Here is a 57671-nt window from a genome sequence, read left to right on the forward strand (position 1 = left end):
GCCCATGATAAACACCACACAGGCGGCTACGGCATCGCTTCCCTGGATGTTGGAATTGTCGAAACATTCGATGCGTGCCGGTAGTTTTTCCAGATGCAACGAGTCCTGAATCTCCTTTAAAAGACGGGTGTTTCGCTGCTCCGGATTCAGTTTTTCCGCCTGTTTCAGGCGGTCTACCTTATATTGTTTGACGTTCATCTCCGACAAGCCGAGCAGTTTCTTCTTGTCGCCCCGTTGCGGAATGGTGAAACTAACCTTCTCCAGTTCGATTTCCAACGGGAAGGGAACGATGATTTCCCGTGCCGTGCTCTTGAAACGTTCGCGCATTTCTACGATTCCAAGGGCTAATAGATCGGCTGGAGTCTCATCTAATTTCTTTTTATACTCGAAAGTATAGGCCTGTACAATGGCGCCATCGCCGATGTGCAGGTAGTTGATATAGGCCGAATTGTCTTGTTCGGCGAAAGAGAATACGTCAATATTGGTGAGGGTAGGGGTTACGACCGTCGATTTGGTGCGGTAGTTCTCCAATATTTCATACTTTTCTTTCATGGCTTGCGCCTCTTCAAACCGTAGTTCGGAGGCATACAGCTGCATTTGTTCGTAGAAAAGCTTGCTGATCGTGGTCACATTTCCCTTCAGGATTTCCCGAATCTCCCCAATGTTTTGTTGGTAATCTTCCAGGCTTTGCAATCCTTCGCATGGCCCTTTGCAGCGTTTGATGTGGTATTGCAGGCAGACTTTGTATTTCTTTTGAGCAATGGTTTCCGGCGTGAGCGGGAGGTGACAAATGCGCAACGGATAGATATCCTTCAACATCAAGACCAGCATTTTTGCCGTATAGGCGGAGGTGTATGGGCCGAAATATTGCGAACCGTCTTTGATGATATTCCTTGTCGTAAAGACCTGCGAGAAATATTCGTTTCGGATCACGATGGAAGGGTAGGTCTTGTCGTCCTTCAGCATGACGTTGTAGCGTGGACGGTATTGCTTGATCAGGTTGTTTTCCAACAATAATGCTTCCTCTTCGGAACTGACGACGATGTATTTGATGTCGCGAATCTGCTTCACTAAGACGCGTGTCTTGGGGTATTCCGATTCTTTATTGAAATAGGAGTGTACCCTTTTCTTCAGGTTCTTCGCTTTCCCGATATAGATAATAGTTCCCCGCTCGTCGAAATATTGGTAGCAACCCGGCGTCTCCGGAATGACGGAAAGTATATTGGCAATATGTTCACTTTTGTATACGCTCATGATCGAATTGTTTCACGTGGAACAATTGTTTTTATCTTCCCAGCAAAACCAATAAAATATTGATATCGCTTGGCGATATGCCGGGGATGCGACTTGCCTGGGCTATGGTGTCCGGGTCGATCTTTGTCAGCTTTTGTCGCGCCTCGGTGGAAAGGGATTGCAAGCTGTTGTAATCGAACTTCCCTTTGATGCGAATATTCTCCAGCCGGTTTATCTTGTCGGCAATGATACGTTCGCGTTTGATATAGCCACTGTATTTCATCAGGATCTCTGCCGCTTCGATAATTTCCTCTTTACGGGAGAGCGGCACCTTGTCGAGCTCTTCTTGCAACGCCGGAACGATAGCCGCCAGTTTTTCGATGTTTAATTGCGGGCGTGCTTCCAATTCGATCAGTTTGCAACCGCGGGCGAGAGGAGTCGTTCCTATTCTTTCCAAATCGGGGTTGATGATATTCGCCTTGATGGAGTAGTTCTCCATAAACCGGATAATGGCATCGCGACTCTCACGCTTCTCGTTCAAGAGATCCATACGTTCCTGTTTGGCCAATCCTGCCTGGAATGATTTTTCAGTCAAACGCATATCGGCATCGTCCTGGCGCAACAGGATCCGGTATTCGGCCCGGGAGGTAAACATACGGTAAGGCTCGTCTACCCCTTTGGTTACCAGGTCGTCAATCAACACACCAATGTAGGCTTCGTCCCGTCCCAATATAAATGGTTCGCCGCCATGGCATGATATATGCGCGTTGATGCCGGCAATCAGTCCTTGTCCGCCTGCCTCTTCATAGCCGGTGGTTCCGTTGATCTGCCCGGCAAAGAAAAGTCCTTTCATTCGTTTGGTCTCCAACGTATGGTGTAACTGGGTCGGATCAAAGAAATCATATTCGATGGCATAACCCGGACGGTAGATGCGTATATCGCGGAAGGCGGGAACCGACTGCAGGGCGCGCAACTGAATATCCAGGGGTAGGGAAGAGGAGAAGCCGTTCAGGTAGTATTCCTGTGTGCGTTCTCCTTCCGGTTCCAGGAAGAGTTGGTGTTGGGGTTTATCGGCAAAGGTGACGATCTTGGTCTCTATGCTGGGACAATAACGCGGTCCTATGCTTTGAATTTGTCCGTTATAGAGCGGTGAATCCGGCAATCCTTCGCGAAGGATATCGTGTGTTGTTTCGTTGGTGAAGGTAGTCCAGCAGCTTAATTGCTGTAAGGTACGCTGCGGAGAGGTCAGAAATGAGAACTTATGGAAGTCATTCTCTCCCGGTTGTTCCTCCATTTCATCGAACCGCACGCTTCTTCCGTCGATGCGCACCGGCGTTCCCGTTTTCATCCGTTCCGCGGTGAAACCGAGGGAAACCAATTGTTCGGTGATGCCGGTCGAGGCCGGCTCCGAAATGCGGCCACCCCGGATCTGTGTCCGCCCGATATGCATCAGTCCGTTCAGGAAGGTACCATTGGTAAGGATGACGGCTCCGGCATGGAATTCCACCTCCATCTCCGTCTTTACGCCGCAAACGCGATCACCATCGAAAAGAAGGCTATCCACCCTGTCCTGCCAGATCGATAGATTGGGTTGGTTTTCGAGAATTTCCCGCCAACAGTCGATGAAACGGGCACGATCGCTCTGCGCGCGAGGGCTCCACATGGCCGGCCCTTTGCTTCGATTGAGCATCCGAAACTGGATCGCTGTCTTGTCGGTTACAATGCCCATCATACCGCCCAGCGCATCGATCTCGCGGACAATCTGCCCCTTGGCAATCCCGCCAACAGCCGGATTACAACTCATTTGGGCAATCTTATTCATGTCCATGGTGATCAATAGCGTATTCGACCCCAGGTTGGCAGCCGCACAAGCCGCTTCACAGCCTGCATGTCCCGCGCCTACAACAATTACATCATATTTAAAATTCATGCTTTATGCATCCTTTCTTTCACTTAAAACTCAAATAATGCTAACGCTTTGTTCTCATTCTCTTCCATGATCTCCCGTTCTCCCGGCCCTTTATCGTCGATGCCGCAAAGGTGCAGGATGCCATGAATGATGGTGCGGTGAAGCTCCTCCTCGTATGTTGTGCCGAATTTCTCCGCATTGGTCTTTACGGTTTCCAGGCTGATAAACAGATCGCCCGAAATGCGTTTGCCCTCCGTATAATCGAAGGTAATAATATCTGTAAAGTAATCATGCTCAAGATATTGGCGATTCACCTCCAATATCTTCTCGTCGCTGCAAAAGATATAACTGATATCGCCCACCGTTTGTCCGTATGTGGCCGCAACGGCTTTGATCCACTGGCTCACTTTCCTCCTTTTGATCGGTGGAAAGGCGATATCTTCTGCGTAGTAACAAATCATATCAATTAAAAAACAGATAGGTTAAGGCAATCGCGGCAATGGCTCCCGCCAGGTCGGCTAATAATGAATAGGGAACCGTGTAACGCGTATTCTTTATCGCTACACTCCCGTAATACAAGGCCACCACATAGAGTGTCGTATCCGTCGATCCTTGCACCACCGAGGCCAAGCGACCCACAAACGAGTCGGCTCCGTAGGTACTCATCGCGTCGATCATCATGCCTCGCGCACCGCTTCCGCTCAGCGGTTTCATAAGTATCGTGGGCAATGCCTCCACAAAATCGGTGTTTATCCCTACGGAAGCCACGCCGTAGCGCACGCCATCGATCAGGAAATCCATAGCGCCCGATGCCCGGAATACCGCTATGCCCACCAGGATCGCCACCAGATAAGGAATAATCGTTATCGCCGTTTTGAATCCCTCTTTGGCGCCATCGATAAAGGCGTCATATACATTGATCTTCTTCCGCATCCCTGCCACGATAAATCCACATATAATAGTGAATAACAAGGTGTTGGCGAATAGGGTAGAGTATAAAGAGACCTTCTCCTGCGGGAGCGAATTAAACAATAGGATCAATCCGCCGATCAGCGCACCCAGCCCTCCGAAGAATAATAATAGGTTCTTTTGAAACACATTGATTTTCTGCTTAAAGCAAACCGTCAGGATGGCTACCAAGGTAGAGGTAAACGTCGCCAGCATGATCGGCAGGAACACATCCGACGGATTGGCCGCCCCCAACTGTGCTCGGTACATCATGATGGTGATTGGAATCAGCGTAAGTCCAGACGCGTTGATACACAAGAACATAATCATCGCGTTGCTGGCCGTTTCCTTTTTCGGGTTCAGTTCCTGCAACTGCTGCATCGCCTTTAGCCCCATCGGTGTAGCGGCATTGTCGAGCCCCAACAGATTGGCTGAAATATTCATAAAAATAGAGCCGGTCACCGGATGATCTTTCGGAATATCGGGGAAGAGTTTACTGAAAACAGGCGCTCCCAACCGGGCAAAAGCTTGGATAACGCCCCCTCGCTCACCAATTTTCATGATGCCCAGCCAAAGGGTCAAGATACCGGTCAGCCCCAATGAGATCTCGAAACCGCTTTTGGCAGAGCTAAACGTCGCATTGATGATTTCCGTGAATACCTGCGTATCCCCCATGAAAATCAGTTTGCATGAAGCCACCACAAAAGCGATCAGGAAGAAGGCTATCCAAATGTAATTTAGAACCATTTATTAAATTGGCAATTAATAATTGATAATTGATTCCGGTAACTTCAACCGACAACAGTCGTTATTACCAGGCAAAAATACGAATTCTTCTTGGCATTAAAGGGGTGTTTATGTAATTTTGACGCCCATTATAGTTTTAATTATAAAGTCAGATGAAGAAGGTTTTGGTTACGTACGACATCTTCCGTGAGGGATTTGCCGAGTTGGAGAGCAGGTACGAAGTGACTTTCCCGGTAGCTCGCGTTATGTGCCCGTAAAAATTTTTGCATCACAAACTCTGAAATGTTAAAATATCGATTGTAAGCAAAATGATCGTTTTGCTTACAATTCCATACGTTAAAAATACAAGATCCTTTTTACCCTTTTTTAGCAAATTTGTGGTATGTTTGTGGTTTCATTCTATAAACTCTACATCATTTAATTATTAATCACTTAATTGTTTTAATATGAAAAAAGTAATTTTCGCATTTGCCTTGTTGCTGGCAACTTTAACCGTTCAAGCACAAGATGTATTTTCTAAAGGGAGTAACAATATCAATGTGGGTATCGGTTTAGGAGGTAGCTACTTCCCTATCGAAGCCTCTTATGAGCATTGCATCATAGACAATATGATCAAAGGGGAAAACGGCTCGATTGGTATCGGAGGCTATTTTGCCTGGTATGGCGAATCGGAAAAGAATAAGAATCATAAATGGAATTACAATCACTTTGTTTTCGGTGTACGCGGTGCTTTCCACTATCAGTTTGTGGAAAACCTCGACACATACGCCGGTTTGATGGTTGGTTACAATATTGCGTCAACCTCATTCGACGGCGACACCTCTATTTCCGGTAGTGGCGACAACGTATTCCTGCCGGGCTTGTATGCCGGTGCCCGCTACTATTTCTCACCGAATATCGCTGTTTATTCGGAACTGGGTTACGGTGCTGCTTACCTGAGCGCGGGTATCTCTTTCCATTTTTAAGTAGAAAAAGAACTATTTTATTTATAATAAAGCGTTTCCCGGCATCGGGGAGCGCTTTTTTTTGTGTATTCACCGCATTAAACTATTTCAAACAGGCAGTTGTTATACCTGTACGAACCTTACGAATTACGTTTAATTAAAAAAAGAAAAAGTATGAAGACAATTTGGAAAGTAGTAGTTTTGTCATGTGTTTTAGTCGTAGCGGGTATTGTGTTTACCTCTTGTAATGATGATGATAAGCCGAAAGGTGTGCCTGAAATCAGTGTCAACCTGAAACATTTATCCAACGATTGGCGAGCCGCCATGGCCTTATACGCGCAGAGTGGCATCCTGGAGCATCAGTTGCTGCCCTATTACCTGACAAGCGCAAAGAACAACGAAGAGCAGGCCGAGCAGCTTCAGATGGTGATCAATTCGGGTGTGCGCGTTATAGTGCTTTCTCCCGAGCCGGGTCTTAAGCTGGAAGAGGTGAATGCCGCCATCAAACGCCGTATCCCGGTGATCCTGTTTGAAGAGGCGCTGGATGTGGATTATACCGCTCTTGTGCAGGGCGATAACGTGGGCGCCGGGCGAAATGCCGGTGTTTATGTAGCTGATAAGCAGGTGGGTAGTGTGGCTGTTTTTGCTGTCGCGCAAGACCCTGCCTCGAGCAATCAGCGGGTCACGGCTTTCAAGCAGGCCTTCCGTGAGAATAGTCCCGCGACTTCCGTGATCGATTGGGAAGTAGAAAAGTATTCCTACAACGAAGGGAAAGAGAGAACCTTGGCTCTGTTGAAAGAATATCCGGAGATAGAGGCGATCTATGCGCAGGATGATGAGATTGCCATGGGCGTATATGATGCGTTAAAGGCGACTGGCGAACACCAGGTGAAGGTGATAGTCGGCTGTGGTGGAGCGCAAACCTATCTGGAATATATTGAACATGTGCGCGATGTAGACCTGGCAACGACCCTTTACTCCCCGGCTATGATCAGTAAATGTATCGATATCGCCGCCGACCTGCTTGAAGGAAAGCAACCGGAAGAAAAGCGAATCGTGATGCCCGCTACGCTTATCAACAAAGAGAACGTGGGGCAGAATAAGAAATACGCTTATTGATAATTGAAAATTGAAAGTTGAAAATTGAAAATGAAGAACATACACTTCCCATTTTCAATTTTCAACTTTCAATTTTCAATTTTATTGAATGTCGCTCAGTTCCACCAGTTTGTTGACAATCGCATAGATGGTCAGGCCGCTGGGGGAGTGAATCTGCAGTTTGCGGGCGATATTCCGGCGATGGGTGATCACCGTATGGGTCGACAGGAAGAGTTGTTCGGCTATCTCCCGGTTGGTCATTCCTTTCACGACACAGACCACAATCTCCTTTTCCCGGGTGCTCAGGGTCTGCTGTTCGTCTTCCTGATCGACAGGCAGTGTCTCTTTCAGATGCATCCGCTCCAATTTATGGGCGATCTCATCGGGCGTGTCATATATATGGATCTGTTCATCGTAGGCCCGCAACAGATGGGCATCCGTGGCGGCATAGATAAGCGCGGCGCATTTCATCTGCGCGCAGCCGGTCGTCTCCCGGAGTTGTTCCAACGGAAATGAACCGGGAAAGGCGGGATTGATCACCAATAGATCCGGTTTCCAGGTACTCAGGGTATCGTGCAGCTGCTCATGCGCTGCGATGATCACGCATTGTATCTTGAAGTCAGGCAATCGTTTGAGGATTTGTTCCAGCCCCTGCCGGATAATCTCCGAATATTCCGCGATAGCGATAGTCAGTGTGGTTCCCATGAGTCGATCAGCTAATTTGTTTTTCCAATGCCATAATAGCCGGTACGAAGAGATAGTCTTCGACATGGTTATGGGAGGCCAGATCCGATTCCGTCGCGAAGATATCAAACAAGACACTATTCAATAGGTTGGTGCCTGCCCCCGGATAGTATTTGATCAGGATATTCTTCAGTTCGACAATCTTCATCTCGATCTGATCATGGCGCTTCATAAAGATGGAGATATTGTATTTCGGGTCTTTCCTGCCTCCAAGCAGGCCACGAACGTATGGGAATACGTTTTTCTCCTCATACATCATGTGCTTATGCACCTCTCCGGCATATTCATCAAAGAAGCGGGTGATGGCGAAGGCAACATCTTTCGGGCAGTCTTCGATTGCCTCCACCAGCTTACGCCGTATATGCGGCAGGCGGAAGTTGAGGAAATAGTCGTGGGCGTTATGCAGATAGCTCATCAATGTTTCCAAAGAAAGGCATTGATTGATATTTTCCACAGGCGACGGCGAGTGCTGTTCCTCAACTAAGAAGTTGACCACCGTCAGAAAAGTACAGGTGTCTACTTTGTTTTGCCGGCACACTTCGCCTATATTCTTTTCTCCAAAGCCTAAAGCGATGCCAAAGCGACTCATCACTAACACCATGGGATAGTTTTCGCAGATCAGGTCGCTCATCTTATCCGTCTCCTGGTATTTTCCGTTTTTATACATATTATATTGTTTTTATTTCAAAAGTGTAACAGATTATTCTAAATTTTACCCCTAACGGGGAAATAGCTTATTATTTAAACTTGCTCAAATAACTCTTAGGCTTTCAATATATCCTCTTGTTAGTCAAAGGTAGTCATTCTTAGTTTAAATACCTATCCGCAGGGTGAACATATATTTGCGTCGAAGACGCGCCACGTTGATAAACCCCATGTAAAACGTAGTGGAACATGGGGCTGGGAGAGCAGCTCATCCACCCATCTCGACCTCGAAGAGGTCGGTCTTCTTCTGTTTTTCGCCGGGTTTTCCACTGATTGACAATTGTCAACCAATTAAACCACAATTGTCAATCAATTGATCGATAATTATCAACCGATTGATCGACAATTGTCAAACGTTTTGAAACCCGGCGATTTTTTAGCGTAAACACATTGAGTTTTAGCATTTACCCCCTACCTATCCTCAGGTATCAGGAGAGGGAAAATACATATTTATAGGTATTGCCTGCCGAGGGTGAAGCGTCTACCTTTGCAATATGATACAAACGAAACTATTAGTATAATCGAAAGAGACCAAAACCTGTTAACTGATTTATGTAAGCATAAGATAATCAAAGAGGGTCGTCCTGTGAAGAACGACCCTCTTTGCTTGGCGCTACTTAGAAGCTATTTTGAATTTTATTTGGCCCTTCTTAATGTCTTCCATCTAAGCGCTCGACCGACTTCACCCCTTTGACTGTTTTGATCTTCTTGACTAATGAGGTGAGCGAGGAGGTGCTGTTGACCATCACGGTGAAATTGCCCTGGAACAGACCGTCCACCGAGTCGATATTGAGCGAACGCAGGGTAACGCTGCCCTCTTTGCCGATCACCGAGGTGATATTGGTCACGATCGCGATGTCGTCGCGTCCGATTACCCGCAGGGTGACCTGGTAGCCGCTGGTTCCTTCGCCGCTCCATTTGGCTTCGATCATGCGATAGCCAAAGCGGCGTTCCATCTCGGCGCGGTTGCGGCAGTCTTTGCGGTGGATGCGTATTCCCTGGGTAGAGACAAAGCCGAATATCTCATCGCCAAAGATTGGGTTACAACATTTAGCCAGTTTGTAGTCGACACCGGTCAGGTTGCGGTCGATCACCAATACATCTTTGCCGGCAGCCTCCTCTTCGGCCGTATGTTGAATCGGGACAAACTCCTCTGCACTGCGCACATCTGCCGGGTCGTGTGCCTCGGTTTCGCGGCGGATCAGCTCCAGGTAATCGTCGATCACTACGTTGGGATCGAGCCGTTCCGCCGCAATCTCCACATAGAAATCGGTGATGGTCTTGAAGCCTTTCTTCTTGATATAACGCATTAGTATCGACTCATCGACATCGATCTTTCGGTTCTTAAAGCGGCGCTGCAATGTCTCCTTGGCAAACTCGGCACTCTTGGCCGCCTCTTCCCGCAACGCCTGCTTGATGCGCGCGCGGGCTTTCGAGGTGACCACCATATTCAGCCAGTCCTGTTTGGGCGACTGGGTAGGCGAGGTCAATACAGAAACCGTATCTCCGCTTTGCAACACATGTTTGATCGGCACATTCTTACCGTTCACCTTGGCCGACATGCATTTGCTCCCCAAGCCGGTATGGATGGAAAAAGCGAAGTCGAGTACGGTAGCTCCCTGTGGCAATTTGATCAGTTCGCCCGAAGGGGTAAACACATAGATCTCATCCTTGAAAAGGTTCATTTGGATATCCTGCATCAGGTCGATCGGGCTACTGTCTTTGTTTTCCAGTGCCGAGCGTACGCCCGTCAGGAATTCATCCAATCCTTTGTCCTCTTTCACCCCTTTGTATTTCCAATGGGCAGCCAGTCCGCGCTCGGCCACCTCATCCATGCGCTCGGTACGGATTTGCACCTCCACCCAACGCTTGCCGGGACCCATCACAGTGATGTGCAAACTCTCGTATCCATTGCTTTTTGGAATGGAGATCCAGTCTTTCATCCGGTTCGGATTGGGTTGATACATATCGGTAATGATGGAGTAGACATACCAGCACTCCGCCTTTTCGCGCTCGGGAGGGGTGTCTAATACGATCCGGATCGCAAACAAATCGTACACACCTTCGAACTCTATCTTTTGCTTTTTCAGCTTATTGTTGATCGAATGGATCGATTTTGTTCGTCCTTTGATATCGAACTGCAAGCCAGCCTCTTCCAGTTTCTTTCTGACCGGAGTGATAAACTCGGCGATATAGGCATCACGCGAACGCTTGGTCTCATTCAGTTTTTGCTTGATGAAATCGAATTGTTGCGGATCGGTATATTTAAGCGATAGGTCTTCCAGTTCGCTTTTGATCGTATAAAGCCCCAGGCGATGCGCCAGCGGGGCATAGAGATAGGAGGACTCGGAGGCAAGCCGCAGGCGATCTTCTTCGCGTACGAACAATTTGCCCATGCGCATCATACACAGACGGTCGGCAATCATCAACAGGATCACCCGCACATCTTCCGCGAAAGAGAAAAGCAGATGGTGGAAATTTTCCGAATTGATCGCCGTATTCCGGGCATAGAGATCGGATGTTTTCAATAACAACTGGATGAGGCGCGCCACTTCGCTGTCGAATGTCTTTTCCACCTCTTTGAGGTCGATCAGCCCTTTCATCACCGGGCGGTAAAGCAAAAGAGCGATCACCGGCGCCCGTTTCAGCCCGATCTCCGTTGTGGCAATCAATGCGGTGTCGATATTCCGGAGCAATCCGTTGATACCATTGCGGTCGCGGCCGTAGCAATCCAACGCAACAACACGCCGCATCAACCGCTTCATCTTGGCGATGTCTTCCTTTTCAAGGAATGAATAAAGACTATGGAGTAAACTCTTGTATTTGGTAAAAAACGCCTTCTTCTCTTCTGTTGTAAAGAAACCCTGCTCTTTCATAGTGATTGCTTTTTGTTTGTCTTAGGCGGGACAAACGGTAAAACATGTTGTAAAAGTAGCTTTTTCCTATCATAACCCGTCGTATCTACCCTTATTTTTTTACATTTGCACATAAACAAAACAGCAATTAACTACAAATACCGGGATAATTATGTTGAACGCACACGATTTAGAACAATTGGCAGCTAAAGGAATTAGCAAACATCAGATTGAAGAGCAACTGGCTCATTTCGCCAAAGGGTTTCCGTTCCTGGAAATCGTCGCTTCCGCCTCTGTAGAAAAAGGTATCAAGGTCATCCCCAAAGAGTTGCAGGCGTTCTACATGGAGGCCTGGGATAAGTACCTCTCGAAGAACCACCGAATTGTCAAATTCGTGCCTGCTTCGGGGGCTGCCAGCCGTATGTTTAAGGATCTCTACGCCTTCCTCTCTTCCGAAGCGACAGAGCCTGACACCCCCGCGGTCAAAGAGTTTTTCCGTGATATCACCCGTTTCGCCTTCTATCACCTGTTGAATGCCAAGTGCCTGGAGAACGAAAAGAAATCGATCTCCTCGTTGATCGCTGCCGGACAATACAAAGAGGTTGTTTCGAATCTGTTGGAACCCAAAGGGCTCGATTACGGACAACTGCCCAAAGGACTATTGCTTTTCCACAACTATCCCGGGAAAACGCGTACCGCTATGGAAGAACACCTGGCGGAAGGTGCCCGTTATGCCAAGAACCATACCGGTGAAGTAAACATCCATTTCACCGTCTCTCCGGAGCATCAGGAGCAGTTCCAACAGTTGGTGGCGGAAAAGAAAAGTGTGTATGAAGAGAAATACTCGGTCGAATATGACATTACCTTCAGTGTACAGAAGACAAATACCGACACAATTGCCGTCGATATGGAAAACCGTCCCTTCCGCGAACACGACGGAAGTCTGTTGTTCCGCCCCGGCGGGCATGGTGCGTTGATTCAGAACCTCAACGATATAGAAGCCGATGTGATCTTTATCAAGAACATCGACAATGTGGTGCCCGACAGCTTTAAGTTTGCTACGGTCATTCATAAGAAGATCATTGCCGGGGTATTGGTGCATCTGCAGGAGCGGATATTCCGCTACCTCCACCTGATCGAGAGCGGCAAGTATTCGCGTACGCAGGTCGAAGAGATGATCTATTTCCTGCAAGACGAGCTTTGCATCCGCAATCCGGAGATCAAATACCTCGAAGACGCCGAATTGATCCTCTATATAAAAGACAAACTCGCCCGTCCGATCCGCGTATGCGGTATGGTGCGCAACGTAGGCGAACCGGGAGGTGGCCCGTTCCTGGCAACCAATCCCGACGGTACCATCTCGTTGCAGATACTCGAAAGCTCGCAGATCGATATGCGCGACCCGATCAAAAAGAAGCTCTTCAATGAGGGAACCCACTTCAATCCGGTGGATCTTGTCTGTGCCGTGCGCGATCATAAAGGCAAGAAATACAACCTCCCTCACTACATCGATAAGAACACTGGTTTTATCTCCCAAAAGAGTAAAGATGGAAAAGATTTGAAAGCGTTGGAACTTCCGGGTCTTTGGAACGGCGCTATGAGCGACTGGACTACCCTTTTCGTGGAGGTTCCCGTCGAAACCTTCAACCCTGTCAAGACAGTAAACGACCTGTTGCGTCCGGAGCATCAATAAAAACCATCTTCTCCGGACAGGATCTTATATTTTTCGCACTACTTCCCGGATGTGCCTTATGCAGGTGTATGCGCAAGCCGGGTATTATTGTTTCTTCTATTCAGACGGATTAAGAAGAAAAGCGCTACTTCCGCCTGGTCGAGTATTTAGAGTTATCGATAGGAGTCTCCCTGTAGGGGGCAAGAGAACAAAAAAAGACCTGAGATTTCAGAATTTATCTGATTCTCAGGTCTTTGCTGTTTTGTTTGGTTTTTCTAAAACCACTCGGGTGGAGCATATCGGACTCGAACCGATCACCTTTAGACTGCCAGTCTAACGCTCTAGCCAGATGAGCTAATGCCCCGTCAGGTTTTCTTTTTCCGGTGCAAATATATGTAATTTTCTGATATAATCATTATCTTTGTTAGGTGAAGGCATGTTTTTTTTTAGGGTTAGTATTTTGTTTAATGTCTTCATTTCTGTGGGGGAGAAATGCCGGTGATGATGAAGAGATTAAACGGTTACACGGGCTGATAGAACAACATTTTTACCAAAATCCGTCTGTGGGACTCCATTACGTGCATCTACTCGACGAGGCTGCCCGCCTTCAAAACAATACCCGTCTGCAAAGCTATGCCAAAGTCAAAGAGGTCGAATACTACTATCCGATGTTCGACAACGACAGTATTTTCAACGTCGCCCGGATGGCAGAAGAGTTTACCCGCCAGCATGAAGAATATCATTACCTTTTTTTAATACAATATATTCTCGTTCAGCGTTATATCAACGAAGGCGAATTCCGCCTTGCCCGGGAAAAGACCCGAGCCATGTTCGATGAACTCAAAGAAAAGGGCAACGATGAAGACCGGGCCCTGGGGGTGTCGGCATTGGCCAATCTCTATAAACACCTGGAGCGTTACGAAGAGGCGATCGACTACTACCGGGAGAGCCTCCGACTGTTGCGGGCGGCCGGCGGAGGCAGCAACCTCTTCCTTATCCTGGAGAACTTCCGGGAGCTGGCCTTGGTGCATCAACGCATAGAACGATACGACCTGACCCTTCTTTATGCAGACTCCATGCGTGTGTTCATCACGCAAGCCGATACGGGCGGCCTGCCCAATAATAGTCAATCACTGTTTATGGCCGCCTGTTTTACGGTCGAAGCCTTCAGCAAACGGGGGGAACTCGACGAAGCAACCGCCGCCTTGGCTACGATGGAGAGGCTTTATTCCGCCGACTTTCCCCGCTCGTTCCGGATACTCTATCTCCAGTCACTTGCCAGGTATCATCGGGCAAAGGGGGCATACGAAAAGGCGTACGCCCTGAATGAGGAGCTGTTGGAATTGGTCGAATTGCTTAGTACCCCAAACGAACGTCCCGATATCCTGCGCCGTAAAGCCGACCTATTGTCGTCGATGGGGCGTCCTGACGAAGCTATTCCGGTTTATGAAGAGGCTTTCGAACGGCAGATAGCCTATGATCACACCCGCCATAACCGGCAGGTCAACGAATTGCGAGCCATTTACGAATTAGATAAGATGGAGACACAGACGCGCGAAGATGCCTTGCGCATCCGTTTTACCCGAAATATCTCCCTGGCATTGGGCGTGATCGCGATCCTGTTGGGCACAATCCTGTTTCTTGTCATACGCCAGGCTCGTCGCATCCGGATGAAAAACCGCGGATTGATCCGGCAAATCAACGAACAGGAACTGCTTACCGCCGAACTCGCCACCCGTGACGCGGAGATACAACGTCTGTCGCCTCCCCCGCCACCGGCTGCCACACCCGGTGAAACCATGGAGGAACTCTATCTCCGTATCCGCCTCTTTATGCAGGAGAACCAACCCTATATCGATCCCCTCTTCAACTGGAAAACGCTTATCGCCCTATTAGAAACCAACGAACGGCTCCTGCGCGCCACCCTGAAAAAATATCTTGGCGTTACCGTTTCCGAATACATCACCCGCCAACGCCTCAACTATGCCAAACGGCTCCTTGCCGAAAGCGATTCCACCATTGAAGCCATTGCCTTCGACGCCGGTTTTGGTTCGCGCAACACGTTTTACCGTCTTTTCCGCGAGCATTATGGCCTGACGCCCGACGAATACCGCAAGGCAAACAGGGAATCATAAATTTTTTTTTCGCGCTGTAGCTTTTGACTTTCTTGGCTGTCGAAATCTGGGACAATCCCCGTTGAGATTTGTGACATCTTTCTTGTTTGAACCCTTTATTTTTGCGTACAATGATACAAAGCCTAACTACGATTCAGGCAGTGACCCCTCTCTCTATTTTCGGATAAGGAGACCTTAGAATGAAATAAATACAACGTAAACACCTTTATTTAAATTTAAACAGAATGAGAAAGTTTTTCTATTTTTTAGTGGCCGGTATGTTGGCCATGAGTGCGCAATGGGCAACCGCCCAGGGCGACTTTGACGGAGGCAATGGCTCGGTGAATGATCCTTATAAGATCAGTACGCCGGAGCAGTTAAATCTTATCCGCAATTATCTTGGGGATGCAGACGGTATCCATTTTGTCCTGACAGAGGATATCAATCTGGAGACTTACCTCTCCGAAGACAATCCCGGTTATAATGGCGGCCTGGGTTGGGAACCGATAGGAAAGCCTAGTGTGGGAAGCACCCCCGGTGAGGTATTTAGAGGCACCTTGGACGGAGCCGGTCACAAGATCACCGGGCTTTGGACCGACCGTCCGACGGAAAAAAACGTGGGACTTTTCAGAATTATCAAAGAATCTACCATTACAAATCTTAAGGTAGAAATTGCCGAAAAGGGCGTGAAGGCGCTTGGATATGTTGGAGGACTGGCAGGATACATACAGGGCAGCAGCATAACCAATTGCGCCGTTAGCGGGGGAGCTATTACCGCTTCGCTGTACTATGGAGGGGGACTGGCAGGATCAGTCACAAATACTTCGAATAGAAAGTCTATGATTGAGTCGACCTCTGCCTCGGTGGATATCTATGTCGTTGACCCGCTATTGGAAGGTGATAACCTTACTGTCGTTTACATGGGTGGTCTGGTCGGAAATGCGTCGGGAATCAGCGTGTCGGACTGTTTCGCTACCGGAGATATTATTCTGAAAGACGAAACAGACTATGAACATACGATGATGTTTTTAGGTGGATTAGTAGGAATCATTTTTGGCGAATCATCTGTTGTCCGTTCTTATGCAGCGGGAGAGGTGGCTCCTGGCAGATCAGATGAATCAAATGGAGATTGGAGTTTTGGTGGCCTGGTAGGAGTTGTCAACGAAGGTGATAATTGCGAATTCACCAACTCTTATTATAATAATGCCAACGAAAAAGGTATTGGTGATGGCGAGACTGAGACAGACGGAGTAACCGGTAAAACCGAAGAGGAATTGAATGATCCCGATTTATTTGATGAAAGCGCCAAATTTGATGGCGAAGGCGAAGGAACAGAAGACTCTCCCTATTTAATTACGACCCCTGAGCAACTGAATAGCCTCCGCAATTTTGTGGGGCCGATGTATGCCGACACCCACTTTGCTTTGGATGAGGATATCAAGCTGGAGAGCTATCTTTCTGAAGGAAACGCCGGTTACAACGAAGGGGCAGGCTGGGAGCCGATCGGGAAGAATGATGATCAGCAGATATCTCAAACCGCGTTTTACGGTTCGTTAGACGGACAGGGTCATACCATCAGTGGTTTGTGGATCAACCGGCCAGAAGGCTATAATATTGGCCTGTTTGGTTATATAAAGGACGGTACCCTACAGAATATTCACCTTGAGATTGCCGATCAGGGGGTGAAAGCAGATACTTCCGTCGGTGGTCTGGTTGGAGTAGCAACGAATAACTCCTTTATCAATTGTTCCGTTACCGGAGGACCCGTAACTGGATCGGAAAATGTAGGAGGACTGGCAAGTTATGTGTATGGATCCGTTGAGAAGTGCTTTAGTTCGGTTAATATTTATGTTACCACAGGCTATAATACCTATGCAGGCTGCTTGACAGGAAGTGTGAACGGCACACTTACAAACAGTTACGCGACCGGACATATTATGCCGGCTTCTCCGGGTGCGGAGGAGTATACCTCAAAGAAATTATACCTCGGAGGATTAGTGGGATCTTTAAATAGAGGATCTACTCTCTCTTATTCGTATGCCTCCGGTAAAGTAGTGGATAGAACATTTTTCAACGCGAAGGGTGAAGGTGATTGGAATTTTGGCGGTCTGCTGGGAGAGCAATCGGGCAAGATCGTAGATTCCTATTCTAATTCGACTGATAACAACAGACCAGTGGGAAGGTATGTGAGTGGCGCCGCTTCTGGAGAGGCTACTGGTCTGCCCATTGGGGATTTGCAGAGAGCCGAGTTCTTCACGAATTGGGTATTCGACGGAGAGCCCTGGACGATAGAGGAGAGACAGACATCGCCCTACTTCTTAGGGCAAGCAGAGAAGGATATCCCTACCTATACTAATCCTTTTGACGGCGGTTATGGCAAGAAAGGCGATCCCTGGCAAATACGTACGGCCGAGCAGTTTGATCATCTGCGGGATTACCTGGGAATGCCCCATGCCGATAAATATTTTATCCTGATACGTAATATCGACCTGAATGAGGTGATTACCGACGAAAAAGGTTGGGAACCGATAGGAGAAGGTGTTGCCGGATCCTCTTTGGAGAAAGCCTTCTGGGGGCATCTGATTGGGGATCATTATACCATCAGCGGACTTTGGGCCGACCGGGCCGATGAAGAAGCTGTCGGTCTGTTTGCCCAGCTTCAGGGCGCTACTATCGAGGAGGTCAAATTGAGAATCGATAGCCGCGGCGTGAAGGGAGGCAGTTATGTCGGTGGATTAGCCGGAAGCATATCACATAATACCACGATCAACCGAAGCTCCGTAGCCGGCGGAACGATAAGCGGACACGTGCAGGTAGGCGCCCTGACGGCACTTGCTGAGAATAGTACAATCAAGGAGTCTTACAGCTCTACGCAGATCCGCGTATTAGATCCGAAACCATTCAACGCGCCTGTCAACATCGGTGCATTGGTGGGCGAACTGCGTGGCGGTTCGTTAGAAAATGTCTACGCTACCGGTAGCATTGCGCCAGCGAACGCGGAACAGCAGTATGACTTCGCCGAATTCAACCTGGGCGGACTGGTAGGCTATGTTGCCAACGAAACAGGCAATATCACCAACAGTTATGCGTCAGGAAAGATGGCCGACAAAGAGGCTTTCGGCGAAGCGGGAGCCAATAATTGGTCGTTCGGTGGCCTGATAGGAAAGAAAGAGGGGGATGCTAACAGGATTTCAGGCGCTTATTACAACACGGATGACAATGAGAACGGCATTGAAAGCGGCTCATCAGACGGCATGACAGGTAAAAGCATGACCGATCTGCAAACAAAAGCTACGTTTGAAGGATGGGGCTTCGACGATGCCCCCTGGACGATCGACGAAAAAGTGTCATCACCCTATTTCCTCTGGCAGGCAGAAGACAGACCTTCCTACGATATGGTCTTCGAAAGCGGTGAAGGAACAGAAGACTCTCCCTGGGAGATCACTTCACCTGAGCAATTTAATAACATCCGCTTCTTCCTGGGTGACAAACATGACAATAAGTATTTTATTCTGACAGCTGACGTCAATCTGGAAGAGTACATCTCCGGGCAGGAACTGACCCGTGCCGAAGGCAATGGATGGGAACCCATCGGTTCGTACGATCCCGATGGCAAGAAGCAATTTAGCGGTCACATAGACGGGCAGGGCCATACGATCAGCGGCCTTTGGATCAACCGGGAGGAGGAAAGACATGTAGGGCTTTTCGGCTATGCCATCAACGCGACCATTACGAATATGCATGTTGACATTGCCCCAGCCGGCATCAAGGGGAAAACCCTGGTAGGAGGTCTGGCTGGACAGGTGAGCAACGGGCAAGGCGGTTCCATTAGTAATTGTGTTGTTACCGGAGGTGCGATCAGCGCTTATGGGGTAGCCGGCGGTTTGATTGGTGAAATGGATGGCGGTTCTCTCAATAGCTCGTATGCAGCGGTCGATATCATCGCTTTAGAGAAAAAGGAAGAAGATAAAGAAGAATATCTGGAAGCCATCATGGGAGGGTTGATCGGGTATGCGATGACAGACATCAAGGACTGTTATGCCACCGGCGATCTGATCGTAACCAATCCGTACGAAGAGCATTACAAACACCTGTTCACCTTGGGTGGATTAGTAGGCAAAGTCCATGAGCAAGGTAGCATAAGCCGTTGTTATGCCGTGGGAACAACTCCAAATGGGAAAAATGTACCAAAAAGCTGGAACATCGGCGGTTTGGTGGGACATGCACCGGATGCAACAAATCAGCAGATTTCAGATACCTATTACAATAAAAATACCAGCTACAAACCGGTTGGTGGCGAGCAGGAATATGAAGGTGTTACCGGTGTGACAATGAGACGTTTGTTGAGCAAAGCGACCTATAAAGGATGGTTTGCCGAAGGGACTCCCTGGGCGATCCAGGAAGGAACTACCACTCCTTACTTAAGTTGGCAGCGGACAAACGTTCAGCCTCCTTTCAAACCGGATGCAGCCGATTTGAGAGAGAGAGATCCGGAGAACGATAAGTACGACATCAACATCTCCCTGGGTGGCAATGTATTGGCCGACCATGCGGTTGGAAAGCATAGAGTGATGGACGAGAGTGAATGGACGCTGAAATTCCAGTTGGAAGACCCGACGATAGATTATCGCGAGATCCTGTTCTTTGTCAATGGTAAGAAGAGCGATTTCTCTGTCGATGGCGAAAACGAATACAGCTATACGATCAGCTCTGTTCTACAGGATTATGATATCGAGATCGCCCTCCAGAGATATACCGTTACAATGCCTGAAGTAGAAGATGCTGTGACAGATATGGCTGCGGGAGACTATTCGATTCTCTATAATAGCTGGTTCGAATTTATCCTGGCTCCCAATGAAAACTATTCATTGGAATATGTAACGGTCTATGCCAACGACGAGGTACTTCTCCCGATCGTGCAAACAAAAGAGTCTTCTATCTATAGCATAAGAAAGGTAAAAGAAAACACCTTGATTCGGATTGAAGGCATCTCACCGGTAGCCAATGCGGTATTGAATGAGAACATCAACGTTCGGGTTGAAAACGAGCAATTGATTGTGACCAACGAAGGAGTGGACGGCATTGATGTGACGGTTTATAGTATCACAGGTAAAAACATGGGAGAAATTCGCGCCCTCCGTGGCACAGAATCTTTCGTTTTGCCTCGTGGTGTCTACATTGTCCGCGCCGGTGAAATGACAACAAAGGTAATAGTTAAGTAATGCACAAGAGATTTGTTTAGGTTAATGGCTTTATTTTAAAATAAAGCGTGCATGAATGACGAGGGAAGACAGAAGATGGCAATGCGATCTTCTGCTCTTCCCTCTTTTTTGCTTATACGTTTTAATTGTAAACAAACGTTAAATCTCCCCTTTTCTGGCGAAACCCCCAATTTACGATTTGTAATTTTCGCCCGACTTTGCGCGCAAAAAGGCGGGACTTCGGAGACAAACTCCCGGGAGAAACACTTTTTAACATACCGATTTGTAACTAAAAGGTAGGCAATTGCTTACAGTTTATCATTCGACACTTCTCTCGTTTGCTTGTTAAATTATTCTAATTGTAAGTACCTTGTGATACAAGGTATCTTATTATTAAATACATTTGCTTCATCAAATAGTTGGCCGAAAGGCTATAAAAGGAAAAGAAAAAAGACACAACAAATAATTCCATTCATTATGAAAGCAAATATCACATGGATCATCCTCTTATTAATGACCTTCCCTACTGCTTTTGCGGCAGAGAAGGAGCGGGGCAATGGCCAAATGGAAACGAAAACGTTTCAGGTCGATCAATACAGTTGGCTTTACCTGGGGGAGAATATCGAATACGACGGCAATTCGGGTCGCAATCTCTTCAAAAAGCGGAAAGATCATTTTCCTACCTTTTATTATACCCAGGCAAAGGGGAATGCTACGTTGGAAATAACCATTGACGAAAACCTATTGGAGTGGTTGGTCGTTGAACAAAAGGATCAGGTTTTGTATATCAAAGCAAAAGAGAATATCCGTATCCATCCGACCCAACTGATCATAGAGGGGCAATCAGCCGATTTATCCTCGGTAGACATTATCGGTTGCATGAATTTTGTGGCGAAAGAGACCCTAACGGTCGACCGGTTGGCATACGAAATCTCCGGGGTAGGCGATATCACCTTAGACAAATTGGCGTGTAAAGATTTTGCCTGTGAGATCAAAGGGGTCGGCAATGTCTATCTGACCGGGAAGATCGCGAAAGGGAATTACCGCCTTTCCGGCGTCGGAAAGGTAAGGGCGTACGATTGCGAAGTGGAGAATCTGACCTGTCATGTGAGTGGTGTCGGCGATATGGAGGTCAAAGCCAGCAAACATCTCAAGGCCTCTACCTCCGGGGTGGGAAGCATCAAATACAAAGGCGATGCATTGCTTGATAAGTCGTCGACCGGGATCGGACGCGTAAAAAAAGTAAATGAATAAAACCTGTTATATCCATATATACGTATGAAAACAAACATATATATCCTATTGATCGGCCTCATCATTGCCCTGAACGGTTGTATTCCGGGGAAAGTAGTGAAAGGCGACGGGAATATCGTCACCGAAACGATCTCCATAGCTGATTATCATACGATAAAAGCGGCCAGCGGGCATATAACCGTTCGTTACACCCAGTCGGACGAACCGCCTTTTCTGCAGGTAAAGACAGACCAAAATATATACGAAATGTTTGAGTTTCGGACAGATGAAGACGGAGCATTACTCATCAAACCGAAGCATCCCTACCGAAACAATTTCAATTTTCGCCCGACGGAATTCATTGTCCTGACCAATTCAACCACCCTGAGAAAGGTGCGGATGGCGGGAGGTGCGGAGTTTAACGTCGAAAGCCCTCTCACAGCGGATCAATTGATTTTCGAACTGGCCGGTAGCGGGCGAATCAATCTGAAGGAGAAGGTGACCGTTGCCCGGTTAGGCGTAAACATTGCCGGTAGTGGCACATTGCATGCGCCGGATGTTTACTGTGATCAATTCAGAGGCGAAATCGCCGGTAGTGGCACGATGCATATCGGAGGCGAAGCCGAGAAGGCGAATATCGAGGTGGCCGGCAGCGGCAAGATACGGGCTTTTGACCTCCAGATTGGCGACCTGAAATGCAATGTCGCCGGTAGTGGAAACATCGAAGCCACTGTTTCTCAAAATATCGATGTCAACGCAGTCGGCAGCGGAAAAGTCCGTTATAAAGGAAACCCGGCGAATATCACCCGCACCATTGTCGGTTCAGGCTCCATCCGGAAGGTGGAGGATTAAAGCCACCCCATAGCGTAACAAACCAAGAAAAGTGATTGTTTATCAATCACTTTTTTGTATTTTTACAAACGCATAGAGACAGATAACTATGCCAAACTTAACCAGTATGATAGTCATCACCTCCGCAGAATTGCGCAATAATATGGAAAAATACCTGGATATGGCTAAAACACAAAAAGTGATTATCCAGCGTGGAAAGACAGAGACCTTTGTTTTGAGTGGTGGCGTGGTTGAACCGGATCTGGTACTGAAAGAAGCTATGACCGCTGAAGAGATGTTAGTCGGAATTGAAGAAGATGTCAGAGAGCTGTTCCGAAAGAACCATAAAGGATGAAAGTCTTATTCGCTCCTCAGGTTCGTTCGTATTTCCGGGAATTAATTGAAACCCTCTTTGAAAAGGAGTATTTTGGCTTTGAAGAGTCGGCCGTTCTCTATGTAAGGGAGTCCGCACAGAATGGCGAAACAATTTATCTGGTACGTTACATTAGCAACAACCATATCGTTTCGCAACATCTATAAAAAGCTTTTAAAGCCACCCTTCTTGACGATACCAGGCAATGGCTTCGGTCAGGCCGTCGCGCAGGCGGTAGTTTGGTTTGAAAGGCAGTTCATCCTGAAGCGGTTCAACTTCACAAATCCAGTTGCGCTGCTTCAGGATTTTATATTTATCGCTGTTGAGCGTCATACTTTTCCCCATGATCTTGCCAATCAACTCGGAGAAGAGACAGGCCACATAGACCAATCCACCCGGGATACGCATCCGCACCAGGTGTTTCTTCGGGAGCAGCTCCCGGATCATCTCCGCAAACTCCGTATCGGTATAGACATCACCGTCGGCCACAAAGTAATGGCGGTTCACGATGGCCGGGTTTTCCAATGCCAGAAAGACGGCACGCGCCAGGTCTTTCACATAGATAAACGTGATACGCTGCGGCGTAAAGCCCACCGCAAAGTCGAACCCCGACTGTATGCTCTTGATCTCCATGAAATAGTCTTTGTCGCCCGGGCCGTAAACCCCTGTCGGCCGCATGATAACGTAAGGGAAGTGGCTTTGCCGACGCACATACTCCTCCGCCATGCGTTTGCTTTCGCCATAGACGGTGTTAGGGCGTTGCGGATCCTCCAGGCGAATAGGCGCAAACTCCTTTTCATCACCCATGCCATAAGCGCTCAGGCTACTCATCAGAAGGAATTTACGGGGCTGACAACCTGCTTGGGCTAAGGCATCGATCAGGGCGCGGGTGTTTTCGGCATTTACCCGAAAGAAATCGGGCTTTTTCAGTGTTTTGGTCAGTCCCGCGTTGTGTACAACATAGTCCCATGCGCCATGTGTATCGGCAAATTTCTGCAATTGCGCGATCAATGTCTCTTCATTCTTATAGTTCAGGTCGATAAACCGGATGCGCTTATCCTGCAACCGCTCCCGACTGCTCGACGCACGCACGCCTGCCCATACTTCGTATCCGCGCGCCAACGCCTCCTCGACTAAGAAACTGCCGATAAAACCACTGGCGCCGGTAATCAATATTTTCTTCATCGTTTCACTTTTCATGCGTATGTTCATCATGATTCTTTAAGACGCGATGAGGCAGATGCCCATGACCAATCAACTCGATCGGGCAGGCATACACATCGCCCAGCCACTCTTCACTCAGGTCGGAACCGGGATGATAGTGCAGGCTCTCGTTGACACAGGCGATGTTTTTCACCATCGGCAGGATGGTTCCCATATCGTGGGAGACCAAAATAATGGCACTCTCCCGGTTGATCTCCTGCAATAGTTCGTAGAAACGTGACTCAAAGCGTTTGTCGACATAGGAATTGGGTTCGTCGAGGATAAGCAGTTGCGGGCGGGAGACCATGGCGCGTCCGAGCAGTACACGCTGCAACTGTCCGCCGGAGAGTTCGCCTATCGGGCGTGTTTCCAATTCTTCCAGACCCATTTGCTTGATTACCTCTTGGATCCTCTTTTCCTGCGTTTGTGAAAAGCGGCGAAACAACGGTTTTTCCGACGACAGGCCGGAGGAGATAACCTCCCATACAGAGATGGGAAACTTTTTATCGATCTTGTTTATCTGAGGGAGATACCCGATTTTAAGCGAGGCTGTCTCCTTTTCTCGATCGAAGAACCTCTTCTCGCCCGCCGTAGGGGTGAGTAGGCCGAGAATCACTTTCAACAGCGTGGTCTTGCCGCCACCATTAGGACCTATGATACCCAGGAAATCATTCTCCCACACATCGAGGGAGACATCGCGGAGCACGACCTTCTCTCCGTATCCGGCGGTGATATGCCGCAGTTCAATCAGTTTATTCATGGGCAAGGGCTTCAGCAATATGAATCATTTCTTTACTCCAGTCGTAAGCCAACGGGTTGATGCGCACCAGGCGGCAACGGGTCTCTCGGGCAATAAGCTCCGCGTTTTTCTGATCAAACTCTTCCTGAATGAATACCACCTGCACATTATGATTGACCGCCGTATCCACCAGCTCTTTCAACTGGACAGGCGAAGGCTCTTTACCATCCATCTCGATACAGAGCTGTTTCAGGTGGAATTCTTCCGCAAAATAGCTCAATGCCGGATGATAGATAATAAACGTACGGCTCAACAGTGGCTTTACTATTCCGGCAATGGTCGTTTCAGTAACGTCTATTTCCGCCATCAGGTTGTTGTAATTTGTTTGATAATATTCGCTGTTTTCCGCATCTAATGCGACAAACGCCTCCAACATATTGCGGGCGATAAGCCGGGCACCCTCCATGCTGCTCCAGATATGTGGATCTGTCGCCCCATGATGGTGATGGGCATCTTCATGTCCCCCCTCCTCTGAGGCGTGATCATGTCCGTGTTCCTCCCCTTCCAGGAAACCCATTCCCTGGGAAAGATCGAAAAAAGTGACTTGTGGATTGTTTTGTTTGATGCGGTCGATCCAGGCCTGTTCAAACCCAATCGGGCCAATCTGGAAGTAGGCGAGGCTTTCCCCGATGCGCACCATCTGCTGGGCGGTAGGATCGTAGGTCTCCGGGCTTTGTCCTGTCGGCACTACGGTATGGATCACAAACCGATCGCCCGCTATTTTCTCTGCGAAATAGCGCTGCGGTTCGATAGAGACGGATATGATTTGTTCTTCCTGAGTAACAGGCTTTTGCTTGCAGCCAACAAGCATTAACACACAAAGAAGGAAGTGTATCGGTTTCATACATTCAGTTTTGTGCAAATTTACATAAAATTCGCCGGATATCAGCTGATGCTCTTCCCAAAAGGCGCCAGCGCCAATGCTGCCAATTTGAAGTGTTGCCGGCCAAAAGGAATACCGATAATCGTAATACAAAGCAAAATACCGAACAACAGATGGGTCAGACAGATCCAGATCCCTCCCAGAAAGATCCAGATCACATTCATCAACAGGTTGAGGCAGCCGCCATTATTACCCGAATCGGTGACCTTGCAACCGAAAGGCCACAAGGCTACACGCGCCATCTTGATGGTTTGCAGTCCGAACGGAATGCCGATAATCGTGACCATCATCAAGAAGCTGGAAATAATATATTCGATCGCTGTGATGATGCCGCCGCATAAAAGCCAAAGCAGGTTCCCTACTGTTTTCATATTGCTTCGTTGTTTAGGTGGTTTTCGTTTTCTTCTCCTATAGAAGAAGACGGGATAGTGTTGGATTGTGTGACACGAAAGCTATCTATTTCTGCCAGAAGCTGTGCTTTTACCACCTGAAAGCTATCCATCAGTTCCGGTCTCACCGGATAAGAAGGAGGCGACTCCATGGTCTCCGGATTGATGGGCTGTCCGTTTTTATGTACCCGGAAATCGAGGTGTGGCCCGGTAGAAAGGCCGGTGGAACCGACATAACCGATCACCTCGCCTTGCTTCACCCGCTTGCCGACCGCCAATCCTTTGGCAAAACCGCGCAGGTGCATATAGGTGGTTGTGTAGACCGCATTGTGTTTGATCTTCACATAATTGCCACCGCCACCTGCCTGGAAGGCTTTGGTCACTACCGTTCCGTCGCCGATGCTTTTGACCTCCGTTCCAGCCGGTGCCGCATAGTCCACCCCATGATGTGCCCGGTATTTTTTCAGTACCGGGTGGAAACGGGCATTGGAAAAGCGCGAAGAGATGCGCGAGTATTGAAGCGGTGCTTTCAGGAATGCCTTGCGCAGGCTGTTCCCTTCGACGTCGAAGAACTCCGAAAGGCTATCTTGCACAAACGGAATAGCGACAAACTCTTTCCCCTGATGCGTGAAGATAGCCCCTTCGATCGATGCAATATTGAGCGAAGTCGTATCGTCGATAAACGCCTCCTGATAGATCACCTGGAAAGAGTCGCCCTCTTTCACACCGAAGAAGTCGATCTGCCAGGCATACACATCGGAGAGATCGAGCGCCAACAGGGGGCTGACCCCTTTGTCGCTGATCACATTCCACAGGGAAGAGGTGATCGTCCCCTCTACATATTTCCTTTGCAACGTAATCGGTTTATCGAAGGTATAGGCACAGAGGCTATCGCCCGTGAAATCGATAATGGCATAGTTGATCAGGGATTTGGCGAAAGCAATATGGCTCACCGCCTGAAGCGTATCCTGCGTCTTGAAAACCGTGTAATGCATACCCGCCCGCAATTTGGTCGGATCGAGTACCTCCGCGCAGGCGCGGCATATCCGGTCGGATTCGTTTGGACTAAATCCCAACCGCTTGAATATGGCCGCCAGGTTATCGCCCGGACGTATCAATTCCTCTTCCGTATCTAAGGAATCAATGCAAATACCATATTGGTAGATATGCGAGAGGGTATCGACTGCTTCTTCGTCCGGCAAGACCTCTTGCTGAACAGATTTTTTACAGGAAAAGGAGAACACCAGTAGTAGAACTATCCCAAGAATGTATGTACGATTCATCTATTTTATTTTCTGCGCAAAAGTACAAAGATAGTAGGCAAGGGGGAATAGATCTGTTAATATTCGCTAAAACAACCCTTAGTTCTAAACAAATCAAGCTCGAAATGCGTCTTACAGTAAACTGATTAATTTTGAAAGAGTATAGAAAAATGAAAAAAGTAATGTTTTTTATGTTGAGCATCGCCTTTACATTAGGCGTGATGTCTTCCTGTTCTGAAGTGAAAGTAGACGCCAAGAAGCTGGAAGGGAAGTGGAATATTATTGAAGTGGATGGACAGGAAGCGAAAGCGGAAAAGCAACCCTTCATAGAGTTTAAAATGGCAGACGGACGTATTCACGGGAATGCTGGTTGTAACACCTTCAACTCGGCGATCACAATGGATGCCAAGAACCATTCTGCCTTTACGGTGAAAATGCCTATTTCAACCATGATGGCTTGTCCGGATATGCAAACCGAGCAACTGATCATGCGTACGTTAGACAAACTGGCCGGCGTGAAAGCCAATAAGGACAAAACGAAATATGACCTTGTAGACAAAGACGGCAAAGTAGTTATGGTGATTCAGAAGCCATAAGTAGATTATTATAGAATAGTTCAAATAGAAAAAGGTCTTAAGGAACTCAATCCTTAAGACCTTTTCGTTTTATTCTCAGCGGAAATCCCCCCTATCGTAGTTAGCTATTGTGTGAATAATTGCGTACTTTTGCAGCTATTGAAAAATCAATTAAAAAACTAATAGTTAAGTGATATGGCAACACCTCCTTTTAAGTATCAGGAACCGTTCCCTATGGGGAAAGACACGACCGAGTACTATCTGTTGACAGATGAACATGTTTCGGTAAGTGAGTTTGAAGGAAAAGAAATGTTGAAAGTAGAAGCAGAAGGGCTGACAAAACTGACGAAGGCCTGCTTCCATGATGTGGCGTTTTATCTCCGCCCGGATCACCAGCAACAGGTGGCTAACATCCTGTCTGATCCCGAGGCAAGCGATAACGATAAGTTTGTGGCGCTTACCTTCCTTCAGAACGCGGAAGTATCGGCCAAAGGGCAGCTTCCTTTCTGCCAGGACACGGGAACGGCTATTATCGTAGCCAAGAAAGGACAACAGGTATGGACCGGCTATAACGACGCCGAAGCGATGTCGAAAGGGGTATATGAAACCTATACCGAAGACAACCTGCGCTATTCCCAGAATGTGCCTTTAAATATGTACGACGAAAAGAATACCGGAACCAACCTGCCGGCACAGATCGATATGTATGCCACAGAGGGGATGGAATATAAATTCCTTTGCGTAGCCAAAGGGGGTGGATCGGCCAACAAGACCTATCTGTTCCAGGAAACAAAAGCGCTGTTGAATCCCGATACCTTGGTTCCTTTCTTAGTGGAAAAGATGAAGACACTGGGGACGGCAGCCTGCCCTCCGTATCATATCGCGTTTGTGATCGGTGGCACATCGGCCGAAACCAACCTGAAAACGGTGAAGCTGGCCTCTGCACATTACTACGACAGCCTTCCGACCAAAGGCAACGAAGGAGGCCAGGCTTTCCGCGATATCGAGCTGGAAAAGAAGGTATTGGAAGAGGCACAGTGCATGGGTCTGGGCGCTCAGTTTGGCGGTAAATATTTTGCACACGATATCCGCATTATCCGTTTGCCACGCCATGGCGCTTCCTGCCCGGTGGGTATGGGTGTTTCCTGCTCGGCCGACCGCAACATCAAAGCGAAGATCAACAAAGAAGGAATCTGGATTGAGAAGCTGGAAACCAATCCCGGCCGCCTGATTCCGGAAGAATACCGCAAAGCAGGCGAAGGCCATGTCGTGAAGATCGACCTCAACCAGCCGATGGCGGATATCCTGAAAGAACTGGATAAATATCCGGTATCTACCCGCCTATCGTTGAGCGGAACCATTATCGTTGGACGCGACATAGCGCATGCTAAACTGAAAGAACGCTTAGACCGTGGAGAAGGTTTGCCACAATACATCAAAGACCATCCGATCTATTACGCCGGCCCGGCGAAGACACCGAAAGGCATGCCTTCCGGCTCGTTTGGTCCGACAACGGCGGGACGTATGGACTCGTACGTGGATCTGTTCCAGGCAAACGGCGGCAGCATGATTATGATTGCCAAAGGAAACCGCAGCCAGCAGGTGACCGATGCCTGCCATAAACACGGCGGATTCTACCTGGGAAGTGTCGGAGGCCCGGCCGCTATCCTGGCACAAGACAGTATCAAAAAGGTGGAATGTCTGGAATACCCCGAATTGGGCATGGAAGCCATCTGGAAGATCGAAGTAGAAAATTTCCCGGCATTTATCCTGGTCGACAACAAAGGAAATGATTTCTTCAAGCAATTGAAACCTCGTTGTCCGATGAGTAAATAATTTTTTTTGAGGTGGTCCTCAGTCGCAAAGCGGCTGAGGACTACTTTTATTCGGCATACATCTCTTCAATCCGGTCGGCATATTTCTCAAGGATCACCGGACGGCGTAGCTTCAGCGTATCTGTCAACTCGCGACCAGCTGAGGTGAATGGTTCCGAGAGCAAGATAAACCGCTTGATCTTCTCATAGGAGGCCATATCTTTTTGATGCTCTTCCAGGCGGGATCCATAGAGACGTAAGATCTGCGGATCCTTTATCAACTCCTCTTTTGTGGAATAAGCAATGCCTTTCTGCTTCGCATAGGCTTCCAGGTTATCAAAATCGGGCACGATAAGGGCACCGACAAATTTGCGTTGATCGCCAATAACAGCTACTTGTGCGATGAATTTATCGGCACTTACCGCATTTTCGATGGCTTGCGGAGCAATGTATTTTCCGTTGGATGTTTTATAGAGGTCTTTTATTCTCTCTTTGAAGAACAATACTTTTCCCTCCAAACGACCGGCATCACCAGTGCGCAGGTAGCCATCTTCCGTGAAGGATTTTTTGTTTTCCTCGGGTTTCTTGTAGTAACCGCTGGTAATGGTTCTGCCTCGTACCAATATCTCATCGTTGGTCGGATCGATCTTGACCTCCACATCCGGCATGACCTCTCCAATGGAACCGATCACAAAGCCCTGCATCGGGCAGAAGGAAACGGTTGCAGTAGTTTCGCTTAATCCGTATCCGTAGACAATAGGTATATTCACGGATTGTAGGAACACATTGATCGTATCGGAAAGGGGCGCACCGGCGGTGGGGAACAAACGTCCGTTGACCACGCCTAATACGCGCTTCAACACCCGGAAAATAGTCCGGTCGTAGAACTTAAACTTACAAGACAATCCGAAGGGAGGTTTCTTGCCAACATTCCTATACTCCAGGTTGTAGGAATGTCCTGTCTTCACCGCGTCCATCGCCATCCGGCGCAAAAGGCTGGGGAAGCCGTCGATTTTCTCATGCACACCGATGTAAACCTTCTCCCAGAAACGTGGCACATTGCACATCATGGAAGGTTGGATCTCTACCAATGTCTGTTGAATCATCTTGGGATCACGATTGATCGCTACGGTTACCCCTTTATGCAGGCAGAGATAGGTCCAGGCTTTCTCGAATATATGTGTCAGCGGGAGGAAACACATGGAGGTCTCTTTATCGGAAACAATCGGCAAGCGGATATCATGAATACGCATCGCTTCCAGGAAATTGTAATGATGAAGCATCACCCCTTTCGACTCTCCGGTAGTTCCGGACGTATAAATGATCGTAGCCAGGTCCTCGGTTGAAGCCTCTTGTATGCGTACCTTTACGGTTGATTCAGCCAAAGCGTTGTCGCCCAGTTTGATAAAGTCATCAAAATAAATGGACGTTTTATCCTCCGGATTCAGTTTTACATTCGGATCAAATACGATGATACGTTTCAATACATCCGATTCTTTCTGAACAATGTAGGCGTTATTATATTGCAACTGTTCGCCAACAAACAACGTATGAACGGAAGCATCCCGGATGATATAGTCTATCTGCGCAGGCGAACTCGTTGCATACATCGGAACCGAAACAGCCCGGTTGGCGTATGCCGCAAAGTCAGCATAAAGATACTGGGGCATATTCTGGGAATAGATCCCTAACGTGTGTTGTTCTTCTATTCCAAAGGCGGCCATTGCTTTCGCCGCTTGCATGATCTTGTCTGAAAACTCCTGCCAAGATACTTTAAGCCACTTCCCGGTCGCATCGTCGCGGTATTTCAAAGCTGTCTTATGACCATACTTTTCTGCCTGGCGATGAATGAGTTCGGCATAATGATAATAAACCATATACATCTGTTTTTGTGTACTTGCAAAGGTAGGGTATTCTTTGTTTACACCTTCTTTTTCATCTTGTTTTTTACACATTATCTCGTTTTTTGTGCAGTTTCGCTCTGCTTTTCGGTTAATAATAGTTAAATAATAGTAGCTTGTATTGCAATGTACCTTGTCTTTGCATATATTTGCACTATAAAAGGAGAAAAAATGAACGCAGAAAACGTGAAATCACAGATGAGAAAAGGGATACTCGAGTATTGTATCCTTCTTCTGCTGAAGAAAGAGCCGGCGTATACGTCGGATATTATTCAGAAACTGCAAGAGGCGAAACTGATCGTTGTCGAAGGTACCCTATACCCTCTCTTAACCCGATTGAAGAATAGCGGTTTGTTAGGATACCAATGGGTCGAATCCAATCAGGGTCCTCCCCGGAAATATTATCAACTGACGGAGCAAGGCGAGGCCTTTCTCGGTGAATTGGAAAATGCCTGGCAGGAGTTAAATAGTACAATTAACCACATCAGAAACAATTAAAAGAACGAAAATGAAGAAGACACTTACAGTTAATTTAGGTGGAACCGTATTCCATATTGATGAGGATGCTTACCAGCTATTAGAAAAATACCTGTCAAACTTGCGGATACATTTCCAGAAGGAAGAGGGCGCAGACGAAATTATGAACGATTTCGAACAACGCATTTCCGAGCTTCTCAACGACCGGATACGCCTGGGCTACGAAGTGATCACCCTGGAGCATGTGGAAGATGTGATTAAGCGGATGGGTAAGCCGGAAGAGATTTTCGGCGACGACTATACCGAAGAGCGGAAAGAGGAGTTCAAAGCCAAGGCAGCGCCTCAGGTGGCAGCCAAGAAACGTCTTTTCCGCAACCCGGACGACCGCATCATCGGCGGGGTAGCCGGTGGTCTCTCGGCCTACCTCGGATGGGATCCGACGGCCGTGCGTATTGCCTTGCTTTTATTGATGTTTTTCTATTATGTAACCATTCCCGTTTATCTTATCATGTGGCTGGTTATCCCGGTAGCCCGTACGGCTACGGAGAAGCTGCAGATGCGCGGAGAAAGCGTTACACTGGAGAACATCGGGAAAACCGTTACCGACGGATTTGAAAATGTCTCCAATAATGTGAACGACTATATCCAATCGGGCAAACCCCGTACGGCCTTGCAGAAAATTGCTGACGCATTTGTTATCGTCGCCGGTTTCCTGATCAAATTGCTTGGTATTATCATCGCGATCGCCCTGATCCCGCCTGTAGCCTTTATGTTGATTATCCTGGTCATTGTATTGTTTGCCATCGTTATCGGATTGATTGGCGGAGGCATTGGCCTATTGGGCGGAGGTGTCGGTTTATTGGGTGGAGGATTAGGCTTACTCTACAGTCTCTTCCCCTTTGCCGACTGGAGCTCTGTCAGTGCTTATCCGGAAGTAACATTAATCATTGCAACGATTGCCATGATTCTGGCCATAGGTATTCCGCTCTTTGCTCTGGCTCATCTGCTCTGTGCAAAGATATTCAAATGGAAGCCGATGTCTACGGCAACCAAATGGATCTTATTAATTCTTTGGTTTATTTCCACGGCAACCACCATTGTCATGGGGATCAATTTTGGCTGGCCAATTATTAATAATCAAGGTTGGCATTGGAATTCGTATTATCCGACCCAACATATACGCTTCTGGTAGCAGACTTTTTTTATTACTTATATATGGTTTATGTATTGTGTGTTTAAAAAAGAAGGCCGCTCTGTCTCAGAGGGGCCTTTCTTCTAAGGTTAACAAATTTATGAGTAAAAACCACTAATGAATCTTATAAAATAAATTTTTATAGTCTACAAATATACGGATTGTTTTTTTTACAGTAAACACTTTTTCCAATTATTTGTAGTTTTCCTGTATTTTAGCTGCCAATTCAGCCATTTTCTCATGGTCTGCCGCCAGCTTTTCTCTTCCAAAATAGACATCCGACTCCTTATTAATCGGTACAAGATGAATATGTGCATGCGGCACTTCCAGGCCAATAACGGAAAGGGCAATCCGCTTGCATACAATTGTCGTCTGCAAAGCAGCAGCCACCCGTTTAGCAAAAACCATCATGCATCCCAACTGATCATCGTCGATATCGAAAATATAATCGATCTCCGCCTTGGGGATAACTAAGGTATGTCCTTCTGCCAATGGATTAATATCCAGAAAAGCGAAGAATTCTTCATTCTCCGCCACCTTATGGCAGGGTATCTCTCCCGCTACGATCCGGCTGAATATAGTTGCCATAGGAATATCGATCAGATAGAAATATCCATTACTTCAAAACTCATCATGCCCGATGGTACTTTGATATCAACCGTATCACCAACCTTTCTTCCCAGCAATCCCTGAGCAATAGGGGTACTGATGGCAATCTTTCCCTCCTTCAGGTTGGCTTCGGAATCAGCCACCAGGGTATAGGTCATCACCATATTGTTCTTGGTGTTCTTGATCTTCACCTTATTCAATATTTGTATCTCTTCAGTTTGAAGCCTTGTTTCGTCGATCAGGCGCGCATTGGCAAGCAATCCTTTCAGTTGAGCCAGCTTGGCTTCCATGATTCCTTGTGCTTCCTTGGCCGCATCATACTCTGCATTTTCAGACAGATCTCCCTTGTCTCTTGCTTCCGCAATCTGAGCCGAAATCTCCGGACGCCTTACAGCTTCGAGATAATTAATCTCTTCCAACAATTTGTTGTAACCATCCTCTGTCATATAACTAACAGCCATATCAATTCCTCCTTTTATAGATTAAAATAATTGTTTATGAATACGCAAATAAAAAAAGAATCCCGGCCATTTTGTAGCCGGAACTCCTTGTATCTCACTATGTATTTAATGCAAATGTACTATTTCTTTTTAACCGGGGCAAACCTTTACAGGTGCTTTATAACATATTCTCCCGGTCGTCTCGCTGCTCTTATTTAAGCAGGGATTTCACGTCACTTTCGAGCTGCGTGATATCTTCCACCCGTTTGCTTAGGTTACCCTCCCGGTCGATCAGGAAAAGCGCCGGCAACTGTCGCACAGCATAGAGCGCAGCAATCTGCGAATAGACCGATTGCGGGTCGTGTACACACACCCACGGCAGATTGATCGCCGCGTTTTGCCACAAATGCTTATCGGAATCCAGCGACACCTGGTAGATCAACAGGTTTTTATCTTCGTATTTGGTATATATTTCGCCTAACTCCATATTCAGCGCCGGAGACCATTCGGTCTGGTAAGCGGTGAAATTTACCAGGGTGACTTTTTTGTCACACACTTCAGAAAGCCTGATAATCTTACCGTTTACATCCGGTAAAGCAATATCCAGAAAACTGACCACCTGCACGTTCGCATCGTCCAGGTTGATCTCGCGTTGCGCCCTTGTCACTTTCAACGATTGCAAAGCCAGGTTATGCAGGTGTACCGAGCGCTCGGTCTTCGGATAATAATGATCATAGCTGGTCGCTACCGCTGCAAAAGCTCTGGAATCGTCCCGGTCATATATATCGAAAAAGAGCATACCGTCGATCTGCTGGAAAAGAGCAAAATAAGCTGCGGTCGACATCGGAGCAGCATAAATATACTCCCGAGCCACCTCTTTGTAGTTTTTGCCTATTTCCTGCATTTTTTTCGTATAGGTTTCATCATCCACCTGTTTGTTTTCATATTCTTTACGCAAACGGTTCAAGGCCTGGTTGGCATCCAGCTGAGCCAGTGTAATGCTTTTGATCGCCTGGCTGTTGGCGGAGCCTTCCACCGAATAGGAAACAGCAAATGTGCTTGCATCGGCAATAAACGAAACGGTTTCCGTTGAATCGATCGCAAAGTTGATCAACTTATCGTTTAACCTCAACCGATAAAAGTCCGGAGCCTCCGGACGTGCTTCTTTGAACTTGAATTTCCCGTTTGTCTTTAGCCGGACAGAATCGAGAAGCTCAACAGACGCTACACGCACATTCTCCAGATACATCGTTTGTCCATCCGCCCCGGAAACAGTTCCCGTTACTGTAAATTCAGAATTCCCCGAACAAGATGTAAACAGTATCCCGAGAAACATTCCGCAAAACAAAACCAGTGGCAAAGCTCTTCTCTTCATGCTCTTTTTATATTTTTTGTTGCAAATATACATGATTTAAGTTATATACAGAACAACGATCTTCAAAGTTTGTGAAATTTGAATCCCCTCACCTTCTCCCCTTCATTTTTCGGATAGATCGTGCGATGTACCGGTATTTTTTCTACATTTGTTTTTTACTTCAAAAAAGAGATGAAAAGAATCACCTATTTATTGTGCGCGTTGTTTTTGTTCCGCTTTGTTGCAATAGGGCAGATCAGTTACGGGGGTAAACCATTGCCGCTTACTTTTACCCGGAGCGCGGCGCCTCTCTTGTTTGAAGAGATGCCCGCTTTTGATGTGGCGGAAGAACTGCGCATCGATTCGCTCAACGAGGAGAATGGGCAGAGAAATTTCCGGTTTGCATACAAATTCATGACGGATTTCTCACCGCATAATGCCGGGAGCTCTTTTACGCTGGCCGACGGAACACGTGTGTGGCGTTTGGGCATTCGTTCTGCCGGAGCCTATTCCATCAATCTGCTTTTCTCCGAGTTCGAGATACCGCCGGGCGCCCGCCTTTTTCTTTACAACAAAAATCAGACGCATATCCTGGGGGCTTTTACGCATCAAAACAATTCCGATCTGCGTATTTTGCCGGTTTCACCGGTCGATGGCGACGAAATTATTGTGGAATACCAGGAGCCTGCCGATGCGCCCTTCAACGGCATACTACGCGTCGGGGAGGTCAATCATGCCTATCGCTCGTTGCGCGACAAAGAACCCACGACCGACCTAAACTACAATAGCTGCATGCCGCCTTTGGCCTGCCTGCCCGATGATCCGGTCTTGACGGACGAACTGGGGCGAAGCGTCGTATTATTGATTATCGATGGACAACGTTATTGCACAGGGGTGATGATAAACAACACGGAAAATGATGGCAAACCCTATCTGTTGACGGCCTCCCATTGTATTAATAATAATTTTAAAATTACGGATCCCGAGGCGTTTCATGTACAGGCCGGTACAATCGTTACTTTTTTCAATTACAATAGTCCGCTTTGCCAAACGATTGTGCGTGCGGCAGAGGAGCAGTCGATGGCCTCCACCCGACTGGTGGCGATGAACGAGGATACCGATATGGCTTTGTTGCAATTAGTAGAGACCCCACCGGCCTATTATCAGCCCTATTACGCGGGGTGGAATATAGCCGAACAGCCGGAAGGGCCTTACTTTAATATTCACCATCCACAGGCTTCGTTGAAAAGATATAACTGGTTTGATGACGAACTAACACTGCGATCGTACGAAGGCAATTTCTTTGTCCCCGACGCCCATTGGTTTGTGAGTAGATGGACTGTTGGAAGCACGGCGGGTGGTTCTTCGGGCTCCCCGTTATTCGATGGTGAAGGGGCTATTATCGGTGCCTTGACGGGAGGAAGTTCGACTTGCGCAAAGCCTGAGAGCGATTATTTTTATGCCTTTCATACATCCTGGGAGTCAGATGAGGAGGCCTTTCTGCAACTGAAACATTGGCTTAACCCCTCGGGGAAAGAAGTCTCAAAATGGGACGGATTGAACCCATATAACGAATCGGAGGTTTGCATCCGCCTGAGTAATGTGAAAAATAGCGGGTTTATGGAGGAGCTGGAAATGGCTACAACGCCCGATTCGAATGGAAAAGAACCGTTATTCGGCAACAACTCGTATAACGCCTCTGTCTATGTGGAAGCCTACGATGATCCGGGGGCATCCTTCGTGCATGGTGTTTATCTATTGACGCCTTCCGTAGGGGCTGGTTATGAAGAGCTTGAAGTGGAGATTCATCTGTATGGCGGAACGGACAAACCCGGGGAACTTTTGCATAAGGAGACTTTTCGGCCCACCTATCAGGATTGGGACAGAGCAAGTGATGCCTTTACCGAAAGAGAAAAAAACCTGAACCGGGCGCAGGAAACCTTTGTCCGGTTCGCGGAACCGATCAAGGTGACAGATCGCTTCTATATCGGTTATTGCATTAAGTCAGCTCCTGAAAAGGTCTATTTCACTGCCTATAATCTGCCGGCGAAGGAGAATCACAAGAATACGGCCTGGCTTTTCTATGACAACGTCTGGATAGAAGCTACGGCACATCCGAACAAAGCGATGGCCACCTCCCTGTTTGTCGATCCGGTGATTCAAAAGAGAGAAGGAAGTGGCAACCAGACCACCGAGCCCAATGATCAGGTATTGGTTTCATTGAGTGCCGACCGCCGCCAATTATATTTGTTTTTGCCGGACGGGATCAACCAGGGGGAACTCTGCATTATGGACATACAGGGACGTATTTTGCAGACTTATTCTTTGCGCAATCAACATGAATCCATCCCCTTAAATTCTTATTCTCCGGGCATTCATCTACTGAAAATAACATTCAATAACAGTTGGACGGTAAAGAAGGTGTTATTTTAATCAAAATAGAAAGATTTTATACCTTATTTGCTATTCATAACAAAAAAAAAGTTTAGTTTTGCATGTTGCTGATATTGTGCAATGAAGGGCTAAACGCAGATATGAGAAACACACTATGCATGTAAATATTTAATATAAAGTAACATTTAAACTTACATCGAATTATGAACAAAAAAATCTTATTGCCATTATTCACATTGGCAGCCATTCTGACTCTTTCTTCCTGCTCGGGCAAGTTGAAACCGTTAGCCGGTGAGTACATCAAAGCGGAACCGCAACCGCTGGAAGCTATTGGCGGACAAGTTCCGGTAACTATCAATGCCACTTTCCCAGCTAAATGGTTTAACAAAAATGCAACCGTAACCGTTACGCCGGTATTACGTTATGCCGGTGGCGAAGCATGGGGCGACGCCTTCACGTATCAGGGAGAAAAAGTAAGCGGCAACAATCAGGTGATTCCGCAAAAAGCTGGTGGAAACGTAACCATGCGTACCCAGTTTGCTTACAAACCGGAGATGAAAAAATCTGAACTTTACCTGACATTCGACGCTAAAATCAAAAACAAAACAATCCAATTGCCGGACGTGAAGATCGGTGAAGGCGTGTTGGCTACTTCTGCTTTGGCGGATGCCGGTACGGCTTCTGCAGCGATTGGTGCCGACAAGTTCCAGCGTATCATCAAGGAAGCACACGATGCTAACATCATGTTCCTTATCCAACAGGCTGAATTGCGTTCAAAAGAATTGAACAAACAAGACATTGCCGACTGGAAAAACTTAGTAAAGAATGCCGACGAAGCGCCTAACCAGAATGTAGCTATCGAAATTTCTGCTTACGCATCTCCTGATGGTGGTGTGAAACTGAACACAGGCCTGGCAGAAAGACGTGAAGCTAACACATCAAGATACTTAGACAGGGAATTGAAGAGAGCAAAAGTAGACGTGCCTGTTGACGCTCGTTACACCGCTCAGGACTGGGACGGATTCCAGGAATTGGTTTCTAAATCAAACATTCAGGACAAAGATCTGGTATTGCGTGTTCTTTCTATGTACACTGATGCAGAACGTCGCGAACAGGAAATCAAGAATATCTCTTCTGTATTCAGCGTATTGGCAGACGAAATCCTGCCGCAACTGCGTCGTTCTCGTTTGACTGCTAATATCGAAATCATCGGTAAATCAGACGACGAAATCAGCGCATTGGCGAAGAGCAACCCAAGAGAACTGACTGTAGAAGAAATTCTTTATGCAGCTACGCTGACCAACAACGCAGCTGAAAAAGAAGCAATCTATAAGAAAGCAAGCGAACTGTATGCAAACGACTACCGCACATGGAACAACATCGGTATGATGCGTTTCGCTGCTGGCGACCTGGCTCAGGCAGAACAGATGTTCAACAAAGCAAACTCCGTAAAGAGCAATCCGGAAGCAAACATGAACTTAGGTTTGATCGCGTTGACAAAAGGCGACAAAGCAAAAGCACAACAATTGCTGGGTAGCGCTTCAGGTGTAGCTGAACTGAGCGAAGCCTTAGGTGTTCTTTACCTGGAACAAGGCGAATATGCGAAAGCGGTGAACTCTTTCGGTTCAATCAAGAGCAACAATGCTGCCTTGGCACAGATCATGGTAAAAGATTATAGCAAAGCACAGCAAACGCTGAACGCCGTAGCTACTCCGGACGCCGTTACCGACTACCTGAAAGCAGTGGTTGCTTCACGCACAAACAACTCTGCAGGTGTGGTTAGCAGCCTGAGAGCCGCTATCGCGAAAGATCCTTCTTTGAAGAAAGAAGCTGCTCTTGACCTGGAATTTGCTAAATATGCTGCTGATTCAGCCTTCTCTGGTCTGATCCAATAAGCGGATATATTCTAACGAAATAGAAAAGCCGTCCCTTTCCGGGGCGGCTTTTTTTGTGATCTGCCGGAAGATAATATCTTTGTAAGGCTTTAAACCGAAAATACTATTTATGGAACATCTTGGTAGCTGGATTAACGGAATCAACGACTTTCTCTGGACCTATCTCCTGATTGGGCTGCTTTTGGGTTGTGCGCTTTGGTTTACACTACGCACACGGTTTGTGCAGTTTCGCATGCTGGGCGAGATGGTACGCCTCTTGGCCGACTCGGGAAGCAAAAAAAAGGGCGAGAAGCATATCTCTTCTTTTCAAGCCTTCGCCGTGTCGCTGGCCAGCCGTGTCGGCACCGGTAACCTGGCAGGAGTGGCCACGGCGATTGCCGTGGGCGGCCCCGGGGCGGTATTCTGGATGTGGGTGATCGCCCTGTTTGGAGCTTCCAGTGCCTTTATTGAATCGACGCTGGCGCAACTCTATAAGGTACGGGGCAAGGACTCCTTTGTCGGTGGTCCGGCCTATTATATGCGGTACGGATTGGGCAAACATTGGATGGGCGTCCTCTTTTCTCTATTGATCTGTGTCACCTTTGGCTTTGCCTTCAATTCGGTACAAAGCAATACGATCTGTGCAGCCTGGGCGAATGCTTTTGGGGCAGATCCGACAACGATGGGGATTGTACTGACAATAGCTACGCTATTTATTATCTTTGGAGGCATCCAGCGGATTGCCAAGGTGAGCAGTATCTTGGTGCCCGTGATGGCAGTAGGCTATATTATCCTTGCCTTGGGTGTTGTTCTTTTGCATATCACGGAACTTCCCGCAGTCATCAGGCTGATCATTGATAGCGCCTTTGGCTGGGAACAGCTGGCCGGAGGCGGAATAGGCGCCGCCTTGATGCAAGGAATAAAAAGGGGACTCTTCAGCAACGAGGCAGGCATGGGGTCGGCACCCAATGTCGCCGCCACAGCCGACGTCTCCCATCCCGTCAAGCAGGGGCTGATCCAGGCCTTGGGTGTTTTCACCGATACCTTAGTGATCTGCACCTGTACGGCGTTCATCATCCTCTTTAGTCAGGCTCCGCTGGATGGTTCGCTCAACGGCATCGAATTGACACAGACAGCATTGACCAGCGAAATAGGCAGTAGCGGAAGCATTTTCGTTGCCGTGGCGATCCTTTTGTTTGCCTTCAGCAGTATTATCGGCAACTATTATTATGGAGAGGCGAACATCCGCTTTTTTACCTCCCGGCGTTCCGTCTTGTATATCTACCGGATCTTGGTGGGCGCGATGGTGCTTTTTGGCGCCTTGTCGAGCTTAGAGCTGGCATGGAGCCTGGCCGATGTAACGATGGCACTGATGGCTGCCTGCAACCTGGTGGCTATTCTCCTGTTGGGCAAGCAGGCCTTCCGCCTGTTGGATGACTACCTGATGCAGAAACGCAAGGGAGTGAAAAACCCTGTCTTCCGAAAAGAATCCTTTCCCGATCTGAAAGATAAATTAGATGCCTGGTAGCCGAAGACATTCCGCTTACCTTTTCCCTTCCGCAAAGACCGCCAGGCTTTCATGCCCTTCCGCATCTACGCTTTGAACGGCAAAGAAGTAATTGTCTTTGCTGTAGGGGAGTTTGATGCGGGTGTCGCGAACAAGGATTTTCTTTTGCCATTGCGACTGGTCGGTTTCGCGGATCAATACATAATAGGCATCCGGTTGTTTCCCTTGCGAAGGGGCTTCCCAGCTTATTTCGGAATAATTGGTGAGGCCGGAAGCATCCAGCTTAACGTTCCGGGGAACATCGGGAGCCAGAGCCATGTTCAGGACAGAAGCCAGGTTGACGCCCGTATTCTTCCTGACATATTCAAAGTCGATAGCCCATATCTCATCTCCGTATTTGATTCCGTTCTCTTCCCGCACGTATTGATGAGTACGGTCGTAATTCTCATTGACCTCACATATCCGGACAGCAGAGAATCCTTTCCGGGCAAAGGGAGTATGGTCGCCACCCCGTCCGAAGCGGTCATTGCGGTAGATAAGCTTCACCTGCATATTATCGACATAACGTTCGCCCACCTCTTTGACATAACGCGCCAGCTGACGGGAAGGACTATCGTTTTCGGCCGAATTGTACACACGTGTTTTACGCATTTCTTCCGTTTCGACCACCGGTATATTTTCAGAAAATACACGGATAACGGTGTTGGTCTGCGTATGCGTTTCGCTGGCATCGGAGTTGCCAATCATGTCATTATTCAGTACGGCAATCAGGTTCCAGCCCTCTTTTTCTGCCAGCCCTGCCATGTGTTGCGCTCCGTATAATCCATGTTCTTCACCGGAGAGGAACATACATTTAACGGTAATGGGAACTTCTATCCGGGAAAGAATACGGGTGATCTCCATCAGACAAGCCACCCCGCTGCCGTCGTCATTGGCTCCGGGAGCATACCGGATGGTGTCGTTCTCTTGCCCGTTGCGGTTGTCGTAATGCGCCAACAGCGCAATCACCCGGTTGTCGGTGGCATCATAGCCTTTGATCGTCGCGACAATATTCTGCAAATGAACATCCCTGTCTAAGCGAGTATTCGCTCCTCCAACCGTGTAATCGACCTTCTCAACGCTTAGTCGCCCGTTAGATTGGGGAATATAAGACGAAACCTTCTCAAAAAGAAAATGACCAGCCGCCCCGATTCCCTGGGTGGGATGCGTTGTATTGCTCAGGTTATTGCGGTTATGAAAACCCACCAGCTCCTCTACCAATGTGTACATATTAGCAGATGAGATGGATTCGACTGCATCCGAAATGGTTTTCTCTCTGGGTTGAATGGTCTGCGCGTGCAGGGAAAATCCGGCGCAACAAAGCAATAGGAATAGCCCGACTATCGATACTAATTTCTTCATAACAATTTGATTTAGTGACATACAAACATAGGAAAAAAGATTGTATCCCCTTCAAGTAGGGAAGGCTTTTAAATATTTAATGTACATTTGCGGGCTGTATTTGTTTCACAAACATGAACTACCTGGCTCATATCTTCCTTTCCGGTGCTGACAAGAAAGTGCAGCTTGGAAACTTTTTTGCCGATGCGGTGAAAGGCAGTTCCTATAAAAACTATCCACCGGCTATCACAAACGGCATCCTACTGCACCGGGCCATCGACGATTTTACCGACAACCATCCGGCCGTCAAAGCCATGATCCAGCAGATGCGCCCCCATTTCGGACGCTATTCTGCCGTATTACTCGATATCTATTTCGACTATCTGTTGGCTTCCCGGTTCGATACGTTTTCGGATATCCCCCTGAAACGATTCGCCAGGAGCTTTTATTTCACCCTGATCCGCCACCGCCGTTGGCTTCCGGATCGCTTTAAACGTTTTATGTGGCACTTTATCCTGACCAACCGCCTATATAAATACGCCAGCCGGGAGGGTATCAAAGAGGCCTTAGAGATCATGGTCAGGGTACACCGCATCACGGTTTCTCCTTCAGAAGCAATCGAATACCTTCAGGAACATGAAATGGAACTATGGGATGTGTTCCACCCTTTCTTTACAGAGTTGCAGGAATTTGTCAGCCGCTTCGCGACTACTGATAAATCAAACTAAAGAGTTTCTCTTTGCCAAACACCTCATTGGCTACTTCCAGGATCTCTTCGGCAGTGATCTTCTCGATCTTGGCAAACACCTCTTTCAGCGTATCATAGCGGTTATAATGCAGAAAGCTTTTCCCAAAACCAAGGAATACCCCCTCTTTGTGGTCGCTCGACACGCCCATTTGCCCGATCACCTGCTTTTTGGCAGCGGAGAGCTGCGAACTGGTGAGTTTCACCTGGCAGAGTTTCTCCAACTCTTTATGCACCAAGCGCAGCGACTTCTCCAGGTTTTTGGGATCGGTTCCAAAATAGATATTCGCCAATCCGGTGTCGGTATAGGAGATAATGCTCGACTCCACATTGTAAGCCAGGCCGTTCTTCTCGCGCAAAGAAACATTCAGGCGGCTGTTCATGCCCGGCCCTCCTAATATATTATTCAATAGAAAAAGGGAAAGTCTTTTCTCTTCAAACATATTGAAAGCACGGCTCCCTATCAAGACATGTGCTTGATGGGTATCTTTTGCCACCTTTTTATGGTAGGGAGCGATATAGGGCGGTGCCTCTCGGTTAAGTACCTCTCCCGGCAGAACGATGTCCGACAACGCCTTTTCCACCTCTTTCAGTATCTTCGCAAACGGACGCCTGCCCATCGAAAAGAAGACCATATTGGAAGGCACATAATAACGCGACAGGAAAGAACGGCCTGTTTCCGGGCGGAAAGAGAGTAGCGAAGCCTCGTCGCCCAGGATATGATGTCCCAGGGCATGACCATTGAAGAGCTGATTCTCAAACTCGTCATAGATTAGTTCCGAAGGACTGTCCTCATACGAGTTGATCTCGTCCAGGATAACATCTACCTCTTTTTCGATCTCCTGCGCCGGAAATTGAGAATGAAACACCAGGTCGGACAATAGTTCAAAGGCACGACTGAAATGTTCTTCCATAAAAGCGGAATAAATAAACGTCTCCTCTTTGGTGGTGTAGGCATTCAATTCGCCTCCGACATATTCCATGCGGTTGAGGATATGCCAGGACTTGCGCTTCTCCGTTCCTTTAAACAGCATATGTTCCACGAAATGAGCCAGCCCAAATTCGCCCGGACGCTCGTCGCGTGTCCCGGCGTTGATGGCAAATCCGCAATAGAAAACCGGCGATTCCATCGGCAGATGAACCACCCTGAGACCGTTCGGAAGTTGATGTATGTGATAGTGCATTGGATTTTTTTTAATTGAGGGCGTAAAGATACGATAATTAGTCAGACAAAAGAAAAAAGCCGACCGGTGGCTGTTATCCTAAGAGAAATCCCTACTTTTGTGGCAAAAACGAAGTGTTATGACTAAAGAAGAAATCGCCAAAATACTGGATCAGGAAGCGACAGCCGTGCGCAACATCCCGGTAGTCGAAGGCTATGGAGAAGCGGTAGCCCTTATTCTGGAACATGTGCATGAAAAAGGAGGCACACTGATCACCAGTGGTATGGGGAAAGCCGGCCAAATAGCCATGAACATTGCCACCACATTCAGTTCCACCGGTACTCCCTCTTTCTTTCTTCACCCCAGCGAAGCACAACATGGCGACCTGGGTATCGTACGCCCCAACGACTTGATGCTCGTCCTCTCCAATTCGGGGAAAACACGCGAACTGCTGGAATTGGTAGAACTCGCACGCGGCATTGCCCCGGGCATTAAATTCATTGTTATCACCGGCAACCCCGACAGTCCGTTGGCCGAAAAGGCAACCGTTTGCCTGCCTACCGGCAACCCTGCAGAGGTTTGTATTCTCGGGTTAGCGCCTACGACATCGACCACCGTGATGACGGTGATCGGCGACATCTTAGTGGTCGGAACCATGCGCCGCATTGGTTTCTCTAACCGCGACTACGCCAAACGCCATCATGGCGGCTACCTGGGCTCAAAGAGCCGCGAGCAAAGCGAAAAAGAATAACCCCGCTTACATTATCTTCTATGCGCAAAGTCATTGGGATTGGTGAAACCATCCTCGATATCATCTTTAAAGACGATCAGCCCCACCGAGCCATTCCGGGTGGGACAGTCTTCAATGGATTTGTTTCCCTCGCCCGCATGGGGGTGCCTCTCTGTTTTATCAGCGAACTGGGAAACGATCCGATAGGCGATATCATCCGCCGCTTCATGCAAGAAAACGGCCTTTCCACCGAGTTTATCGACACCTATCCGGATGGGAAAAGCCCCTTGGCGCTGGCTTTCTTAGACGAAGAGCAAAATGCCTCTTATATGGTCTACAAAGACTATCCGGCACAACGCCTGGACGTTGGTTATCCGACGATCCATGAGAACGATATCTTTATCGTCGGTTCCTATTATGCCCTCAACCCGACTGTCCGCGAAAAGGTAGCGGAGTTTCTGCAATATGCCCGGGAAAGGAAAGCCATCATTTATTACGACCCTAACTTCCGCAAACCCCATGCCCACGAAGCGCTCCGAGTGCGTCCGACCCTGATCGAGAACCTGGAGTTTGCCGATATTGTGCGTGGATCAGACGAAGACTTTTTCTGGCTCTACGGGGAAAAAGATATGGAACAGATCTACGAACAACATATCCGCTTCTATTGCGAGCGGTTGATTTGCACACATGGATCCCAAGGCGTGACGATCTTTTCCAAAAACAGCCGACAGCATTTCCCGGCGCCGTGCATCACTCCGGTGAGTACGGTAGGGGCAGGCGACAACTTCAACGCCGGCTTTATCTATGGATTATTGAAATACAATGTCACGCGCGACAACCTCGATCACCTCGACAAAGAGACAGAGGCTAACGTGATGCGCTGCGCCATCGACTTCGCCACCGAAGCCTGCAAAAGCTACGACAACTACATCTCCAGAGAGTTTGCCGAAAGCTATCGGTAAAAAAAGGAGATATCACCGTGCATTTTCGCACCCCCATCACTAAAATGTTAAAATATCGATTGTAAGTAAAACAGCCGTTTTACTTACAATCTCATACGTTAAAAAGTGTTTCTCCCGGGAGTTTGTCTTCAAAGTCCTGCTTTTTTGCGCGTAAAGTAGGGGCAAAATTACAAATCGTAAATTTTGCATTTCGTCGGTAAAGGGCAAATTAACGTTTGTTTACGTTTTTACGAAATGTCTGAATCGTGAGAAGCCTTATTCCATCGGGACAAAGTCGGGGATAAAGGGGGTATCGGCATCCCCATGCACATTGTCGATCACAAACGGGATGGAGTTTTGGGAAGCATACATATAGGAATTTTTTCCGCAATAGTAGCGGATAAAAACATTATTCTGCTCGGCCGCGTCTCCTTTTATCAATAGGAAGTAGAGGTTTTTCCCATCATACTTTTTCACGGTGGCCACTCCCCGGCATTCCTCCCCGATGAAAGCGCCAATAAGATCCGTATCGCCCTCGTTCTTTGCCAGGTGATCGGGCAGCGACATCACGATAATCATACTCGCGGAGTAGGTACCCGGAAGACCGGACAGCTCCCAGTTCGGACGTGGATAGGTGGGATAATCGTCTTTGCTGCCGCAATTCCAGTTGAAAATCCCTAAAAATAGGACTGCTATAATAAGTTTCAGGTGTCTCATAACCAATATGTTTTATTATTTTTTAATCACTTTATAGGTGGCCGGCTGATTGTTGATCGTTATCCTTACGATGAACATGCCGCTGACCTGATTGTCGGCAAGCCATACGAGATGGTGTTCGCCCGGTGAAAACGCCTGTTTTGGCCAGGCATGCACCTTCTGTCCGGTCAGATTATAGATCGCCATTTCCACATCCGATGGTTCGTCTATTCGCAATACGATGTTCAGCTGATCTTCAAACGGATTCGGATAGAGCGTTGCCTGCTGGTCGGTCGCGAAGCTCAAAGCCAGCGGTTCCCGGATCGTCCCTATACTTCTGTCCTTGCCGTAGTCGAACAGTGGACTATAGGTGCGGGCGATAACTTTGCCGTTGCGCTCGAGGGCGAAGAAGATAGGACTGCTTTCATCGCCCGGAATCGTCAGGAAGAACAGATCGTCGTCCAATACCGCAGAGCGGGAACGGTCGTTGCCATCGATGAACGCTACCAGTTTGTCGCCAGGCATTGCCTCGGCACCCCCTACAATACGGGCTACGACAGTCATATTATCGGCATAGCGGTATTCCTCGTCCGTAGCCGAACGCAATTGGCTGAGCGAACCGGCATTGCGCGGATAGCGGAACGAATGGTCGGAACTGTGTTCCCGGTAAAGCATATATCCTTTTCCGGATTCCATATACGACAGGCTACCGATCCAACCGATATTGCCGGCATACATGGCAAAGCTGTTCTGCGATTTGACAATATCGTTCTCCCGCGCGTCATAATCCGCCAGGGCTTCGTTGACCGACATATTCACCGTAGGCAGGTAGCTGATGTAATTCCAGCGATTTCCCCGGATAGTGATCGGAGTCTTCGTCACGTCGACAGGCGAGCCGAGCAGGGAAATTGTCCGCGTTTTCTCTGTTTTAAGATTATACATGGTCATGTTGGTGAACCCGCCATTATCGGATATATCGCCGATCCATCCTTCGTTTTGCGTGAATATATCGAAGCCAATCTCTTCCTGTTTCACCAGGTCGGACGAGGTCCAGCCTTTGCGTGTCAATAGGTTATTCACGTTGGCCATCGATTCGCTCTGTACGTTGAATGAGATCCAGTTCCAGCCCCTGTTGAGCGTTATATTCTGGTAGAGCATATTCTCTCCATCAATGATCACCGGAGTGCGTGGTGAGCCGTATATCTTATCGTTTCTGAAGGCGATCGGTGTATCCGGCACACCGAGGTAGATCTGCCCGGTGCTTGCATCCCACATACGGAATTCAACAGCTTCGTGTTGCACCTCGTTGGAATAGATGCTGATAAAGGCATACCACATATCCAGTTCATCTAAGTAGACCGAGTTGGCCACCCCGACACATTCCCCGTCGATAAAGGCCGCCAGCATGTCGTCTTTGTCGGAAGAGAAGATGTTGTTGAAACGCATCTTGCCATAGAGAGCCATATTATACTTGAAGTCGGCCGGGTCAACGCTCCAGTCGGGTTTCTCGCCCATCACACGGATGGTCACCGGAAGCGGAGTGGTTACATTGTTTTCGCTACGCAGGTAGATCACTTCATCGTAGGTTCCGACGTTCAGTCCCTGAGCAATTGTGAAGGTGATGGGCTGTTCGGTTTTCGGATCGATCGTTCCTTCGGATGGTTTCGCTTTCATCCAGGTCGGTAGATTCTCGATCGTATAGCGCTCGACCGAACCGCTTGAGTTGGCAATCCGTGCGGTGAATTCCAATGGTTCGAACTCGTTTATGACAAACACCAGTTCTTTTTCCGTCCAATGGAGCTGGCTGCGGTTGACAAAGACCGTCCAACTGATGGGCGAATTCATTTTATTCCCGTTCAGGTCGCGTATGGCAAGATTATCGAGGCTGAAGGTGAGCGTTGTTCTCTCAAAGTCTTCCCAACGGGTGGTTGCCGGATTCGGATACAGAATAAGCGCGTCTTTGTTGACAACGGTCAGGAAGTCCAGTTTGAGCTCATTGCGCAAAGGCTTGATAGGTGCGGACTCAATGGAAGAGACATTGCCGGTAGCCTGAGCTTCGCCGGCGGATGAATTCACTTTTCTGTCTTCTAATGTGAAATGATTCTCATAGCCGACCTGCCCTAATACCAGTTTCTCAAAAGGATAATAGGCCAGGAGCCCGATCTCGGTTCCATCCATCATGACATTGTTGTTGTAGTCTACCAGTTTCTCATCTTTATAGAGCGACCACAAACGGAACTCATCGATCTGTCCTTTGAAGTGCATATCGACCACTTCGCCGCCGATCGACCGGTAGCGCCGCGCGCCAAGCACCATGGAGGCATCGTCGATGCTACCCAGCTCAGTTGCATCAAAGTAGGTAGCCAATACCCCGTCGATATAGATCTGCGCCCTGCCGGCTATACGTTTCACGGAAACAGCCAGGTGATGCCAGTTGTTGTCGAGCAGGTTCTTATTGTTCACGGTGAATGGTCTCCGCTTATTCTTAAAGGTAAGCACTCCGTTTTCAAAGCCTAAGAAGAATAGCCTGTCGGATGGCTGCAGATTATTCGGATCATCGTCCCAATCACCCGAATCTCCTCTTCCGTTGGAAACAAGAGCAGCGTTCTGCTGACCCGGTTCGCCTTTGAACCAGAATTCGATCGTATAATCCATTTCCGGCGTGATGATAGCAGCGCCTGTATTGATCGTCACATAGTTGGTGCCATCGAGGGCAATCGATTTGCCTGCCGGTGTATTCCAAGCGGCTTCTACAAAGGCGTTCGCTCCTCTGACCTTTTCCAATGCCAATTTGCCTTTTCCTTCATCCATCGGGTAATAAGCGAGCAAGCCGCTTTCCGCACCGGAGAAGCTGATGTGGGCATTGGTCTGCAGACGCGTATCATTGAATACGCGATCCCATATACGCAATTCGTGCATCTTGCCTTTGAAATAGTTGCCGCCCTGTTTCATGCTGCGCCCGACTTCAAATATGCCCATGCCAGCATAGGCTTCCGAAGCCTGCGTGTTGATCACATTTGTCCAGTTGTGATACACGTCTAAATTGCCGGTAGCTGCCTGATAGGTGACAGCGATATGTTCCCACATACCCGTCTCTTTTTTCAGGTCGGACTGGCTGAGGTATGTCTGATTGCCTATCCGTACCTCCAGCTTTTCGGAAGCGAGCAGGCTGATCTCGAATGAATTATTCTGGTCTCCATGACTGAAGAGGGTACCGTTTTGCGTGCCGTCGCGGTATATCCACATCTCAATGGTAAGGTCTTTCCCGGTCAGGTTGCGAGTCGCCTCCGTATAGAGGTAATCGTTTATGCCATCGAACTCAATGGATACATCGTGTCCAAGGGTGGTACCGCTTTGAATGCCTTTCACACTATAGTTGGTTGGGTTGATATATCCTTCAATAATCTCTTCGTTGAATGTCAGTTTCACTTCATCATTCGGATCCAATACCCCGTCGGCAGGCTGTATGCTGCCAAACAAGCTCGGACGGCGGGTGTCTTTGATGCCGCTGTGAATAGCCGACACCGTCGGTATGTATTGATTGCCTCGGCGGCATACGCTTACCGCCGCAAGATCATATCGTTGATCTACCAATCCGTCCACCACAAACTTTCCACTGATACTTCCTCCCGAGAAAACGTACTTCTCTGAGTTTGAGCCTGAACTCACAGCTTCTTTGTAAGAAGCACTGTCGGGGAAGAACTCCATCACCGTAGTCCATTCTTTATCGCTCTCAGAAGAGAGTTTATACTGGAACTCTATATGATGGAAGTTCTCAAAGTTCACGTCATACTGGTCAATCGTAATCGGCAGGTAGTATCTATCCGTTCCATCGATAGTTTCCGTCGGAGATTCCGTATTGACCACCCAGTTATTCCGGGGAGAATTGATCTCTACATAGGAACAGGAGGTTACGAAGTGAACCGAGAAAGTAGCTCGGTCGTTGTTCTTACTGTCGCATTGCGATTCCCATGACAAAACAAGGTTTTCATACTCATTTACGGCGCCTTTCCCTACTTCAAGCGTTTTTGTCAGCGTCTCTCGCGATTTGACAAAGAATGCCCGTCCGTTACCCAACGGGGTTCCGTCGATAAACAGCTGCGCTCCGTGCGGATTGCTTTCCTCGACTAATCTCAACACATACCATCCGTCATTTTCCGTTTCCGATTCATTTTTCAGTTCCAGGGTAAACACAGCCTTGCGTGTTTCCGGTACATCCGTAATAAGGGAAACGGGCATAGACATTTTCGGAACTTCAATACGGGCGGTCGACTGCCCGATAGCGGTACCCGGTTCGTGGTATTTTGTTATATATTGCGGTTCATAAGGGCATGAAGTGGCTCCTCCCTTAAGGGCAAAGACATATCCGCCAATAGATGAGGCTAATTTCTCCTGTACAAATTCTTCTTTTATCTTATCCGCATCGCTGCCACTCCCATACGATGATCGGTAGCGCTCTTCCCATATTGCTTCCAGTTCTTTCCGATTATTTACTTCGGCTACATCTACACTGATGTAATCGCTGCTTTCGCTTTCCGCCAAAACAAATCCCGTTTTAGTGCTATTTGCCTCCGCAGTCTCATCTCCAAATGTTTGTGCTACGTTTGCTGCTATATCGATCTTGGCAACATATCCGCTTCCTCCAAATTGGAAACCCGTAGCAAAAGCCATCTCTGTTCCCAGCGTGATGCTATAAGAATAGGTATTCTTGTCTACATATTCAAAGACTTTGTTGAATTCAAGCTGCGATCCGGCATGTATCGAATAGTTCGTTACATTCTTGCTCTTTTTAAGCGCTTCTATTTTATCTTTTTCATTGTCAGCCATCGCTTTCTTCCATAAACGAATACTTTCATTGTACATCTTTACGGAATCAATCCCGTTATCGCGGTCGTGTGAGAGGAATAAGTAATATGCATCTTCCCCATAGTTTTCATGATCAGAATTAACCAGCGAATGATAGACTTGCACACGGTTTGCTATGGCGTATTGTGCCGCTTCAGTAGCATTGCTAAAATCATTCCTCAAAAGCGATCTTTTTACACGTTCCAACTCTGGAATCATCACCTCTTCCAAAAAAACTTGCGGATAGATGAAATTGGTCGCATAAGTTTGTCCGAGTGCAACTCCTTTAGTGTTTACCAAGCGGTATTTATTGTCGTTACTACTCATGAGTAGTGTATATTCTGCACTATATTTCTGATAAATAGAATCAGGGACAATCGTAATATTTTCAGACGATCCGTAATTGATATTGACTGATTTACCAATATAAAGGTCACCATCCGCTCCGACAAAGTCGGATTCTGCGCTTGTTTGGATAAGGGTGGTGTAGGTGGTAGTCTCCGTTGTACTAAAGTCTCCTTCAAAGGTGAAATTCTCATAACCAGAGATGGTGTTCTCTAAGATGACTTCTGTGCTAACAGCCCCTCCTCCACCGACACCTGTCCACGTAATTGTCTTAACACCCAGGTTCTTGTACCCTCCGATTTGTATTTGCTCCTCTGCATGTGTTTTATAGGAGGTAGTCTTAGCTGTGGTATATCCTTTTTCCAGATATGCATAGCTATTTGATCCCGGTGGATCACGCAATACAAAATCAATAATATCCGGTCCCTTTGTAACAAAACGTGTTCCATTGGCCACACCTCCAATAATAATCGCACTTATTCCTTTTCCATCCTCCCAGGGGATCTCTTTACTGCCGATAGAAACGGAAGCCTGCAAGGTTTTAATGCCGGATCCCAAATCCGGATTTCCGGCCATAAAAGAGTAGTAAGCTATCCCTGTAGAGTCAATTTTCACCTGATTCGCCGCTTCTGTAGGGGCGCCTTTTTCTGTAAGGTTATTAGTGAATTTCAGTATCCCATCCTGGGAAGGAACCCTGTCTTCCCTTTGTTTTACTTCATTTATATTATAATAATCATACTGCTCAAAAACACTTGCCTGCAGATGATAGGTGACTGCTTTTACATATACAGGAAATCCGAATAGATACCCCTCATCATACACCGCCACATCCTGATAGCTATTGCCTTCCATATTTACCTGAATCCTGCTTTCTCCAAAGTGATCCAGTGCCTGTTTGTGTTTGGTCTCAATAATCTCAATAATCGGATCGACCCGTTTGATGATCTGATGCGCGTAATTGTATCGGACGGTATCGGGTGTAAGCTCTAAGCTGTCCGCATACTCCCGTAGCGAATATTCCTCAAAAAACGCATTTGTTAAATCCATTTCTATGGCATTTTCATGGAGACTTCCGTGTCCTGTCACGCTGGTGTTTCGTATAGAGAACTTCTCCGGTATCAGGTCAACCATAAATTCTCCCGTCTCCTTATCCGGATTTATTGTTATCATGCTTGCTCCAAAAGAGACTTCTGTCTTCTTCGGTTCCTTGCCTGCTTCTTGATCCAGTTTCCCGACGGGATGTGTATTGACTATTGTAGAGTCTTTTCCAAGTACAAGCCGTTTCTGGTCGTTTATATATTTCATTTCTATCTTGATGACCTCTCCCAGATTATTGGTCGACAGGGAGTGCCCTAACGGATAGGCTTCCTGTACAGGGCCGCCGGCTACCCGACCGACCACTCTGACCCGGGTCGAGTCATAAATAGCCTCTTGCAAGATAATATCTCTGTCGTAAAGCACATCCGTTCCGTCGATATTGGTGATCTTTCCCTCTTTTTCAAAGACATGGTTTGTTTTCACGGCTTTTACTTCGTGTTCACCCGCCGGCACCCGGATATTGAAGTATCCGTCACTCTTCGACTTCAGGAGATTACCTTTGCCATCATTGGCCGGGTTGCCATCGATATAGAACATCACATCCTGTACAGGGATATCCGTATTGCTGTAATAAACATAACCGGAAACAGAGAAAGAGTACGTATCCTCAAAGTGGACATTAAAACTGTTCTGGTCCGAAGATATTTTGCGTGTCTCGTAAGTTGGCTTAAAGGTATGCGTCTTCAGCCGCGGTGTGATGGTGTACGTGGTACCGTTTCCGGTGTACGGAATTCCGTTTACCATATAGCTCCCCTGTTCATTGGTAACCCCTTTCAACGCCAGTTGCGCCGAGGTGGGGATCCTTTCCGAGTGCCTGGCTCCGTAAATAACACCATGATTGGCATGATAGCTATCCCCGTCATGGAAAGAGATATCGTAGAAAGCGTCTGTAATGGCCTCGTCAAACCGGTAATAAGCCAGCAACCCTCTTTCATCTCCTTCCAACAGGCGGGTATAATCCCTGGCTATCTGTGCGGAGTCGAGCGCCACTTTCCACATTCTCACCTCTTCTATATTCCCCTTGAAGCGTCTCCCTTTGTTTTTGTCGGCCAGCAGATAGAAATCGGGTGGAATCGTATTGGGTATAGCCACATCGGTTACGGTGGCCAACAGCGAGTCTTTTTCAAACAACAGTACCCTTCCGCTGTTGTGTACGAAAGTAAAATGGGTAAAGATATCTGTCTTTTCGCTGAAATCGAATGCGTGGCTCAGGGTGTTATCTCCCACCTTAAAGAAAAGCTCACCCGCCTCGTTAAAACCAATGGTATATCGTTCCCCATTATCAAACAGGATTTGATTTTTGGGTTCCGCATCATCCGGACGGATCCATGCCTGGAAACTAAAGTCTGTGTTGAAAATGGAGTTATTCATGCGCGGCACATGTAAATAACTCCCCTCCCTTCCGTCGGAATAGATACTGGTACCCAGGCTCAGATACTCCGAGGTGAGCAGGATGTCGACACCCGGAACCGCCTGCCCGTTCTCAAAACTCACCTGTCCATAGATCGAACCTGTCGGGCTTCTGAACCCGATACTGACCAAGGTATCTTTGGAGGTGTAGATATTACCGCTACAGTTGGTGATTCCGTAGACCTTGTAGTTGTAATAGACCCCGGCAGACCCCGTTTTGTCTTCATATAAATAGAGTCCATCGGCTACATCTCCAATCTTCGCATCGAGTTGTACCTCTTCTCCACCGCCATAACGGACACGCTTAATCACATAATTATCAAAGACACCCTCTGCCTTCCATTGTAATGTTACCCGGTCGGGGAAATATCCCTTGGAGACAACGAGATCGGATATGGTTCCCACTTCGTATGGTGTCACCGTTTCTGTGCGGATGGGTATTTCTTGTGCGTAAGAGCTGTTACCCGGAGCAATAAATACATCATAGGAATAATCATTACACATTTGCACCATTTCATCGAGGTATTCCCCTTTCAAAAATTGCCTTTGGGTCAATTCTATATCCGTCGTGCCTGAGCGTGTCATTTTTCGTAAGATCAGTTTGGATCCTTTCGACCAGATACCGGGCTCCTCCTTCCATGTGACAAGGATTGATTTTCCATCGTCGCCCAAAGTTGCTGCGGCTGATACAATAGAGGTATGATTCGTGGCAAGAGTCAACGTCCGTTCTTGCGCATACCTCCACTGCCAGATATCCGCTGTATGCGTTCGTCGGATCCGATAATAATATTCCCCCGTCTGAGGAAATTGCCCAATGGTATCCTGTAGGCTGTACTTATCTACCGTTTCATTAAAATCAATTAGGCCTACCTGTGTGGAGGACTCAAAAGATTCATCTTCGGCTCTTTCTATCTCAAACTGGTCACCTTTGATATAGTCTCGCCCTGCGCTTACTGGGGTTGACGCTAAAGACCAGCTCACATTCACTATACTCTTTTCGCGATCATATTCTAACGTAAATTCTTCCGGATGATGATAAATCTGAGCAGGTATCTTAAAAGACTCCCAATAAGAGCCATCAGGGGCAGGCGCCCAGGCATATGGCTCACTGGGACGGAATGAGACAGAAAAAATCTGATCTGCCACGGTATCACACGGGATATAGAAGGGATTTCCATTTCCCATAGGTGTCTCGTTCGCATAGTTTACTAAAAAAGAAGTATTTCCAACAATAGGATTTTGCGGGTAGTTATATACCACTTTCGTATACCCCGGCCTCTCTGGGTCAAGAGTACATTCAAACGTCGGTGTAGGAATCGTGGGGAAGGTAAGATTCCCTAAAGGATAAGTTCTTGTCTCTTTGGAATCGCTTGTTTTCATAGTTACATATATTCCACACACATCATTCATCCGGTTTCTGGAGTAGTACCAACGGATAACACCAAAAGTGATCTGGCGAGGACCGTTACCTGTTATCGAAGCCTCATAGTTATATATTCTACCCTCTGTATTTGGATTTAAAGGGTATGCATAACGCCCAGTAACATCCATCGCATAGACTTTTTCATAATCATCATGCCCCTGGGGATACCACCACCGTTGCCCCCCCTTACCATCCACTTCATGATCTTTGTCTTCAGCATACATGGTACAAATTGGATAATTCCCTGCTGCTTTGCTACTGGTGAAGTAGAGTGTTCCGGATTCAAGGCGATGGTCAGGTGTATTCCCTTTATTGTGATAATAGGGAATAAATATATCGATAAAACCTTTTCCCATATCGTGATGACTAATCCATGGTTTCAGATCACTTAAATTGCAATTTTCATTCCAAAATGTGCCATGCACCACATTATAGGGGACATAAAAGGAAGTCTGCGCCTTCACCGCCTGTCCCGTTAGCAGTAGCAGTAAGATGAGGCATACTGTTTTTGCCGCGTTGCGGCTCTTTCTTTTTTCCTCTTTGAGAAAATGGCGGATGGCTGAAGAAAGCCATGCCCCCTTTGTTTTTTTGAGGTTTGGGTAGAGTGTTTTCATACGATTACTTTATTTATGGTTATTCCTGAATCCCCGCTTTAATAGATTTTGGCGTTTAAAAATAATTACTAAAAAATAAAAATTGGTTACAATTTGTGATTTGTAACCAATTTTTTCTAACAAAATGTTGTAGTGGCTAATTTGGGTTTACGAAGGGGTAAAGCAAATGTTTCTCCCGGGAGTTTGTGAAAAAAGTTCCATTGGGGCGAAAAGATCTCTACGGACTATTACAACTTTATGGGCGAAGCGGCGATGGATTTCGAAGAAAAGATAACCACTGCTGCGGCACAGATCCGTATTGCTCAATCGCTCTATCCGGAGAAAAAGCCGTTATTGCTATTGGTCGATGAGTGGGCGGCTCGGGGAAGCGACATCAAAGGCGTACTGGCCAATGCGATGTGTCTGAATTCATTCGTTCGCCACGCAAATCGCTGTTAAGGTGAAGTAATTCGATTCAAAGGGAGTGATTAAAATGGAAAAAGAAAAGGCTGTCCAACTATTTGGACAGCCTTTTTATGGTTTTACGATCTGTTTGAGCGGTTATTTAACAGCCTCTTCAATCCATTTACGGGCATTCACGAAGGCTTCCATCCACGGAGTCACTTCGTCGGCCTGGCGATCAGCGGGGTAATAGCCACACTGCCACGGGAACACGGCGCGCTCCGGATGAGGCATGATAGACAAGTGGCGACCATCGGCCGAAGCCACGCCGGCAACCGACCAGGGCGATCCGTTCGGATTGGCAGGATACCCTTCGTAGTTATATTTAGCTACCACGTTATATTGCTTTTCTTCATACGGGAAAGCAAACTTACCTTCGCCATGAGCTACCCACGCACCGATCTTCGATCCACTCAGGGAACCAAACATCACCGAGTTGTTTTTCGGGATCTCCAGCGTAACGAAGTTGGATTCGAACTTATGCGAGTCGTTGAATACCATCTTATGTTTCACCTCATGTTCGGGATAGAGCACTTCGAGTTCGGCCATCAATTGGCAAC

General features: G+C 47.6%; 41 protein-coding genes and 1 tRNA gene (2 of these 42 running past the window's edge). 20 read left to right on the forward strand and 22 right to left on the reverse strand.

The genetic code is table 11. The features are described 5' to 3' along the window. The 4 genes in view from uvrC to M2137_RS00845 are tightly spaced (at most 31 nt apart) and all read right to left on the reverse strand, a layout consistent with a single transcriptional unit that may run on beyond the window. A protein-coding gene (gene uvrC / locus M2137_RS00830) for an excinuclease ABC subunit UvrC (RefSeq protein WP_280764563.1) crosses the window boundary here: on the reverse strand, positions 1–1254 show its 5' portion. Its footprint begins 555 nt before the window's first position; the window shows 1254 of its 1809 coding nt (coding positions 1–1254); the start codon lies at positions 1252–1254; its stop codon lies off the left edge, out of view. 31 nt (positions 1255–1285) lie between these two features. After that, positions 1286–3163 (reverse strand): tRNA uridine-5-carboxymethylaminomethyl(34) synthesis enzyme MnmG, encoded by a 1878-nt coding sequence (gene mnmG / locus M2137_RS00835; RefSeq protein ID WP_280764564.1) that lies wholly within the window; start codon positions 3161–3163, stop codon positions 1286–1288. Between the two features lie 23 nt (positions 3164–3186). Further along, positions 3187–3603: an rRNA maturation RNase YbeY gene (ybeY, locus tag M2137_RS00840; protein WP_280764565.1), complete on the reverse strand. Its 417-nt coding sequence runs from the start codon at positions 3601–3603 to the stop codon at positions 3187–3189. A 1-nt stretch (position 3604) separates the two neighbouring features. Further along, the gene (locus M2137_RS00845; protein WP_280764566.1) at positions 3605–4837 is read right to left on the reverse strand and encodes a nucleoside recognition domain-containing protein; all 1233 of its coding nucleotides are present in this window, start codon (positions 4835–4837) and stop codon (positions 3605–3607) included. Between the two features lie 446 nt (positions 4838–5283). Between M2137_RS00845 and M2137_RS00850 the strand changes: the two genes are divergently transcribed. After that, complete coding sequence (locus M2137_RS00850) at positions 5284–5802, forward strand: hypothetical protein (protein WP_280764567.1); 519 nt, start codon at positions 5284–5286, stop codon at positions 5800–5802. Between the two features lie 153 nt (positions 5803–5955). Continuing rightward, positions 5956–6900, forward strand: coding sequence for a substrate-binding domain-containing protein (locus tag M2137_RS00855; protein ID WP_280764568.1), 945 nt, complete (start codon positions 5956–5958; stop codon positions 6898–6900). 81 nt (positions 6901–6981) lie between these two features. Here the strand turns inward: M2137_RS00855 and M2137_RS00860 are convergent, their stop codons facing one another. From M2137_RS00860 to M2137_RS00870, 3 genes are all read right to left on the reverse strand, one after another. Continuing rightward, the gene (locus tag M2137_RS00860; RefSeq protein ID WP_280764569.1) at positions 6982–7584 is read right to left on the reverse strand and encodes a response regulator transcription factor; all 603 of its coding nucleotides are present in this window, start codon (positions 7582–7584) and stop codon (positions 6982–6984) included. Positions 7585–7591: 7 nt separating this feature from the next. Beyond that, entirely contained in the window at positions 7592–8290 is a 699-nt protein-coding gene (locus M2137_RS00865; protein WP_280764570.1) for a hemerythrin domain-containing protein, read from the reverse strand. A gap of 688 nt (positions 8291–8978) precedes the next feature. Beyond that, positions 8979–11204 (reverse strand): TGS domain-containing protein, encoded by a 2226-nt coding sequence (locus tag M2137_RS00870; protein WP_280764571.1) that lies wholly within the window; start codon positions 11202–11204, stop codon positions 8979–8981. 151 nt (positions 11205–11355) lie between these two features. On the opposite strand from M2137_RS00870, the gene M2137_RS00875 reads away from it, so the two are divergent. Next, entirely contained in the window at positions 11356–12876 is a 1521-nt protein-coding gene (locus M2137_RS00875; protein WP_280764572.1) for a DUF4301 family protein, read from the forward strand. 269 nt (positions 12877–13145) lie between these two features. Here M2137_RS00875 and M2137_RS00880 read toward each other — a convergent pair. Further along, a tRNA-Ala gene (locus tag M2137_RS00880) sits at positions 13146–13219 on the reverse strand. Between the two features lie 103 nt (positions 13220–13322). Here M2137_RS00880 and M2137_RS00885 point away from each other — a divergent pair. The 6 genes from M2137_RS00885 (at position 13323) to M2137_RS00910 (ending at position 22774) form a co-directional block, all read left to right on the forward strand. Continuing rightward, positions 13323–14990: a helix-turn-helix domain-containing protein gene (locus tag M2137_RS00885; protein ID WP_280764573.1), complete on the forward strand. Its 1668-nt coding sequence runs from the start codon at positions 13323–13325 to the stop codon at positions 14988–14990. Between the two features lie 224 nt (positions 14991–15214). Then, the gene (locus tag M2137_RS00890; protein ID WP_280764574.1) at positions 15215–20191 is read left to right on the forward strand and encodes a GLUG motif-containing protein; all 4977 of its coding nucleotides are present in this window, start codon (positions 15215–15217) and stop codon (positions 20189–20191) included. 456 nt (positions 20192–20647) lie between these two features. Beyond that, on the forward strand, positions 20648–21424 hold the full coding sequence (locus M2137_RS00895) for a head GIN domain-containing protein (protein ID WP_280764575.1): 777 nt from the start codon (positions 20648–20650) through the stop codon (positions 21422–21424). Positions 21425–21448: 24 nt separating this feature from the next. Further along, positions 21449–22255, forward strand: a complete 807-nt coding sequence (locus M2137_RS00900) for a head GIN domain-containing protein (RefSeq protein WP_280764576.1) — start codon at positions 21449–21451, stop codon at positions 22253–22255. Between the two features lie 106 nt (positions 22256–22361). Then, positions 22362–22589, forward strand: coding sequence for a hypothetical protein (locus M2137_RS00905; protein ID WP_280764577.1), 228 nt, complete (start codon positions 22362–22364; stop codon positions 22587–22589). After that, positions 22586–22774: a hypothetical protein gene (locus M2137_RS00910; protein WP_280764578.1), complete on the forward strand. Its 189-nt coding sequence runs from the start codon at positions 22586–22588 to the stop codon at positions 22772–22774. The genes M2137_RS00905 and M2137_RS00910 overlap by 4 nt, the downstream gene beginning before the upstream one ends. A gap of 7 nt (positions 22775–22781) precedes the next feature. On the opposite strand, the gene M2137_RS00915 is transcribed toward M2137_RS00910, so the two are convergent. From M2137_RS00915 to M2137_RS00935, 5 genes are read right to left on the reverse strand one after another with little or no spacing between them, the layout of a single operon-like run. Next, positions 22782–23792 carry an NAD-dependent epimerase/dehydratase family protein gene (locus tag M2137_RS00915; protein ID WP_280764758.1) on the reverse strand — a complete coding sequence of 337 codons (1011 nt, stop codon included), beginning with the start codon at positions 23790–23792 and terminating at the stop codon, positions 22782–22784. A gap of 4 nt (positions 23793–23796) precedes the next feature. After that, complete coding sequence (locus M2137_RS00920) at positions 23797–24570, reverse strand: ABC transporter ATP-binding protein (RefSeq protein ID WP_280764579.1); 774 nt, start codon at positions 24568–24570, stop codon at positions 23797–23799. After that, complete coding sequence (locus M2137_RS00925; RefSeq protein ID WP_280764580.1) at positions 24563–25453, reverse strand: zinc ABC transporter substrate-binding protein; 891 nt, start codon at positions 25451–25453, stop codon at positions 24563–24565. The genes M2137_RS00920 and M2137_RS00925 overlap by 8 nt, the downstream gene beginning before the upstream one ends. 41 nt (positions 25454–25494) lie before the next feature. Further along, positions 25495–25863 carry a YccF domain-containing protein gene (locus M2137_RS00930; protein ID WP_280764581.1) on the reverse strand — a complete coding sequence of 123 codons (369 nt, stop codon included), beginning with the start codon at positions 25861–25863 and terminating at the stop codon, positions 25495–25497. Next, the gene (locus M2137_RS00935; RefSeq protein WP_280764582.1) at positions 25860–27164 is read right to left on the reverse strand and encodes a peptidoglycan DD-metalloendopeptidase family protein; all 1305 of its coding nucleotides are present in this window, start codon (positions 27162–27164) and stop codon (positions 25860–25862) included. Before M2137_RS00935 ends, M2137_RS00930 begins: the two co-directional genes overlap by 4 nt. 149 nt (positions 27165–27313) lie before the next feature. On the opposite strand from M2137_RS00935, the gene M2137_RS00940 reads away from it, so the two are divergent. Further along, positions 27314–27739 (forward strand): META domain-containing protein, encoded by a 426-nt coding sequence (locus tag M2137_RS00940; RefSeq protein WP_280764583.1) that lies wholly within the window; start codon positions 27314–27316, stop codon positions 27737–27739. 174 nt (positions 27740–27913) lie between these two features. Beyond that, positions 27914–29554 carry a fumarate hydratase gene (locus M2137_RS00945; protein ID WP_280764584.1) on the forward strand — a complete coding sequence of 547 codons (1641 nt, stop codon included), beginning with the start codon at positions 27914–27916 and terminating at the stop codon, positions 29552–29554. Positions 29555–29600: 46 nt separating this feature from the next. Here the strand turns inward: M2137_RS00945 and M2137_RS00950 are convergent, their stop codons facing one another. Continuing rightward, entirely contained in the window at positions 29601–31409 is a 1809-nt protein-coding gene (locus M2137_RS00950; protein WP_280764759.1) for a long-chain fatty acid--CoA ligase, read from the reverse strand. A 195-nt stretch (positions 31410–31604) separates the two neighbouring features. Between M2137_RS00950 and M2137_RS00955 the strand changes: the two genes are divergently transcribed. Next, positions 31605–31931: a PadR family transcriptional regulator gene (locus tag M2137_RS00955; protein WP_280764585.1), complete on the forward strand. Its 327-nt coding sequence runs from the start codon at positions 31605–31607 to the stop codon at positions 31929–31931. 10 nt (positions 31932–31941) lie between these two features. Continuing rightward, positions 31942–33102: a PspC domain-containing protein gene (locus M2137_RS00960; protein WP_280764586.1), complete on the forward strand. Its 1161-nt coding sequence runs from the start codon at positions 31942–31944 to the stop codon at positions 33100–33102. Between the two features lie 192 nt (positions 33103–33294). Here the strand turns inward: M2137_RS00960 and M2137_RS00965 are convergent, their stop codons facing one another. The 3 genes from M2137_RS00965 to M2137_RS00975 all read right to left on the reverse strand — a co-directional run bounded on the left by M2137_RS00965 (position 33295) and on the right by M2137_RS00975 (position 35526). Further along, positions 33295–33690 carry an HIT family protein gene (locus M2137_RS00965; RefSeq protein WP_280764587.1) on the reverse strand — a complete coding sequence of 132 codons (396 nt, stop codon included), beginning with the start codon at positions 33688–33690 and terminating at the stop codon, positions 33295–33297. A gap of 11 nt (positions 33691–33701) precedes the next feature. After that, positions 33702–34172 (reverse strand): transcription elongation factor GreA, encoded by a 471-nt coding sequence (gene greA, locus M2137_RS00970; RefSeq protein ID WP_280764588.1) that lies wholly within the window; start codon positions 34170–34172, stop codon positions 33702–33704. A 190-nt stretch (positions 34173–34362) separates the two neighbouring features. Beyond that, complete coding sequence (locus M2137_RS00975; protein WP_280764589.1) at positions 34363–35526, reverse strand: DUF4369 domain-containing protein; 1164 nt, start codon at positions 35524–35526, stop codon at positions 34363–34365. A gap of 171 nt (positions 35527–35697) precedes the next feature. Here M2137_RS00975 and M2137_RS00980 point away from each other — a divergent pair, with 171 nt between their 5' ends. The 3 genes from M2137_RS00980 (at position 35698) to M2137_RS00990 (ending at position 41301) form a co-directional block, all read left to right on the forward strand. Continuing rightward, positions 35698–37938, forward strand: coding sequence for a T9SS type A sorting domain-containing protein (locus M2137_RS00980; protein WP_280764590.1), 2241 nt, complete (start codon positions 35698–35700; stop codon positions 37936–37938). 164 nt (positions 37939–38102) lie between these two features. Beyond that, the gene (locus tag M2137_RS00985; RefSeq protein WP_280764591.1) at positions 38103–39794 is read left to right on the forward strand and encodes a hypothetical protein; all 1692 of its coding nucleotides are present in this window, start codon (positions 38103–38105) and stop codon (positions 39792–39794) included. A 109-nt stretch (positions 39795–39903) separates the two neighbouring features. Next, positions 39904–41301, forward strand: a complete 1398-nt coding sequence (locus tag M2137_RS00990; RefSeq protein ID WP_280764592.1) for an alanine/glycine:cation symporter family protein — start codon at positions 39904–39906, stop codon at positions 41299–41301. Positions 41302–41316: 15 nt separating this feature from the next. Here the strand turns inward: M2137_RS00990 and M2137_RS00995 are convergent, their stop codons facing one another. Continuing rightward, a complete protein-coding gene (locus M2137_RS00995; RefSeq protein ID WP_280764593.1) occupies positions 41317–42681 on the reverse strand; it encodes a M28 family metallopeptidase in 1365 nt (454 codons plus the stop codon). Between the two features lie 113 nt (positions 42682–42794). On the opposite strand from M2137_RS00995, the gene M2137_RS01000 reads away from it, so the two are divergent. Beyond that, positions 42795–43388: an ACP phosphodiesterase gene (locus M2137_RS01000; protein ID WP_280764594.1), complete on the forward strand. Its 594-nt coding sequence runs from the start codon at positions 42795–42797 to the stop codon at positions 43386–43388. Here the strand turns inward: M2137_RS01000 and M2137_RS01005 are convergent. Next, the gene (locus M2137_RS01005) at positions 43369–44589 is read right to left on the reverse strand and encodes a pitrilysin family protein (protein ID WP_280764595.1); all 1221 of its coding nucleotides are present in this window, start codon (positions 44587–44589) and stop codon (positions 43369–43371) included. The genes M2137_RS01000 and M2137_RS01005 overlap by 20 nt on opposite strands. Before the next feature lie 118 nt (positions 44590–44707). Here M2137_RS01005 and M2137_RS01010 point away from each other — a divergent pair, with 118 nt between their 5' ends. Both M2137_RS01010 and M2137_RS01015 read left to right on the forward strand, forming a co-directional pair. Then, positions 44708–45319, forward strand: a complete 612-nt coding sequence (locus tag M2137_RS01010; protein ID WP_280764596.1) for an SIS domain-containing protein — start codon at positions 44708–44710, stop codon at positions 45317–45319. Between the two features lie 20 nt (positions 45320–45339). Next, positions 45340–46260, forward strand: coding sequence for a carbohydrate kinase (locus M2137_RS01015; RefSeq protein ID WP_280764597.1), 921 nt, complete (start codon positions 45340–45342; stop codon positions 46258–46260). A 255-nt stretch (positions 46261–46515) separates the two neighbouring features. Here M2137_RS01015 and M2137_RS01020 read toward each other — a convergent pair whose 3' ends face one another. Both M2137_RS01020 and M2137_RS01025 read right to left on the reverse strand, forming a co-directional pair. After that, positions 46516–46956, reverse strand: coding sequence for a hypothetical protein (locus M2137_RS01020; RefSeq protein WP_280764598.1), 441 nt, complete (start codon positions 46954–46956; stop codon positions 46516–46518). Between the two features lie 15 nt (positions 46957–46971). After that, a complete protein-coding gene (locus M2137_RS01025; RefSeq protein ID WP_280764599.1) occupies positions 46972–56670 on the reverse strand; it encodes a LamG-like jellyroll fold domain-containing protein in 9699 nt (3232 codons plus the stop codon). Positions 56671–56907: 237 nt separating this feature from the next. Between M2137_RS01025 and M2137_RS01030 the strand changes: the two genes are divergently transcribed. Continuing rightward, complete coding sequence (locus tag M2137_RS01030; protein ID WP_280764600.1) at positions 56908–57108, forward strand: hypothetical protein; 201 nt, start codon at positions 56908–56910, stop codon at positions 57106–57108. A gap of 102 nt (positions 57109–57210) precedes the next feature. On the opposite strand, the gene purL is transcribed toward M2137_RS01030, so the two are convergent. Further along, on the reverse strand, positions 57211–57671 hold the end of the coding sequence (gene purL / locus M2137_RS01035; protein WP_280764601.1) for a phosphoribosylformylglycinamidine synthase. It continues 3226 nt past the right edge of the window; the window shows 461 of its 3687 coding nt (coding positions 3227–3687); its start codon lies off the right edge, out of view; the stop codon is at positions 57211–57213.

Origin of the sequence: Parabacteroides sp. PFB2-10, assembly GCF_029893085.1 — a bacterium.
Lineage (GTDB): Bacteria > Bacteroidota > Bacteroidia > Bacteroidales > Tannerellaceae > QVMG01.

Bases quoted from the DNA above. Each gene is read 5' to 3' on its own strand.
- mnmG (WP_280764564.1), bottom strand. From the start codon at position 3,163: ATGAATTTTAAATATGATGTAATTGTTGTAGGCGCGGGACATGCAGGC.
- ybeY (WP_280764565.1), bottom strand. From the start codon at position 3,603: ATGATTTGTTACTACGCAGAAGATATCGCCTTTCCACCGATCAAAAGG.
- M2137_RS00845 (WP_280764566.1), bottom strand. From the start codon at position 4,837: ATGGTTCTAAATTACATTTGGATAGCCTTCTTCCTGATCGCTTTTGTG.
- M2137_RS00850 (WP_280764567.1), top strand. From the start codon at position 5,284: ATGAAAAAAGTAATTTTCGCATTTGCCTTGTTGCTGGCAACTTTAACC.
- M2137_RS00855 (WP_280764568.1), top strand. From the start codon at position 5,956: ATGAAGACAATTTGGAAAGTAGTAGTTTTGTCATGTGTTTTAGTCGTA.
- M2137_RS00860 (WP_280764569.1), bottom strand. From the start codon at position 7,584: ATGGGAACCACACTGACTATCGCTATCGCGGAATATTCGGAGATTATC.
- M2137_RS00865 (WP_280764570.1), bottom strand. From the start codon at position 8,290: ATGTATAAAAACGGAAAATACCAGGAGACGGATAAGATGAGCGACCTG.
- M2137_RS00870 (WP_280764571.1), bottom strand. From the start codon at position 11,204: ATGAAAGAGCAGGGTTTCTTTACAACAGAAGAGAAGAAGGCGTTTTTT.
- M2137_RS00875 (WP_280764572.1), top strand. From the start codon at position 11,356: ATGTTGAACGCACACGATTTAGAACAATTGGCAGCTAAAGGAATTAGC.
- M2137_RS00885 (WP_280764573.1), top strand. From the start codon at position 13,323: ATGTCTTCATTTCTGTGGGGGAGAAATGCCGGTGATGATGAAGAGATT.
- M2137_RS00890 (WP_280764574.1), top strand. From the start codon at position 15,215: ATGAGAAAGTTTTTCTATTTTTTAGTGGCCGGTATGTTGGCCATGAGT.
- M2137_RS00895 (WP_280764575.1), top strand. From the start codon at position 20,648: ATGAAAGCAAATATCACATGGATCATCCTCTTATTAATGACCTTCCCT.
- M2137_RS00900 (WP_280764576.1), top strand. From the start codon at position 21,449: ATGAAAACAAACATATATATCCTATTGATCGGCCTCATCATTGCCCTG.
- M2137_RS00905 (WP_280764577.1), top strand. From the start codon at position 22,362: ATGATAGTCATCACCTCCGCAGAATTGCGCAATAATATGGAAAAATAC.
- M2137_RS00910 (WP_280764578.1), top strand. From the start codon at position 22,586: ATGAAAGTCTTATTCGCTCCTCAGGTTCGTTCGTATTTCCGGGAATTA.
- M2137_RS00915 (WP_280764758.1), bottom strand. From the start codon at position 23,792: ATGAAGAAAATATTGATTACCGGCGCCAGTGGTTTTATCGGCAGTTTC.
- M2137_RS00920 (WP_280764579.1), bottom strand. From the start codon at position 24,570: ATGAATAAACTGATTGAACTGCGGCATATCACCGCCGGATACGGAGAG.
- M2137_RS00925 (WP_280764580.1), bottom strand. From the start codon at position 25,453: ATGAAACCGATACACTTCCTTCTTTGTGTGTTAATGCTTGTTGGCTGC.
- M2137_RS00930 (WP_280764581.1), bottom strand. From the start codon at position 25,863: ATGAAAACAGTAGGGAACCTGCTTTGGCTTTTATGCGGCGGCATCATC.
- M2137_RS00935 (WP_280764582.1), bottom strand. From the start codon at position 27,164: ATGAATCGTACATACATTCTTGGGATAGTTCTACTACTGGTGTTCTCC.
- M2137_RS00940 (WP_280764583.1), top strand. From the start codon at position 27,314: ATGAAAAAAGTAATGTTTTTTATGTTGAGCATCGCCTTTACATTAGGC.
- M2137_RS00945 (WP_280764584.1), top strand. From the start codon at position 27,914: ATGGCAACACCTCCTTTTAAGTATCAGGAACCGTTCCCTATGGGGAAA.
- M2137_RS00950 (WP_280764759.1), bottom strand. From the start codon at position 31,409: ATGGTTTATTATCATTATGCCGAACTCATTCATCGCCAGGCAGAAAAG.
- M2137_RS00955 (WP_280764585.1), top strand. From the start codon at position 31,605: ATGAACGCAGAAAACGTGAAATCACAGATGAGAAAAGGGATACTCGAG.
- M2137_RS00960 (WP_280764586.1), top strand. From the start codon at position 31,942: ATGAAGAAGACACTTACAGTTAATTTAGGTGGAACCGTATTCCATATT.
- M2137_RS00965 (WP_280764587.1), bottom strand. From the start codon at position 33,690: ATGGCAACTATATTCAGCCGGATCGTAGCGGGAGAGATACCCTGCCAT.
- greA (WP_280764588.1), bottom strand. From the start codon at position 34,172: ATGGCTGTTAGTTATATGACAGAGGATGGTTACAACAAATTGTTGGAA.
- M2137_RS00975 (WP_280764589.1), bottom strand. From the start codon at position 35,526: ATGAAGAGAAGAGCTTTGCCACTGGTTTTGTTTTGCGGAATGTTTCTC.
- M2137_RS00980 (WP_280764590.1), top strand. From the start codon at position 35,698: ATGAAAAGAATCACCTATTTATTGTGCGCGTTGTTTTTGTTCCGCTTT.
- M2137_RS00985 (WP_280764591.1), top strand. From the start codon at position 38,103: ATGAACAAAAAAATCTTATTGCCATTATTCACATTGGCAGCCATTCTG.
- M2137_RS00990 (WP_280764592.1), top strand. From the start codon at position 39,904: ATGGAACATCTTGGTAGCTGGATTAACGGAATCAACGACTTTCTCTGG.
- M2137_RS00995 (WP_280764593.1), bottom strand. From the start codon at position 42,681: ATGAAGAAATTAGTATCGATAGTCGGGCTATTCCTATTGCTTTGTTGC.
- M2137_RS01000 (WP_280764594.1), top strand. From the start codon at position 42,795: ATGAACTACCTGGCTCATATCTTCCTTTCCGGTGCTGACAAGAAAGTG.
- M2137_RS01005 (WP_280764595.1), bottom strand. From the start codon at position 44,589: ATGCACTATCACATACATCAACTTCCGAACGGTCTCAGGGTGGTTCAT.
- M2137_RS01010 (WP_280764596.1), top strand. From the start codon at position 44,708: ATGACTAAAGAAGAAATCGCCAAAATACTGGATCAGGAAGCGACAGCC.
- M2137_RS01015 (WP_280764597.1), top strand. From the start codon at position 45,340: ATGCGCAAAGTCATTGGGATTGGTGAAACCATCCTCGATATCATCTTT.
- M2137_RS01020 (WP_280764598.1), bottom strand. From the start codon at position 46,956: ATGAGACACCTGAAACTTATTATAGCAGTCCTATTTTTAGGGATTTTC.
- M2137_RS01025 (WP_280764599.1), bottom strand. From the start codon at position 56,670: ATGAAAACACTCTACCCAAACCTCAAAAAAACAAAGGGGGCATGGCTT.
- M2137_RS01030 (WP_280764600.1), top strand. From the start codon at position 56,908: ATGGGCGAAGCGGCGATGGATTTCGAAGAAAAGATAACCACTGCTGCG.